Annotated in this window: 52 protein-coding genes and 2 pseudogenes (1 of these 54 cut by a window edge); 27 read left to right on the top strand and 27 right to left on the bottom strand. The window is 72.5% G+C overall.

Translation table 11 applies throughout. From position 1 onward, the window contains the following. Positions 1-619, bottom strand: the 5' end (the start) of a protein-coding gene (gcl, locus tag AB0A97_RS17655; protein ID WP_361150358.1) for a glyoxylate carboligase. It extends 1160 nt beyond the left edge of the window; 619 of the gene's 1779 nt are visible here — the first part of the coding sequence; its start codon is at positions 617-619; its stop codon lies off the left edge, out of view. Positions 620-931: 312 nt separating this feature from the next. Here gcl and AB0A97_RS17650 point away from each other — a divergent pair. Next, positions 932-1414 (top strand): annotated as a pseudogene (locus AB0A97_RS17650) (hypothetical protein); the annotation flags it as partial. 247 nt (positions 1415-1661) lie between these two features. On the opposite strand, the gene AB0A97_RS17645 reads toward AB0A97_RS17650, so the two are convergent. Beyond that, positions 1662-2240 (bottom strand): hypothetical protein, encoded by a 579-nt coding sequence (locus tag AB0A97_RS17645; RefSeq protein WP_361150356.1) that lies wholly within the window; start codon positions 2238-2240, stop codon positions 1662-1664. 190 nt (positions 2241-2430) lie between these two features. Here AB0A97_RS17645 and AB0A97_RS17640 point away from each other — a divergent pair. Both AB0A97_RS17640 and AB0A97_RS17635 read left to right on the top strand, forming a co-directional pair. Continuing rightward, a pseudogene (locus AB0A97_RS17640) lies at positions 2431-2965 on the top strand (hypothetical protein). 713 nt (positions 2966-3678) lie between these two features. Next, entirely contained in the window at positions 3679-3840 is a 162-nt protein-coding gene (locus tag AB0A97_RS17635) for a hypothetical protein (RefSeq protein ID WP_238783610.1), read from the top strand. A gap of 20 nt (positions 3841-3860) precedes the next feature. Here the strand turns inward: AB0A97_RS17635 and AB0A97_RS17630 are convergent, their stop codons facing one another. Beyond that, the gene (locus AB0A97_RS17630; RefSeq protein WP_361150353.1) at positions 3861-4439 is read right to left on the bottom strand and encodes a hypothetical protein; all 579 of its coding nucleotides are present in this window, start codon (positions 4437-4439) and stop codon (positions 3861-3863) included. Between the two features lie 81 nt (positions 4440-4520). On the opposite strand from AB0A97_RS17630, the gene AB0A97_RS17625 reads away from it, so the two are divergent. Then, positions 4521-4955 (top strand): alpha/beta hydrolase, encoded by a 435-nt coding sequence (locus AB0A97_RS17625; protein WP_361150350.1) that lies wholly within the window; start codon positions 4521-4523, stop codon positions 4953-4955. Between the two features lie 429 nt (positions 4956-5384). On the opposite strand, the gene AB0A97_RS17620 is transcribed toward AB0A97_RS17625, so the two are convergent. Beyond that, a complete protein-coding gene (locus AB0A97_RS17620; RefSeq protein ID WP_361150348.1) occupies positions 5385-6614 on the bottom strand; it encodes an acyl-CoA dehydrogenase family protein in 1230 nt (409 codons plus the stop codon). A 186-nt stretch (positions 6615-6800) separates the two neighbouring features. Here AB0A97_RS17620 and AB0A97_RS17615 point away from each other — a divergent pair, with 186 nt between their 5' ends. After that, positions 6801-7529 (top strand): TetR family transcriptional regulator, encoded by a 729-nt coding sequence (locus tag AB0A97_RS17615; RefSeq protein ID WP_361150345.1) that lies wholly within the window; start codon positions 6801-6803, stop codon positions 7527-7529. A gap of 21 nt (positions 7530-7550) precedes the next feature. On the opposite strand, the gene def is transcribed toward AB0A97_RS17615, so the two are convergent. Further along, positions 7551-8111, bottom strand: coding sequence for a peptide deformylase (gene def, locus AB0A97_RS17610; protein WP_361150343.1), 561 nt, complete (start codon positions 8109-8111; stop codon positions 7551-7553). Positions 8112-8485: 374 nt separating this feature from the next. Between def and AB0A97_RS17605 the strand changes: the two genes are divergently transcribed. The 5 genes from AB0A97_RS17605 to AB0A97_RS17585 all read left to right on the top strand — a co-directional run bounded on the left by AB0A97_RS17605 (position 8486) and on the right by AB0A97_RS17585 (position 13090). Then, on the top strand, positions 8486-9724 hold the full coding sequence (locus tag AB0A97_RS17605) for a MurT ligase domain-containing protein (protein WP_030018654.1): 1239 nt from the start codon (positions 8486-8488) through the stop codon (positions 9722-9724). A gap of 37 nt (positions 9725-9761) precedes the next feature. After that, complete coding sequence (locus tag AB0A97_RS17600) at positions 9762-10490, top strand: glutamine amidotransferase (RefSeq protein ID WP_030018655.1); 729 nt, start codon at positions 9762-9764, stop codon at positions 10488-10490. Between the two features lie 198 nt (positions 10491-10688). Continuing rightward, positions 10689-11714 carry a 6-phosphofructokinase gene (locus AB0A97_RS17595; RefSeq protein WP_361150339.1) on the top strand — a complete coding sequence of 342 codons (1026 nt, stop codon included), beginning with the start codon at positions 10689-10691 and terminating at the stop codon, positions 11712-11714. Positions 11715-11844: 130 nt separating this feature from the next. Next, on the top strand, positions 11845-12810 hold the full coding sequence (locus AB0A97_RS17590; RefSeq protein ID WP_361150336.1) for a cytochrome c oxidase assembly protein: 966 nt from the start codon (positions 11845-11847) through the stop codon (positions 12808-12810). Positions 12811-12931: 121 nt separating this feature from the next. Then, positions 12932-13090 (top strand): hypothetical protein, encoded by a 159-nt coding sequence (locus AB0A97_RS17585; RefSeq protein WP_170251971.1) that lies wholly within the window; start codon positions 12932-12934, stop codon positions 13088-13090. Positions 13091-13168: 78 nt separating this feature from the next. On the opposite strand, the gene AB0A97_RS17580 is transcribed toward AB0A97_RS17585, so the two are convergent. The 3 genes from AB0A97_RS17580 to AB0A97_RS17570 form a co-directional block, all read right to left on the bottom strand. Further along, complete coding sequence (locus tag AB0A97_RS17580) at positions 13169-13753, bottom strand: dihydrofolate reductase family protein (RefSeq protein ID WP_361150333.1); 585 nt, start codon at positions 13751-13753, stop codon at positions 13169-13171. Positions 13754-13987: 234 nt separating this feature from the next. Then, positions 13988-14572 carry a hypothetical protein gene (locus AB0A97_RS17575; protein ID WP_361150331.1) on the bottom strand — a complete coding sequence of 195 codons (585 nt, stop codon included), beginning with the start codon at positions 14570-14572 and terminating at the stop codon, positions 13988-13990. 55 nt (positions 14573-14627) lie between these two features. After that, a complete protein-coding gene (locus AB0A97_RS17570; protein ID WP_361150328.1) occupies positions 14628-14792 on the bottom strand; it encodes a hypothetical protein in 165 nt (54 codons plus the stop codon). Between the two features lie 151 nt (positions 14793-14943). Here AB0A97_RS17570 and AB0A97_RS17565 point away from each other — a divergent pair, with 151 nt between their 5' ends. The 3 genes from AB0A97_RS17565 (at position 14944) to AB0A97_RS17555 (ending at position 18386) form a co-directional block, all read left to right on the top strand. Next, on the top strand, positions 14944-16434 hold the full coding sequence (locus tag AB0A97_RS17565) for a selenium-binding protein SBP56-related protein (RefSeq protein ID WP_361150325.1): 1491 nt from the start codon (positions 14944-14946) through the stop codon (positions 16432-16434). A gap of 165 nt (positions 16435-16599) precedes the next feature. Beyond that, the gene (locus AB0A97_RS17560) at positions 16600-17415 is read left to right on the top strand and encodes an aminoglycoside adenylyltransferase domain-containing protein (protein ID WP_361150322.1); all 816 of its coding nucleotides are present in this window, start codon (positions 16600-16602) and stop codon (positions 17413-17415) included. A 254-nt stretch (positions 17416-17669) separates the two neighbouring features. Further along, positions 17670-18386: an alpha/beta hydrolase gene (locus AB0A97_RS17555; RefSeq protein ID WP_361150319.1), complete on the top strand. Its 717-nt coding sequence runs from the start codon at positions 17670-17672 to the stop codon at positions 18384-18386. 285 nt (positions 18387-18671) lie between these two features. Here AB0A97_RS17555 and AB0A97_RS17550 read toward each other — a convergent pair whose 3' ends face one another. The 8 genes from AB0A97_RS17550 to AB0A97_RS17515 form a co-directional block, all read right to left on the bottom strand. Next, positions 18672-20111 carry an MFS transporter gene (locus AB0A97_RS17550; protein ID WP_361150317.1) on the bottom strand — a complete coding sequence of 480 codons (1440 nt, stop codon included), beginning with the start codon at positions 20109-20111 and terminating at the stop codon, positions 18672-18674. Further along, positions 20108-21055 (bottom strand): nucleoside hydrolase, encoded by a 948-nt coding sequence (locus AB0A97_RS17545; RefSeq protein ID WP_361150315.1) that lies wholly within the window; start codon positions 21053-21055, stop codon positions 20108-20110. Before AB0A97_RS17545 ends, AB0A97_RS17550 begins: the two co-directional genes overlap by 4 nt. 308 nt (positions 21056-21363) lie before the next feature. Next, positions 21364-22989: an ATP-dependent DNA ligase gene (locus AB0A97_RS17540; protein ID WP_361150313.1), complete on the bottom strand. Its 1626-nt coding sequence runs from the start codon at positions 22987-22989 to the stop codon at positions 21364-21366. Positions 22990-23061: 72 nt separating this feature from the next. Further along, a complete protein-coding gene (locus AB0A97_RS17535; protein ID WP_361150310.1) occupies positions 23062-23964 on the bottom strand; it encodes a carbohydrate ABC transporter permease in 903 nt (300 codons plus the stop codon). Further along, on the bottom strand, positions 23961-24842 hold the full coding sequence (locus AB0A97_RS17530) for a sugar ABC transporter permease (protein ID WP_361150307.1): 882 nt from the start codon (positions 24840-24842) through the stop codon (positions 23961-23963). The genes AB0A97_RS17535 and AB0A97_RS17530 overlap by 4 nt, the downstream gene beginning before the upstream one ends. A 46-nt stretch (positions 24843-24888) precedes the next feature. Then, positions 24889-26229: an ABC transporter substrate-binding protein gene (locus AB0A97_RS17525; protein ID WP_361150305.1), complete on the bottom strand. Its 1341-nt coding sequence runs from the start codon at positions 26227-26229 to the stop codon at positions 24889-24891. A 34-nt stretch (positions 26230-26263) separates the two neighbouring features. Further along, the gene (locus tag AB0A97_RS17520) at positions 26264-27097 is read right to left on the bottom strand and encodes a PfkB family carbohydrate kinase (protein ID WP_361150302.1); all 834 of its coding nucleotides are present in this window, start codon (positions 27095-27097) and stop codon (positions 26264-26266) included. Between the two features lie 85 nt (positions 27098-27182). Continuing rightward, on the bottom strand, positions 27183-28211 hold the full coding sequence (locus tag AB0A97_RS17515; protein ID WP_361150299.1) for an SIS domain-containing protein: 1029 nt from the start codon (positions 28209-28211) through the stop codon (positions 27183-27185). Between the two features lie 158 nt (positions 28212-28369). Here AB0A97_RS17515 and AB0A97_RS17510 point away from each other — a divergent pair, with 158 nt between their 5' ends. Further along, on the top strand, positions 28370-29443 hold the full coding sequence (locus tag AB0A97_RS17510; RefSeq protein WP_361150297.1) for a LacI family DNA-binding transcriptional regulator: 1074 nt from the start codon (positions 28370-28372) through the stop codon (positions 29441-29443). Between the two features lie 11 nt (positions 29444-29454). On the opposite strand, the gene AB0A97_RS17505 is transcribed toward AB0A97_RS17510, so the two are convergent. The 3 genes from AB0A97_RS17505 to AB0A97_RS17495 all read right to left on the bottom strand — a co-directional run bounded on the left by AB0A97_RS17505 (position 29455) and on the right by AB0A97_RS17495 (position 32500). Next, positions 29455-30327, bottom strand: coding sequence for a helix-turn-helix transcriptional regulator (locus tag AB0A97_RS17505; protein ID WP_361150294.1), 873 nt, complete (start codon positions 30325-30327; stop codon positions 29455-29457). Positions 30328-30812: 485 nt separating this feature from the next. Beyond that, positions 30813-31139 (bottom strand): DUF1232 domain-containing protein, encoded by a 327-nt coding sequence (locus tag AB0A97_RS17500; protein WP_361150292.1) that lies wholly within the window; start codon positions 31137-31139, stop codon positions 30813-30815. A gap of 209 nt (positions 31140-31348) precedes the next feature. After that, positions 31349-32500 (bottom strand): acyltransferase, encoded by a 1152-nt coding sequence (locus AB0A97_RS17495; protein WP_361150290.1) that lies wholly within the window; start codon positions 32498-32500, stop codon positions 31349-31351. A gap of 562 nt (positions 32501-33062) precedes the next feature. Between AB0A97_RS17495 and AB0A97_RS17490 the strand changes: the two genes are divergently transcribed. Then, the gene (locus AB0A97_RS17490; RefSeq protein WP_361150287.1) at positions 33063-33974 is read left to right on the top strand and encodes a trypsin-like peptidase domain-containing protein; all 912 of its coding nucleotides are present in this window, start codon (positions 33063-33065) and stop codon (positions 33972-33974) included. Between the two features lie 39 nt (positions 33975-34013). Here AB0A97_RS17490 and AB0A97_RS17485 read toward each other — a convergent pair whose 3' ends face one another. Continuing rightward, positions 34014-35840: an asparagine synthase-related protein gene (locus tag AB0A97_RS17485; RefSeq protein ID WP_361150285.1), complete on the bottom strand. Its 1827-nt coding sequence runs from the start codon at positions 35838-35840 to the stop codon at positions 34014-34016. A 6-nt stretch (positions 35841-35846) separates the two neighbouring features. After that, positions 35847-35987 carry a lasso RiPP family leader peptide-containing protein gene (locus AB0A97_RS17480; RefSeq protein WP_361150282.1) on the bottom strand — a complete coding sequence of 47 codons (141 nt, stop codon included), beginning with the start codon at positions 35985-35987 and terminating at the stop codon, positions 35847-35849. Between the two features lie 218 nt (positions 35988-36205). Here AB0A97_RS17480 and AB0A97_RS17475 point away from each other — a divergent pair, with 218 nt between their 5' ends. Continuing rightward, complete coding sequence (locus AB0A97_RS17475; RefSeq protein WP_361150279.1) at positions 36206-36544, top strand: hypothetical protein; 339 nt, start codon at positions 36206-36208, stop codon at positions 36542-36544. A gap of 45 nt (positions 36545-36589) precedes the next feature. Here AB0A97_RS17475 and AB0A97_RS17470 read toward each other — a convergent pair whose 3' ends face one another. Further along, positions 36590-37405 carry a DeoR/GlpR family DNA-binding transcription regulator gene (locus tag AB0A97_RS17470; protein ID WP_361150277.1) on the bottom strand — a complete coding sequence of 272 codons (816 nt, stop codon included), beginning with the start codon at positions 37403-37405 and terminating at the stop codon, positions 36590-36592. 31 nt (positions 37406-37436) lie between these two features. Then, complete coding sequence (locus AB0A97_RS17465; protein ID WP_361150275.1) at positions 37437-38489, bottom strand: NAD(P)-dependent alcohol dehydrogenase; 1053 nt, start codon at positions 38487-38489, stop codon at positions 37437-37439. Positions 38490-39000: 511 nt separating this feature from the next. On the opposite strand from AB0A97_RS17465, the gene AB0A97_RS17460 reads away from it, so the two are divergent. From AB0A97_RS17460 to AB0A97_RS17445, 4 genes are all read left to right on the top strand, one after another. Next, entirely contained in the window at positions 39001-41478 is a 2478-nt protein-coding gene (locus AB0A97_RS17460) for a SpoIIE family protein phosphatase (protein WP_361150272.1), read from the top strand. Positions 41479-41682: 204 nt separating this feature from the next. Beyond that, a complete protein-coding gene (locus AB0A97_RS17455) occupies positions 41683-42381 on the top strand; it encodes a TNT domain-containing protein (RefSeq protein WP_361150269.1) in 699 nt (232 codons plus the stop codon). Between the two features lie 39 nt (positions 42382-42420). Further along, a complete protein-coding gene (locus AB0A97_RS17450) occupies positions 42421-42684 on the top strand; it encodes a hypothetical protein (protein WP_361150266.1) in 264 nt (87 codons plus the stop codon). Between the two features lie 235 nt (positions 42685-42919). Next, on the top strand, positions 42920-43825 hold the full coding sequence (locus tag AB0A97_RS17445; RefSeq protein ID WP_361151064.1) for a glycoside hydrolase family 19 protein: 906 nt from the start codon (positions 42920-42922) through the stop codon (positions 43823-43825). Between the two features lie 132 nt (positions 43826-43957). On the opposite strand, the gene AB0A97_RS17440 is transcribed toward AB0A97_RS17445, so the two are convergent. After that, the gene (locus tag AB0A97_RS17440; protein WP_361150263.1) at positions 43958-44185 is read right to left on the bottom strand and encodes a hypothetical protein; all 228 of its coding nucleotides are present in this window, start codon (positions 44183-44185) and stop codon (positions 43958-43960) included. Positions 44186-44369: 184 nt separating this feature from the next. On the opposite strand from AB0A97_RS17440, the gene AB0A97_RS17435 reads away from it, so the two are divergent. The 5 genes from AB0A97_RS17435 to AB0A97_RS17415 all read left to right on the top strand — a co-directional run bounded on the left by AB0A97_RS17435 (position 44370) and on the right by AB0A97_RS17415 (position 51253). Beyond that, positions 44370-46706, top strand: coding sequence for a tetratricopeptide repeat protein (locus AB0A97_RS17435; RefSeq protein ID WP_361150260.1), 2337 nt, complete (start codon positions 44370-44372; stop codon positions 46704-46706). 279 nt (positions 46707-46985) lie between these two features. Next, positions 46986-47987 carry a 2,3-diaminopropionate biosynthesis protein SbnB gene (gene sbnB / locus AB0A97_RS17430; protein ID WP_361150257.1) on the top strand — a complete coding sequence of 334 codons (1002 nt, stop codon included), beginning with the start codon at positions 46986-46988 and terminating at the stop codon, positions 47985-47987. A 75-nt stretch (positions 47988-48062) separates the two neighbouring features. Next, entirely contained in the window at positions 48063-48461 is a 399-nt protein-coding gene (locus AB0A97_RS17425) for a PLP-dependent transferase (protein ID WP_361150255.1), read from the top strand. 20 nt (positions 48462-48481) lie between these two features. Continuing rightward, entirely contained in the window at positions 48482-49756 is a 1275-nt protein-coding gene (locus tag AB0A97_RS17420) for a benzoate/H(+) symporter BenE family transporter (RefSeq protein WP_361151062.1), read from the top strand. 141 nt (positions 49757-49897) lie between these two features. Continuing rightward, on the top strand, positions 49898-51253 hold the full coding sequence (locus tag AB0A97_RS17415; RefSeq protein WP_361150252.1) for a M20 family metallopeptidase: 1356 nt from the start codon (positions 49898-49900) through the stop codon (positions 51251-51253). Between the two features lie 57 nt (positions 51254-51310). On the opposite strand, the gene AB0A97_RS17410 is transcribed toward AB0A97_RS17415, so the two are convergent. Then, positions 51311-51886, bottom strand: coding sequence for a TetR/AcrR family transcriptional regulator (locus AB0A97_RS17410; RefSeq protein ID WP_361150250.1), 576 nt, complete (start codon positions 51884-51886; stop codon positions 51311-51313). A 115-nt stretch (positions 51887-52001) separates the two neighbouring features. Here AB0A97_RS17410 and AB0A97_RS17405 point away from each other — a divergent pair, with 115 nt between their 5' ends. Further along, entirely contained in the window at positions 52002-52943 is a 942-nt protein-coding gene (locus tag AB0A97_RS17405) for an NAD(P)H-binding protein (protein WP_361150247.1), read from the top strand. Between the two features lie 371 nt (positions 52944-53314). On the opposite strand, the gene AB0A97_RS17400 is transcribed toward AB0A97_RS17405, so the two are convergent. Together AB0A97_RS17400 and AB0A97_RS17395 are read right to left on the bottom strand one after the other, a co-directional pair. Then, positions 53315-54667, bottom strand: a complete 1353-nt coding sequence (locus tag AB0A97_RS17400; RefSeq protein WP_361150245.1) for a S1 family peptidase — start codon at positions 54665-54667, stop codon at positions 53315-53317. Between the two features lie 225 nt (positions 54668-54892). After that, positions 54893-55321, bottom strand: coding sequence for a nuclear transport factor 2 family protein (locus AB0A97_RS17395; RefSeq protein ID WP_361150242.1), 429 nt, complete (start codon positions 55319-55321; stop codon positions 54893-54895). Between the two features lie 327 nt (positions 55322-55648). Between AB0A97_RS17395 and AB0A97_RS17390 the strand changes: the two genes are divergently transcribed. After that, positions 55649-55927: a DUF6355 family natural product biosynthesis protein gene (locus AB0A97_RS17390; RefSeq protein ID WP_361150240.1), complete on the top strand. Its 279-nt coding sequence runs from the start codon at positions 55649-55651 to the stop codon at positions 55925-55927. Positions 55928-56233: the final 306 nt, after the last annotated feature.

Raw genomic sequence — 56233 nt, 5'->3', positions numbered from 1 at the left:
GCGGGCGCTCGGCGGCGTTCAGCATGGCGAGGGCCTTCTCGACCTGCTTGCGCGTCGCCTTCGGCCGGTGCACCGGCAGCGGCTCGTACGTCTCCGGGTCGAACTCGATCTCCGTGAGCTGGACGTCGATCGGCAGGTCGACCAGGACCGGCCCGGGGCGGCCCGAGCGCATCAGGTGGAACGCCTGCTGGAAGACGCCGGGGACCTGGGCGGCCTCCAGGACGGTGGTCGCGGCCTTGGTGACGGGGGCGGCGATCGAGGCGATGTCGACGGCCTGGAAGTCCTCCTTGTGGATCACCGCGGTGGGTGCCTGACCGGTGATGCACAGGATCGGGATCGAGTCACCGGTCGCGGAGTACAGCCCGGTGATCATGTCGGTGCCGGCGGGCCCGGACGTGCCGATGCAGACGCCGATGTTGCCGGGGCGGGCGCGGGTGTAGCCCTCGGCCATGTGGGAGGCGCCCTCGACGTGGCGGGCGAGCGTGTGGTGAATGCCGCCGCCGGCCCGCAGCGCCGCGTAGAACGGGTTGATCGCCGCGCCCGGCACACCGAACGCGTTGGTCACGCCCTCGCGCTTGAGGATCTCCACAGCCGCACGGGCGGCGGTCATTCGAGGCATCGAGTACTCCTGCGTCGGGCTGTCGGGATCGCGCTCCGGCCCGAGGGCGGAAGCGCGAGCTGCACTTCTTCCGCATTACGGAATACTTGTTTTACTCTGCGGAAGTACGAATGAAAGTAGAGCGCGCCGTTCCCGCCGTCAAGGGACCGCCGTACAGAGAGGAGCCCGGCAGGCCGGCGCATCGGAGGACGCGGAGGCCCGGCCCGGGCAGGCCCGAAGGGCACGGCCATCGCGCCGCGGCACGGCCGTGACCAGGCACGTCAAGCTGCACACCGCCCTTGCCGCACTGCCGCCCGCCCAGGAGACCGCACCATGCCCCCGCGCACCGTCCTGATGCTCCAGCACATAGAGGCCGAGAAGCCCGGCCTGATCCTGGACGCCCTGGACGGCACCGGCCTGTACGTCGACATCCGCGACCTGATCGACACGCCGGACGCCTCGGCGGACGGCCTGCCGCCGCTGTCCGACCTGGCCGGGCTGGTCGTCATGGGCGGTCCCATGAACGCCGACGACACGACGGAGCACCCGGCGCTGCGGGCCGGCGTCCCGACGCTGGGCGTGTGCCTCGGTGCCCAGCTCCTCGCCCGCGCCCACGGCCTGGCCGTACGGACCGGCGCCGAGCTCGGCCGGGACAGCGAGATCGGCTGGTCCGCGCTGGACGACGTGGACCGCGCCGACCCGTTCGTCGGCCCGCTGGCCGACGCCCCGGCCGTACTCCACTGGCACGGCGACCGCATCGTGCCCGCCCTCGGCACCCGCGTCCTGGCCCGCACCGGCACCACGGAGTGCCAGGCGTTCCGCGCCGGCCCGGCCGCCTGGGGCGTCCGGTTCCACCTGGAGGTCACGCCCGGCCTCCTGGAGGAGTGGCTCGCCGAACCGTCCTTCACCACCGAGGCCACGGACGCCCTCGGACCCGACGCCACGGCCCGGCTGCGGGCCGACGCCCTGGCCGCGGCCCCCGCCCTGCGCCCCTGGCCGAGCGGAGCCTGGCGCACCTGCGGGCCCTCTTCATGGAGCGCGCGGGACTCTGATTCCCACGGCCTTACGGGGCGGCGCCCCCGGGCCACTCATCGGCCCCGCCCTGGCCCGCTCCCCCGCCGAGCCACACCCCGATCACCTCGGACGCCACCGAGACCACGGACCGCCCGGTGGTGTCGATCACCGTCGTGCCCGGTGGTTCCGGGCGCGTGAGGGCCGCGTGCTGGCGGACCGTACGGGCGAGCTGGTCCGCCGTCCCGGAGCCGATCTCCCGGCGGCGGACCCGGCGTTCCAGAGTGGGCACATCCGCGGTCAGCCGTACGGACGTGATGCCGGCGTCCGGTACGGCATCGGCGATCCACGCCAACTCGCGTTCCAGCGCGACGAATACACCCGTCACGATCAGCCGGGTGTGGCCGACCCCGGCCAGGTTGGCCCAGACCGCGGCGAGATTACGGCGGGACAGCTCGCTCGGCCCGAGACCGGGCGGCGGCCAGGGGTGCACCTGGTCCAGTTGGTCGGTGTCGAGCAGGGCGTGCGGGATGTCGGCGCGGCCGAGCTGGTGGGACACCTCGTACGCCGTCGTGGACTTGCCGACCCCGGCTGCGCCGCACAGGACCAGGATTTCCGTCGTGGGCTGCATCGTCGCCCATGGTGGGCCGACGGAACCCGCCCCGCCAGCGAATTTGCGGGCCTGAGAAGGTGCGCCCGAGCCCTGGACGCGCCGCGACACGTCCTGGGCGGGTTCGCGTTCGCAACCGTCCCCGGCCCGCGCCCGGGTCCGCAACAGCCCCGGGCCCGCCGCCCGGGTCCGACGAGTCGGAGGGACGACCATGCGCGACGCCGTGGTGACGCCCGAGGGCGACCGCATCCGCTGGGCCGAACTGCCGGGCGCCGGACCGCCCGCGTCCACCTGCACGGCCTCGGCGCCGCCTCGCCCGCCCACTTCGCCGGGACCGCCGCGCACCCGCTCCTGGCGGGCCGCCGGTCCCTGCTCCCGGACCTGCTCGGATCAGCAGCAGCGACCGGCCCACCGGCTTCCCGTACACGACGCCGCGGGCGCGCACTGGTGGTCGACCGTGCGGCTGGCCGGCCCGGAGGCGCTGCACCGCAGCGCGGTCCACCTCGCCCGGGGCAGCGAGCCGGTCGTGCGGGAGCTGCTGGTGAGGCTGCCGATGCCGCGTACGTTCCTGCTGCCCGCGGACGACGGCCCGCTGCCAGGCGCGGAGGCGCTCGTGGCGGCCGGTATACGGGGGGGCGGCGGTGCCGGACTGCGGGCACGACATCATGCTGGACACCTCGGAGGCGTACGGAAGCGTAGTCGCGGCGGCCCTGACGCCGGAGCCGGACGTGGCCCCCACCGCGTGACCGGGCCGGCCGGCGGCCGGGAACGCGGCAGGCGGGAGTTCGGGTGCCCGGCCGCCGCCTCCGTGCGAAGATCCCGCCATGCACCCCCCACGTATCCGCAGGCCGCCGTCTGCGCCCGGCGTGGAAGGCCCATGCCGCGTAGGTGCCCCGCCCCGATCCGGGGCGGCCTGGCACCACGGCGGCCCGCCGCTTTCACGGTGGTCGACGGTCTCGACGCCGTCGCCCGGCTCGATGTCCGCGCGTTCGAACAGGCACGACTGACGCCCGGAGCCGTGGCCAAGGCCCTGCGGAGCCGGCGGCAGCAAGTCCGACTGTCGCGCCGTTATGTGACTGACATGACGCCGTGCGGCTGCCCCTGCTGCTGCGACGCCGGGCACGGGCGCACGGAGCTGGAACTCGCGCTGCGCCCCCCGCCGCAGCGCGCGCCAACTCCACTCTCTCATCGACCCCCTGGACGACACCTTCCTCGCCCGTACGCTTCCCGACCCGCACCTGCCGGAGGACCTGCCCTGGTGGGAGCGCCGCTGCTGACGGGCTCATGTGCGGCCGGGCCGGGCCGGATTGACGCCGCCGGACGAGCCGTTGAGCTTCTGTTCATCGCCGTGCCGCAAGCTGGCTGAGCCGACGGCGCGGTGGTGCCGACGGGGGATGTTCCGTGCCGAGATGGGGCTGATGTCATGAACGTCGTTCAGGAACCGCTTCGCGTGCCCGCCGTGTCGTTACCGCGCCAGTTGCCCGCGGGCAGCGCCCGGTCGCTGCCGATGCTGGACGCGGTGGTGGAGGTGCTGCGCGCCGCCGGTGAGGACGTGCACGTGGTGTACTCCGCGCACGGCGACGTGTTCAAGGTGGTGCCGCGGCAGGACGCCGCTGCCTGAGCGGGCGGGAGCGCCGCGGTTCAGCCGTCGCCGTCGCGCAGCAGGACGGTGCGGCAAGCGGCGGAGAAGTCGCTGAGGCGGGCGTGCACGTCCGCCCTGCTGTCGGCGAGGCGCTCCCGTACCGCGTCGGGTGCCACCGGCCCGGAGGGCTGCCGGCGCTCCGCGAGTTCGCGGTACGCCGCGACGAAGGCGTCGGTCGCGCCGACCAGTGCCCGAGCGGCATCATGAACCCGCTCGGGCCCCAGCATGGCGATGGGGCTCACCGCGACGGACAGGTGGAGCCGACGCTCCTCCACGCGCTCGACCACATCCTGTACGGGTCTGCGGTCGGCCAACGCGCCGTGCAGCGCGGCGAGCGCGGCGGCCAGGTCGGCATAGGCCCGGCTGATCTCGCCGTAGAGCTGACGGCGTTCCTGGCGGACCCACTGCGCCTGCTCATGCCTGGCCTGGCCGGCGACTTGCTCGGCGAGAGCCCGCGCCGCGACATCCGCACTGTGTTTTGCCGCCCGGTAACTGGGGAGACCGCCGACCGCGGCGCCCAGGACCGCACCGGCGAGCCCGATCGCACCGGCCAGAAGGACGGCGAGCTGTTCGTCCACGGCGCCTCCCCGGACGCGGAGCGCCCCGACGCCAGTTGCCAGTTGACCCTGACACTGATGTCAAAGCTTAGCGCCACGGGCATGGCCACTGATCGATCCCGGCCCATGAAAACGGGCCTCCTGCCGCCCTCCTCGACTGCCGTCGCCCCGGCGCCTTCCCGCGAGGTCATCATCCAGGGCGACGGCCCGGCGCCGGCGCTGGCGCACGGTGCGGGCGCGGGGGTGTTCGGCCATTACGGCCTCGCACTGGACGACCTGGCACGGGACCGTGCGGTCATCGGCCCGCACCACCCCGGCGCGGGCGGCACCCCCGAAGCCGACCGGCCGCTCCAACTCGGCTGCCTGACCGGCCAGTCGGTCTCCGCCGCGACAACCGCCGGGCACGACACATTTCCCGTCGTCGGCGAGTCACTGGGCTGCGCGGTGGCCGTACGGGCCGCGCCCCGGCACCCCGCCGGATCACGGCACTCGCGCTCACCGCCGGATTCGCCGCCACCGATCCCGTGCTGCGACTGACCACCCAGCTCATCCGGACCCTGGGCCGGAGCGGAGAGCTGACCACCGCGGCCCGGCTGGCCGGTCTGTCGTGCTGATCGCAGAGGAAGCTGGCCGAGCTGGCCGAGCCGACTGCGGCGGAGATCGACGCTCAGGTGGCGGAGATCCAGGCGGATCCGGGGGCCCGCGCTGGGCCATTTCGACCTGGCGGGCCGAGTGGACGTACGCGGCGATCCGGCGCGGATCACTGTACCCACGCTCGTGGTGTCTCTACGGGGGATCGTACGGCGCTGCCTGCCACCACCCGCCGCCCGGCGGACGGCATCCCCGGCGCCGCGTTCACCGAACTGGCCGGCCCGGGGCACCTCATGAGCGCCGCCCACCGGGCGGACCGGCGCGGCCGGGTCCGCGCCTTCCTCGGCCGCGTCACGGAGCAGCGGGCGGCGTCCGCTAGCGGATCGGCACCCCCGCCACCGTCCGGGCGATGACCAGGCGCTGGATCTCGCTCGTCCCTTCAAAGATCGTATAGATGGAACTGTCGCGGTGCATCCGCTCGACCGGGTACTCCCGCGTGTAGCCGTTGCCGCCGAGGATCTGCATGGCCTGGGCCGTCACCTTCTTGGCGGTCTCGCCGGCGAACAGTTTCGACATGGAGCCCTCGGCCGAGGTGAACGGCTTGCCGGCGGTGGCCATCCAGGAGGCGCGCCAGACCAGGAGGCGGGCGGCGTCGATCTGGGTGCGCATGTCGGCGAGCTGGAAGGCGATGCCCTGGTTGTCGATGATCGGGCGGCCGAACTGGACGCGTTCCTTGGCGTAGTCGAGGGCGACCTCGTACGCGGCGCGGGCGATGCCGACGGCCTGGGCGCCGACGGCCGGGCGGGACGCCTCGAAGGTGGCCATGGCGGCGTTCTTCACGCGTTCGCCGCCCGGTTTCCCGGCCCGCTCGCGGGCCCTGGCCAGGCGCTCGTCCAGCTTCTCCTTGCCGCCGAGCAGGCAGTGGCCGGGGACGCGTACGTCCTCCAGGACGACCTCGGCGGTGTGCGAGGCGCGGATGCCGTGCTTCTTGAACTTCTGGCCCTGGGACAGGCCGGGAGTCCGCGGCGGGACGATGAAGGAGGCGTGCCCCTTGGGGCCGAGGTCCGGGTCGACGACCGCGACGACGACATGGACGTTGGCGATGCCGCCGTTGGTCGCCCAGGTCTTGGTGCCGTTGAGCACCCACTCGTCCTTGGCCTGGTCGTAGACGGCGCGGGTGCGCATCGCGGAGACGTCGGAGCCCGCGTCGGGCTCGGAGGAGCAGAAGGCGGCCACCTTCACGTCGGCGGCGTCGCCGTACATCTGCGGTATCCAGGTGCCGATCTGCTCCTCGGTGCCGTTGGCCAGCACGCCGACGGCGGCCAGGCCGGTGCCGACGATCGACAGGCCGATGCCGGCGTCGCCCCAGAACAGCTCCTCCATGGCCATGGGGATGCCCAGGCCGGTCGGGTCGAAGAACTGCTGGGCGTAGAAGTCGAGCGAGTACAGGCCGATCTTGGCGGCTTCCTGGATCACCGGCCAGGGGGTCTCCTCGCGCTCGTCCCACTCGGCGGCCGCGGGGCGCATCACGTCGGCGGCGAAGCCGTGGATCCAGTCCCTGACCTCCTTCTGCTCGTCGCTCAGCTCCATGGTGAACTCGGCCATGCCCCCTCCAGCGGTGCGTTCCCGGGGCGGACCCCGAGCAGTGTCGCCTACCTCACGTTACTTGCGGTAACCCGAGTGTGTTACCCGCGAGTAAGGGATGTCAACTCCCCCAGCCCCCCAATCACCCCGCAGTGCGGGTGTTACGTTGCGCGAGCGTCACGGATTCACGAGGGCGGGGAGTGGGACATGGAAAACACCCAGCACGACGGCCGGCAGCAGGCCACCGCGGTGGAGCCGCCCGCGGCACGGCACGGCGCCGCGGCGGACCCGCCGCACACGGTACGGCGGCAGCAGACCGCCACCGAGCGGCGGCGCCGCGAACTGCTGGAGGCCGCGGACCGGGTGGTACTGCGCGACGGTCCGGACGCCTCGATGAACGCCATCGCGGCGGAGGCCGGCATCACCAAGCCGATCCTGTACCGGCACTTCGGCGACAAGGGCGGCCTCTACCGGGCCCTGGCCGTACGGCACACCGACGCCCTGCTGGACGGACTGCGGGCGGCGCTGGACTCACCCGTACCGCGCCGGGACCGCGTCGAGGCGACGCTCGACACCTACCTGACCGCGATCGAGGCCCGCCCGCAGGTCTACCGGTTCCTGATGCACCCCTCCGACGAGGGACCGGGCGCCGACAAGGACACCGGCTTCGACGTCGGCCGGCACTCCGCGCCGCTGCTGCGCCGGCTCGGCGAGGAACTGGCACAGGTGATAGGCGAGCGGCTGGACCTGGGCCCGGGCGGCGAGGAGCTGGCACGGGTGTGGGGCCACGGGATCGTCGGCATGATGCACGCGGCCGGCGACTGGTGGCTGCGCGAACGCCCCTGTTCGCGAGCGCAATTGGTGCAGCACCTGGCGGACCTGCTGTGGGGGCGGCTGGCGGCGGCCGGGGACCGGCTGGGCGGGCCCGGGTTCTGAGACACCGGGGTCCTGGATCGGTCAGGAGCCCGTGGCCCGCTCCCGTCCCGCCCACGGCGCGCGGGACGCGGCCCGCAGGGCCCGGCGGCGGCGCAGGCCGGTGAGGTGGTCGAGGTAGAGGCCGCCCTGAAGGTGGTCGCACTCGTGCTGGAGGCAGCGGGCGAAGAAGCCGGTGCCGGACACGGTGCGCGGCTCGCCCGTCACGCTGAACCCCTCCACCACCGCGTGGTCGTACCGCGGGGTGCCGGCCTCGATGCCGGGCACGGACAGACAGCCCTCGGGGCCGCGCACCAGGACGCCGTCGGCCTCCACCAGGCGCGGATTGACGAGGTGTCCGAGGTGGCGCCGGTCGTCGTCGTCCGGGCAGTCGTAGACGAACACCCGCAGCGGCACGCCGACCTGGTTGGCCGCCAGGCCGACGCCCTGGGCCGCGTACATCGTCGCGAACATGTCCTCGACGAGCGTGGCGAGCCCGGCGTCGAAGTCGGTGACGTCCCGGCAGGCCGCGGCCAGGGCCGGGTCGCCGAGCAGGCGCAGGGGGCGCGGGCGGCCGGAGCTGCCGGGGATCGAGCGGGAACGCATGGGGGTAAGCGTACGTTCTGCCACGTGTGACGACGCAGGTCGTCGCGGGCCGCGGAGGCCGCGGCACGGGTAGCGGGTTTCGGGGCCGCCGCCGGATCTCGATAGGCTGATCCCCGACCGAAGCCTCCGGCCGGTCATCGGCTCCGGAGGAGGCGTTCCACCGGCAGCCCTAGGGCGTTTCTGATGGATCTCCGTGGGGAAGGAGCGGCGTCCGGTGCGTGCGCTCGGCGTGCGGCGCGAAGGGTCATGTGGCGGAGCCACCTGTCCCTTCGCACCGTGCGGCGAGGGTGCGTGCCGGGAGTCGCGACGCCGCGGAGATCCATCAGAAACGCCCTAAGGCGGGAGGGCGCCGGATGCAAGGAGGATCAAGGACGATGGCAGGCAACACGGAGCCGCTGTCGCCGCGGGCCAAGCTGGCCGTGACGGCGGGCAAGGCCGCGGCGGCGGTGTCGCGCGCGGCGGGCCGCGGCAGCGGATCGGTGATCGGCGGCAAGGTGGCGCTCCGGCTCGACCCCGACCTGCTGGCCCGGCTCGCCCGGCACCTGGACGTGGTGCTGGTGTCGGCGACCAACGGAAAGACGACCACGACGCGGCTGATCGCGGAGGCGCTGCGGGCCAGCGGCCCGGTCGTCTCGAACGCGCTCGGCGCCAACATGCCGGCGGGCATCACCTCCGCGCTGGCCGGCGGCTCCGACGCCCGCTTCGGCGTCATCGAGGTGGACGAGAAGTACCTGGCGGGCGTGGCGCGGGACGTGACGCCCAAGGCCATAGCGCTGCTGAACCTCTCGCGCGACCAGCTCGACCGCGCCGCGGAGACCCGGATGCTCGCCGAGCACTGGCGGGAGGGGCTGGCCGGCTCCAAGGCGCTGATCATCGCCAACTGCGACGACCCGCTGATCGTGTGGGCCGCCTCGTCGTCGGCGAACGTGGTGTGGGTCGCGGCGGGCCAGGAGTGGAAGGACGACGCCTGGTCCTGCCCGTCCTGCGGCGGTGTGATGCAGCGCCCCGGCGACGACTGGTTCTGCGGCGAGTGCGGCTTCCGCCGGCCGACGCCGAGCTGGGCGCTCTCCGGTGACCACGTACTCGACCCGCACGGCAGCGCCTGGCCGATCCGGCTCCAGTTGCCGGGCCGGGCGAACAAGGCCAACGCCACGACGTCGGCGGCGGTCGCCGCGGCGTTCGGCGTGCCGCCGCAGGTCGCCCTGGAGCGGATGTACTCGGTCCAGGCCGTCGCGGGCCGCTACGACGTGGTCTCGTTCCTGCAGCGCGACCTGCGTCTGCTGCTGGCGAAGAACCCGGCGGGCTGGCTGGAGACGTTCTCGCTGATCGACCCGCCGCCGACACCGGTGATCCTGTCGGTGAACGCACGCGGCGCGGACGGCACGGACACCTCCTGGCTGTGGGACGTCGACTACACCCGGCTGGCCGGTCACCCGATCTTCGTGATCGGCGACCGCAAGCTGGACCTGGCGGTCCGCCTGGAGGTCGCGGGCCTGGACTTCCGGGTGTGTGACACGGTGGACGAGGCGGTGCAGTCGGCTCCTCCGGGCCGTATCGAGGTCATCGCCAACTACACCGCCTTCCAGGACCTCCGCCGGCGAGTGGGGAACTGACGTGAACCAGCGACCTTCCCGACAAGGACGAGCGAGCATGAGTGACAACAGCCTGCGGTTGGTCTGGATCTACCCGGACCTGCTGAGCACGTACGGGGACCAGGGCAACGCCCTGGTGGTGGAGCGCCGGGCCCGCCAGCGCGGCCTGGACGTCCAGCGCCTCGACGTCCGCTCCGACCAGCAGATCCCCACCTCCGGCGACATCTACCTGATCGGCGGCGGCGAGGACCGGCCGCAGCGGCTGGCGGCCGAGCGGCTGCGCCGCGACGGCGGTCTGAACCGCGCGGTCTCCAACGGCGCGATCGTCTTCTCGGTGTGCGCCGGCTACCAGATCCTGGGCCACGAGTTCATCAACGACCTCGGGGAGCGGGAGCAGGGCCTGGGCCTGCTGGACGTGGTGAGCACCCGCGGCGAGGGCGAGCGGTGCGTCGGCGACGTCCTGGCCGACATCGACCCGCAGCTCAACCTGCCGCCCCTGACCGGCTTCGAGAACCACCAGGGCGTGACCCACCTGGGGCAGACGGCCCGCCCGTTCGCCCGGGTCCGCTTCGGCAAGGGCAACGGTGTCGGCGACGGCTACGAGGGCGCGTACAACGACACCGTCTTCGGTACGTACATGCACGGCCCGGTCATGGCGCGCAACCCGCACATCGCTGACCTGCTGATCAAGCTGGCGCTGGACGTCAACGCGCTGCCGCCGGCCGACGACCGCTGGTACGAGGCGCTGCGGCAGGAGCGCATCGCCGCGGCCACGCAGCCCGCGTAACGATTCGCCGCACGCCGTACGACCGGGTACGCCCGCAGTGTCCGCACTGCGGGCGTACGTGTACCCCAGGGTCCTCGCGCTTGTAGGGTGAGCGCCATCCAGCCGGACGACGGGGTCCGGGCGTCCGGTCGAGAGCCCGCGCCCGCGCCCGGCCGTGGTCCGGAGGGCGGGCTCCGATGTGCAGAGGGTCTGCGAAACATGCGTATTGGTGTGCTCACCTCCGGCGGCGACTGCCCCGGTCTGAACGCCGTCATCCGCTCCGTCGTCCACCGCGCCACCGCCGATCACGGAGACGAGGTGATCGGTTTCCGGGACGGCTGGAAGGGCCTTCTGGAGTGCGACTACCGCAAGCTGGACCTGGACGCCGTCGGCGGCATCCTGGCGCGCGGCGGCACCATCCTGGGCTCGTCCCGGGTGCAGCCCGCGCACCTGCGGGACGGCGTGGAACGGGCCCGCGGCCACGTGGCCGAGCTGGGGCTGGACGCGATCATCCCGATCGGCGGCGAGGGGACGCTGAAGGCGGCCCGGCTGCTGTCCGACGCCGGGCTGCCGATCGTCGGCGTGCCCAAGACCATCGACAACGACATCGCCGCGACCGATGTCACCTTCGGCTTCGACACAGCGGTGGGGGTGGCCACCGAGGCCCTGGACCGGCTGAAGACCACTGCCGAGTCGCACCAGCGGGTCCTGATCGTCGAGGTCATGGGCCGGCACACGGGCTGGATCGCCCTGCACTCCGGGATGGCGGCGGGCGCGCACGCCGTCGTCGTCCCGGAGCGCCCCTTCGACGTGGCGGAGCTGACCCGCAAGGTCGGTGAGCGGTTCGAGGCGGGCAAGAAGTTCGCGATCGTGGTGGTCGCCGAGGGCGCCAAGCCGCGCGAGGGGACGATGGCCTTCGACGTGGGCGGCACCGACGTGTACGGGCACGAGCGGTTCGCCGGGGTCGCCCGGCAGTTGTCGCTGGAGCTGGAGCGGCGGCTCGGCAAGGAGGCCCGCGCGGTGATCCTGGGCCATGTGCAGCGGGGCGGCACGCCGACCGCGTACGACCGGGTGCTGGCGACCCGCTTCGGCTGGCACGCGGTGGAGGCGGCGCACCGCGGCGCGTTCGGGATGATGACGGCGCTGCGCGGTACGGACATCACGCTGGTGCCGCTGGCCGAGGCGGTGGAGACGCTGAAGACGGTGCCCGGGGACCGGTACGCCGAGACGGAGTGCGTCCTGTAGCCGGTGCCGCCGGCGCCTGCGATGGCGCGTACGGGTGCGAAGCGGCCGTGCAGCCGCCCCCGGCCGACGCTCCGGCCGGGGGCGGTTCTAGTCTGGTCGCGGAGTATCGGTACGAATCAGGAGCGAGCGGATGGATCACGGCGGGCACGGCATGGACATGGATCTGCCGCCGTTCACGCTGGGGCGCGGCATGGAGTTCGGCGGAGACCCGTTCTTCCTGGTCGGTTGCCTGGTGGGGCTGATTCTGTACGGCTGGGCGGTGCTGCGGCTACGGCGGCGCGGCGATCACTGGCCGGTGGGCCGGACGGTCGCCTGGGTCATCGGTGTGCTGACCGTGGCGCTGGTGATGTGCACCAAGCTCAACGACTACGGCATGGCCATGTTCAGCGTGCACATGGTGCAGCACATGGTGATCAGCATGCTGTCGCCGATCCTGCTGCTGCTCGGCGCGCCGGTGACGCTGACGCTGCGCGCGCTGCCGGCGGCCGGGCGGGGCCGCAAGGGGCCGCGTGAGCTGCTGGTGGCGCTGCTGCACAGCCGGTACATGCGGGTGATCACCCATGCGGCGTTCACCATCCCGATGTTCATCGCGAGCCTGTACGCGCTGTACTTCACGCCGCTGTTCGACTTCCTGATGCAGTACCGGGTCGGGCACATCGCGATGATGGTGCACTTCCTGGTGGTGGGCCTGGTCTTCTTCTGGCCGATCATGGGCGTGGACCCCGGGCCGCACCGGCCGGGCTACGTCATGCGGATGCTGGAGCTGTTCGCGGGGATGCCCTTCCACGCGTTCTTCGGCATCGCCCTGATGATGGGCACCGAGACGATGATCAAGACGTTCGAGAACCCGCCGGCCTCGCTGGGGATCGACGCCCTCGGCGACCAGAGCGCGGCGGGCGGCATCGCCTGGGCCTTCAGCGAGATCCCGTCCGTGCTGGTGCTCGTCGCGCTCCTCTACCAGTGGTACAAGTCCGAGGAGCGGCAGAACCAGCGCAAGGACCGCGCGGCGGCCCGGGACGGCGACCAGGAGCTGGCGGCCTACAACGCGTATCTGGCCTCCCTCCAGGCCCGTGGCCAAGGGGGCGGCGCGGGGTGACCGATTACTGACCGGAGGTCAGGCACGACAGGTGGCGGTACGGGCCGCGGCCGGGGACGATGTCCTTGAGGCCGCGGCCCGTGGCGTTGGGCCGCCGGGCCGCCGTGAGGAGGTTGCGGGGATGCCCGGATCTGCTAAGGCGATGGCGGCGATCACGGTGGGCGGGCTGGTCGTGGCGACGGCCTACACCGTGGCGCTGGGCGGCAGTGGCTGGCTCTGGTTCTCCTGGGTGGTGCTGGCCCTGGTCACGATCGGGATCGTGACGGCACGGCCGTCCTGAGGCCCGGCGGACGCGTGCGGCGCCGGGACGGGTATGCGCCACGCCGGGCGCGTGGGCCCGTGGCCCGTATGCCGGGGCTCAGCGCTTGCGGCTGTATTTCCGCACGAGCACGCCGTTGTCGAAGGTGCGCACGGCGTCCAGGGTGAAGTCGGTGACCGTGAAGTCCGTGCCGAACATCGGCATGCCGGAGCCGTACACCTGCGGATAGGTCTTGATCACCAGCTCGTCGACCTCGTCGAGCAGGTCACCCGCGAGCTGCGAGCCGCCGCAGAGCCAGATGCCCAGGCCGCCCTCCTCGGCCTTGAGGGCCCGGACGGCGCCGACGAGGTCGTCGGTGATCAGGTGCACGTTCGGGTCGGGCGACGCGCCGAGGCTGCGGGAGGCCACATACTCGCGGAGGTGGCCGTACGGGCTGGTGACGCCGGCGTCCAGGCCCACCTGATAGCTGCCGCGGCCCTGGATCACCGTGTCGAACTTCTGGTTCTCGGCGCCGTGGAAGCCCAGGGCGGCGCGGCCCTCGGCGGAGACGGTCTCCGGGTATTCCGTCTTGAGGAACTCCAGGAACTCCGCGTCCACGTACCGCATCATCGACGACGCGTCGCCGTGCGGATCGCCGATGAAGCCGTCGATCGAGCAGGCGACGAAGTAGGTGAGCTTGCGCAAGGTGGTCCTCTTTTCCGCCGGCGACGCGGTGGGCGCGTCGCGGTCAGGGTCGGCCGTGGGGACGCACGGACATGCCGACACGCCGTAACCACTTCACATAGAGTGCTCCAAGCGTAGTGGTTACGCAACCCCTTTCTCGTGGGCAAGCGGACCGGCCGGCCAACCGGTCGTACGGTCGACCGGCCGGCCTTCAGGCGCGGACCACCGGCGGGGCGATCCCGCGCCGACCGCCGCTCAGGAGTGGGCGACATCCACGATGAGCTGGTTCTTCTGCTGGATCACGCGGAACGGCAGCCGCTTGGCGACCCCCAGACCTATCTGCGTGTCCCCCTCGAAGCTGGCCCCGAACCGGGTGTCCTTGAAGGTGCGGTAGCCCTTGACGTCAACTCCCGGGAGCGGCTTGCCGGCCTTGCCCGGGTACGTCGACCTGCCCGTCTCCGGGTCGTAGCTCGGCGCCGCCACCCGGATCTCCAGGACGGCTCCGCCGCCGACCTCGATGAGGTCGCCGGAACCGTCCTGGTGCAGCTCCTTCACGTAACCGACCCGGTGGCCGACCGGCTTGCCGCCCGCGGTCGGCACCTCGAAGACCAGCCGGTCGTAGCAGGCGTGCTGCCCGGCCCTGATCTGCTTCAGCGGCTTGTGGTCGTGCGCGTCGGCGGACTTCAGGGCGCTCCCCCAGCCGCCGGTGTCGCACGTGGCCGACGGCGCGGCGGCCGGTGCGGCCCCCGTCACCGGGGCGGCCGTCGCCGACACCGCCGTCGCCGACACCGCCGCGCCCGCCAGCACGACCGCGGTCAGCACAGTGCCCAAACGTCGCATCAATTACCCCGTATCTCGTTGCTCGGACGGCAACCGCCGGACTTCGGCGGCCCGTTCACTGCGCGGTCCGGCCGGTCGGATCCGGCCGGTCCGTACAGGCGATCATCGCGTACGGGTCCGACAATCGGACATCCGGTCGGCGACTTCCGGCCACCGCCCGCCCGTCCGCGGCCGGTGTGCCCTTGGCGGCACGCAGGCCCTGTGCGAGGCTCGCTGCCATCGCGGAGCCGGACCCGGGCGTGCCGTCCCGCCGGCGCCGGTGCGCACGCATGCCGATACGGCCGCCTGTTACGGACAGTCCGGCGCGGTTTCCGGCCCGATCGGCCAGGCAGGGCCGGGGAACCGGCCACGGAGCCGAGGAGAGCCCCAAGATGACTACTTCTGACCATGCCGGTCGGACCTCCCGCACCGCTCACCCCGAAGGCACCGACCACACCCGCCGCACGACCGACGCGCACCCCTCGGGCCACCCCGACCCCACCCTCTACCGCACACCCTCCGAGGCCGTCGCCGCTCCCCCGGAGAAGCTCGCCTACCTCGTCGGCTTCGACCGCTCCGCCCGGCGCCCGGACGCGCTGATCGTCGTGGACACCGACCCCGCGTCGAGTTCGTACGGACGGGTGCTGCACCACGCCGACGTACCCGGGCTCGGCGACGAACTCCACCACTTCGGTTGGAACGCGTGCTCCAGCGCCCTCGCCCACGAGGGACACCACCAGCCCGAGCGGCGCTACTTACTGGTGCCGGGACTCCGCTCCTCCCGGCTGCACGTGTTCGACACCCGTCCGGACCCGGCCCGCCCCCGCCTCGTGAAGGTGATCGAACCCGCCGAACTGGCCGACGCCGCGGGTTATTCACGGCCGCACACCCTCCACTGCGGGCCCGGCGGCGTCCTGCTCTCCTGCCTCGGCGGCGCGCACGGCGACGACGGTCCCGGCGGCGTCGCGTTGCTCGACCACGAGACCTTCGACGTCCTGCGCGCCTGGGAGACGGACCGCGGCCCGCAGCGCCTGGCCTACGACGTGTGGTGGCACCTCCAGCACAACATCGCGGTGACCAGCGAGTGGGGCACCCCGTCGATGGTCGAGAACGGTGTCGATCCCGAGCTGCTGCTCGGCCGCGCGTACGGCCACGCGCTGCACTTCTGGGAGCTGGACTCCGGCCGCCACCTGCAACGCGTCGACCTGGGCGACGAACACCAGATGGTGCTGGAACTGCGGCCCGCGCACGACCCGGCGGCGACGTGGGGCTTCGCGGGCGTGGTGGTGAGCGTGGCGGACCTGTCGGCGTCCGTGTGGCTGTGGCACCGCGAGGACGACGGCCGGTTCACGGCGCGAAAGGTCATCACCATCCCGGCGGAGCCCGCCGAGAAGGACGCGCTGCCGCCGGTCCTCAAGCCGTTCGGCGCGGTGCCGCCGCTGGTCACCGACATCAACCTGTCGGTGGACGACCGCTGGCTGTACGTGTCGGCGTGGGGCACCGGCGAACTCCACCAGTACGACGTGAGCGACCCCGCCCGTCCGCGCAGGACCGCGTCCGTACGGCTCGGCGGCATCACCGCCCGGCAGCCGCACCCGGCCGCGCCGGGCCTGCCGCTGACCGGCGGCCCGCAGATGGTCGAACTCAGCCGCGACGGGCGCCGGGTGTACCTCACCAACAGCCTGTACGGCGCCTGGGACGACCAGTTCTACCCCGACGGCATCCACCCCTGGCTCGCCAAACTCGACGCCGACCCGGAACACGGCGGCCTCGCCCCCGACCCCCGTTTCTTCCCGCACGGCGAGGACTTCCGCGGGCTGCGCGTCCACCAGACGCGCTTGCAGGGCGGTGACGCGTCGTCCGACTCGTACTGCTACCGCTGACCGCGGCCGGCCGGTGGGCGGGCGGACGGATTCCGTACCGGAACCGTTCGCCCGTCACACGCGTGACACGGGACACGGGGTACTCGACCGGAACCACCGCCGCGTCGGCCGGCGGACGGGAGGACACGGACCATGCACGGTGAATCGGGCAGCGCACGGAGACGTGTGGCGCATCCTTCGGTGGAGGCCGTGGTGCGCGCCTTCCTCGCGAGCGCGGACCGGTCGCGTCCCGGCCTGGTCGAAGGGCTGTATCTGACCGGGTCGATCGCCCTGGGCGACTTCCGGCCGGGGCGCAGCGACGTCGACTTCGTCGCCGTCACCGCCCGGCGTCTCACGGCGGAGGACGTCGTGGCCCTGCGGCAGGCGCACGCCGAGACGCGCGCCCAGCACCCGCGCCCGTACTTCGACGGTGTCCACGTCACCTGGCAGGATCTCGCCGCCGGGTACGCCTCCTGCCCCGCCGTTCCGTACACGCTGCGGGGGAAGTTCCGTACGGACGACGCCTTCGAGGTCAACCCGGTGACCTGGGCCGTCCTCACGAAGCACGCCGTACCGGTACGCGGTCCGGTGCCCGGCGGTTTCGAGGTCGGTGCGGACCGGGCCGCCCTGTACGACTGGACGCTGGGCAACCTCGGCGGCTACTGGCGGCGCTGGCACACCGCGCACCGCGCACCGCTGTCCCTGACGGGGCTGGCCGCACTGGGCGGTTGGGCGACGGCCTGGGGAGTGCTCGGAGTCAGCCGTCTCCATCACACGGCGGCCACCGGGGAGATCGTTTCGAAGAGTGCCGCAGGCCGCTACGCCCTGGAGACGTTCGCCCCGGAGTGGCACCCAGTGATCGAGGAGGCCCTGCGCCTGCACGGCTCCGTCACCGCGCCCCCGGCCACTCCCTCCCGCCCCCTGCGCAGCCCCTTCGCCCGCCGCAGAGCCGCCACGGACTTCGTCGCCATGGTGGTCGAGGACGCGACGGCGGAACGCTGAACCGATGTCGGCCGGTGTGTCGAAAAGGGTGGTCGGGACGGGCCCGATGTCGGATCCGAGCAGCCGAAAGGCGCTGGCGCGGAGCGTCGCCCGTCGTGTTCCATGATCGTGCGAAGGGCTGCGCCGGGACGGGAGTTCCTGCACCGGCCGGCCGGCCCACGACCGCGCACGCCGTACGTCCGCCGCGTCGGCCGCCCCCGCACCCTCCGGCCTTCGGCCGTCCTCTTCCGTCCGACCACCAGGAGCCCCGCCCCATGTCCACCACCGCAACCCGCCCGTCCTTCCTCCTCGTCCACGGCGCCTGGCACCGGTCCACGTGCTGGTCCGCCCTGCAGGACGCCCTCACCGCCGACGGCTTCGAGTCCCACACCGTCGACCTGCCCAGCTCGGGCCCGCAGGGCACGCCCACCGCCGGTGTGTACGACGACGCCGAAGCGATATCGGCGCGGCTGCGCGGGATCGAAGGCCCGGTGGTCGTCGTCGGCCACTCCTACGGCGGCATCCCCGTCACCGAGGCCGCCGTCGGCCATGCGCACATCACCCACCTCGTCTACCTCACGGCGTACATGCCGTCGGAGGGCGAGTCGCTCGGCAGCCTGCACGGCCGGGACGCCGCCAAGGGCGTTGACCTCGACGGCGTCCAGCCCTCCATCTTCGAGGACCCGCGTGCGTCGCTGTACGGGGACGTGCCGGACGACGTGGCCGCGCAGGCCGTCGGCCGGCTCGTCGAGCAGAGCCGGCGGTCCTTCCAGGAGCCGGTGACCCGCGCGGCGTGGCGGACCGTGCCGTCCACCTACGTGATCTGCGAGGGCGACCGGGCGCTCCAGCCCGCGATGCAGACGAAGATGTCCGCGAACGCCACCCGCGTCGAACGTCTCGGCACCGGCCACTCCCCCTTCCTGGCGGCGCCGGCCGAGCTGGCCGCCCTGCTCGGGCGGATCGCCGCCACCGTTCCAGGGCAGCGCGCCTGAGGTCCGTGGCACGGTGCTCAACGGGTCCGGGGCACGGATGCCGCGCTCCGGCTCACGAGGCACCGGCTACGAGATCTGCGGCGCAGCGCGAAGCTGACCAGGGAGGAGCGCCGTGAGCGGTCGGAGGAAATCCTCGGGGCCGTCAACGCCTTGCGACCGCGCCGGCCGAACTCCCCATCACGAGCGTCCGCCGCCGGTCCGCGCGCTGCGGGTCTCCGGCCATGTACGACGGCCCGGCCTCCCCTGCGTGGAGAGCCCGGGCCGTCCGGTGCCGCTCAGCGGCGTTCACTCATGTGCTTCGGCTTCCACCGGCTTCGGGATCAGGAACGACGCCACGAGGGCGACGGCCATGATGACGACTCCCGCGATCATTCCGGCCGTGTAGCCGGAGGCGGACGACGGATCGTCGGCCGGTACGGCGGTCTTGACCGCGTACAGGGCCGCGAAGCTGAGGCCGGAGCCGAGGTTGAAGGCGCCGGCGTTCAGGCCGGGCAGGAAGCCCGGATTCTCCTTGGGCGAGAGCACGATGCCGAGCCCGTTGAGCACGATGTTCGCCACGCCCGCGTAGGTGATGCCCACCAGGATGGAGGCGGCCAGCAGCAGCCCCTTGGAGTGGGCGGAGAGCGTGACGATCATCAGGACGACGGTCGCCGCCGCGCCGACGAGGCCCAGTCGCAGGATGCGCCCGTACCCGTACGTCGCCGCGAGCCGGCCGGCGATCGGGCCCATGGCCAGGCCCGCGATGGCGTACGGCGTGAGCGTCCACCAGGCGGACTGTTCGGCCGACATGCCGAGCCCGGCCTGCGCGTCCTGCGCGAAGGCGGGGATGAGCCCGTTCATGACGGCGAAGACGCCCGTCATCGTCAGCATCGTGGTCAGCAGCGTCGCCCAGGTCGAGCGCTGCCGCAGGTGCCGGGTGGCGACCAGGGGGTGTCCTGAGCGGTCCTCGGTGCGCCAGAACAGCCAGAACGCGACCGCCGCCACGACCACCAGGACCGCGATGAGCGGCCAGTTCGCGGCGGCCAGCTTGCCCGCCTCGTTGAGCGCGACGAGCAGCGAGCCGACCGACACGACGAGCAGCAGGACGCCCGGCCAGTCCATCCGGTGGCTGTCGGGAGCCTTCGACTCCGGCGCCATGACCGCGACGAGGGCGGCGGCGATCGCGGCGACGACGGCCATGGCCCAGAAGACCGCGGCGAAGCCGTGCCGGTCGGCGAGGTAGCCGCCGGCGAGCGAGTCGATGCCCGCGATGCCGCCGTTGACCGCGGTGATCACGCCGAGCAGCGTGCCGTACCGCTTGGGCTCGGTGACCTCGACCCGCAGCATGATCAGACACAGCGGGACGGTCGGCCCGGACACGCCCTGGATGACGCGGCCGACGAACAGCATCGGCACGCTCTGCGCCAGCGCCGCCACGATGCAGCCGACGACCATCAGGGCCATCATCCCGGCGAGCACCTTGCGACGGCCGACGATGTCGCCGAGCCGCGGCAGGAACAGCGAGAACAGCGCCGCCGAGGTGAAGAACGCGGTCTGGGTGAGCCCGATCTCGGCCGAGGTGGCGCCGAGGCTGTCCTCGATGCTCTTCAGCGCGGGGCTGAGCATGCTGGCGTTGAGCTGGAAGGCGACACAGGCCGTCAGCAGCGCCGTGACCAGCACGCCGACCCGTACGGAGCGCCCTGGGCCCGTCGTTTCGGCGGGCCGGGCGGTGTGCGGCGCGCTCATGCCTCGACGTCGCCGATGCGCTCCAGGGCGTCCACCACGAGGTTCCAGAACCGCTCGTGGTCGAGCTTGACGGCGACCTGGGTGCGGCAGTCCTCGGGGATCGGCCAGCGGAAGTCGGTGACGGTCATGCCCATGGTGAGGCCGCCGGTCAGCTCGATGTCCACCGGCGCCTTGCGCACGGTCATCACGTCCGGGTCGATGACGTACGCGACGGCGCACGGGTCGTGCACCGGCGGGTACTCGAAGCCCTGGTTCTCCCGGTAGGCGTCGCGGAAGAAGTCCAGCAGTTCCAGGACGAACTTGGCGGGCTTGGTGCCGACGTCGGTGATCTTCTTGGTGACCTCGGGGGTCGCCAGCGCCTGGTGGGTGAGGTCCAGGCCGACCATGGTCACCGGCCAGCGCTCGTTGAAGACGATGTGCGCGGCGTGCGGGTCGATGACGATGTTGAACTCGGCGACCGCGCTCCAGTTGCCCTCGTGGAAGCCGCCGCCCATCAGGACGACCTCACGGACGCGCTCGGCGATCCGGGGCTCCTTGCGCACGGCGAGCGCGATGTTGGTCAGGCCGGCGGTGGGAACGATGGTGATTTCGCCCGGTTCGTGCGACATCACCGTGTCGATGATGAGGTCGACGGCGTGCCGGCGGTCGAGCTCGACGTTCGGCTCGGGCAGGTCCGGGCCGTCCAGTCCGGTGTCGCCGTGGATCTCGGGCGCGTTCTCGATGGTCCGGACGAGGGGCCGCGGGCTGCCGGCCGCGAAGGGCACGCCGGTGATACCGGCGATGCGGGCCACGGACAGCGCGTTGCGGGTGACCTTCTCCAGGGTCTGGTTGCCGACCACGGTGGTCACGGCGACCAGGTCGATGTCGGGATTGCCGTACGCCAGGAGCATGGCGATGGCGTCGTCGTGCCCGGGGTCGCAGTCGAGAATGATCTTTCTGGCCAACGGAAGAGCCCCTTTGCTCAGCTGAAGGTGTTGAAGTGGATCTCTTGGTGCACAGCTGTGAGGGCTGGTACCGGAAGAGCGCGGACGGACGGCGGCGCACCGGGCCCGGCGGACGGGGCCGACCACGGCTGGTGCTGCCGGGCACCTCCCCTTCGACACGGTGCGGGTAATCGATTTCACGACGGCGCTGCCGCCATCCAGGGCCCTGACCAGCGATCGGGGCCCTGTCCCGTCATAGTGCCAGAGCATTCGGGCGGGACGGGCATCCGGGGCGTCACGGGGTCGGACGGGCTCGCGGGACGCAGGGGTCAGTCGTCGCGCCCCGGCTCCCCGGAGGCGTCCGGCCCGTCCGGCCCGCCGGCCGCGTCCGGCCCCGGCCGCTCGTGGTCCGGCCCCGGCCGCTCGTGCGCGGCGAGTACCGTCTCGACCGTGTCCGCCTCGGCGGCCGTCTTGTCCTCGCGATAGCGCAGCACCCGGGCGAACCGCAGCGTCACGCCCGCCGGGTAGCGGGTCGAGGTCTGCAGCCCGTCGTACGCGATCTCGACGACCAGCTCGGGGCGTACGGTCACGACATATCCGCTCTCGTCCACTGCCAGCTCGCGCAGGCGCTCCGTCTGCCAGGCCAGCATGGCGTCGGTGAGGCCCTTGAAGGTCTTGCCGAGCATGACGAACGTGCCGTCCGGGCCGCGCGCGCCGAGATGGAGGTTGGAGAGCTTGCCGGTACGGCGGCCGTGGCCCCACTCGGCGGCCAGCACCACCAGGTCGAGCGTGTGCACCGGCTTGACCTTCAGCCAGGCGGCACCCCGGCGGCCCGCGCTGTAGGGCGCGTCGAGGGCCTTGACCATGACCCCTTCGTGGCCGCGGCGCAGCGTCTCGGCCCAGAAGTCCTCGGCGGCCCGGCGCGCCGCGGTGTCGGCCGGGTCCTCGACCACCGTCCGGCGCACCCGGCGCTCCTCGGGGACCAGCCGGACCAGTTCCGCGTGCCGCCGGTCGCCGGGCAGGTCCAGGAGGTCGTGGCCGTCCACGGCGAGGACGTCGAAGAAGACCGGGGACAGCGGCAGCGCGGCCCGTGCGGCGGCCACGTCCACCCGCGAGCCGAAGCGGCCGGCGATCTGCTGGAACGGCAGCGGGCGCCCGTCGTCGCCGAGCGCGATCACCTCACCGTCCAGGACGAAGCAGGGTGCTTCCAGGGCGAGCGCGGCCTCGGTGATCTCGGGCAGTCGCTCGGTGACATCGTCGAGGGTGCGGGTGTAGATCCGTACGTCCGTGCCGTCGCGGTGCACCTGCACCCGGATGCCGTCCAGTTTTTCCTCGACGGCGCACCGTCCGGCCTTGTCGACCGCCTCGGCCAGGGACTTCGCGCCGTGCGCCAGCATGGGCCCGACGGGACGGCCCACGGTCAGCCGGAACGCGCCCAGCGCCGAGGCCCCCTCGGCGAGCAGGCCGCGGGCGACCTCCTCCAGTGATCCGGCCAGCATCACGGCCCGCCGTACGTCCGCGACGGGCACCTCGGCCGCCGCGGCGATCGCCTCGGCGGCGACGGCGTCCAGCGCGCCCTGCCGTACCTCGCCGGTCAGCAGCCCCGTGAGGAAACGTTGCTCCTCCGCGGTCGCCGCCCCCAGCAGCTCCTGTACGAGGCGGCGCCGCTCGGCCTGGGAACCGGGCCCCGCGACGGCGGCCAGCGCGGTCAGGGCCGCGTCGGTGCCGAGCACGGTCAGCGTGGCGGTGTCCGCGGCCGGCACGGGGTCCCGCAGGACGCTCCAGCCGACTCCGATACGGCCTTGCGGCAACCGGCCGGCCAGGTAGGCGATGGCCACCGGCGCGTCGTCGGGTGCGGCCTGGCGGAACAGTTCGGCCAGCAGTTTGATCTTCTGGGACCGCGCCGAGGTGGCGGCGACCTCCCCGGACACATGGGCGAGACGAGCCAGCAGCATGCAGCCATCCTGCAACGGCACCGCCTCCCCCGCACGATCACCGGCGTCGGCGGCCCGCCGCGCCTCCCCCGTTCACTTGCCGATCCCCTCGGACAGCCCGCGTACGAAGTGCCGCTGGGCGACCAGGAAGATCACGATCATCGGCAGCGCGGCGATGGTCAGGCCCGCGAAGAGCATCGGCCAGTCGGAGTTGAGGCGCCCGGCCATGTCGGCGAGGCCCACGGGCAGCGTCTTGAGGTGGTCGTCGGTGATGAAGACGAGCGCGAAGGCGTACTCGTTCCAGGAGAAGAGCGCCTGGAGGAGCGCCGCGGAGACCAGGATCGGCCGGGCCATCGGGACGACGACCCGCCAGAAGGTCTGCCGGCGGCTCGCCCCGTCGATCAGCGCGGCCTCCTCCACCTCCACCGGCTGGCCCAGCAGGTAGGCGCGGATCAGGAAGGTGGTGAAGGGCACCTTGAACGCGGTGTACAGGACGATCAGCGCCCCGTACGTGTCGTAGATGTGCAGCGCCTGGAGGAGCTGCGTCAGCGGGACCAGCGCCACGGTCGGCGAGAGCATCATGGCGCCGAGGACGAGCAGCAGCGCCGGCTGGGAGCAGGGCATGGCGAGCCGGGTCAGCCCGTACGCCGCCCAGGCGCTGATCAGGACGACGGCCAGGACGCTCGCGGCGGTGACCAGCGCGCTGTTGAGCAGATAGCCCAGCACCCCCTGGTGCCACGCGTCGGCGTACGTCCCCCAGTCGGGGTGCGCGGGCAGCCCCCACGGGTCGGAGAAGATCTCCCCGTTCGTCTTGAGGCCGGACAGGGCCATCCAGCACAGCGGGTAGACGACCGCGACGGCGAGCGCGGCGAGTCCGCAGTACGTGAGGACCCGCAGCACGACCGAGCCGGAACGGGCGGACCTGCCGCGGCGTTCGCCGGGCACGGCCGGCGGGGCCGGTGCCGGTGGTGCGGGCTCGTGCAGGGTCAGGGTCATGCCGCTACCGCCTTCCGGCGCGAGTGGAGGAGCTGGACGGCACCGGCCGCGAAGGTGAGGGCGAACATGACGGTGCCGATGGCCGCGGCGTACCCCATGTCGTCCCCGGTGAAGGCGCCGGCGTACAGCCAGGTGCCCAGTGTCTGGCTGGAGTTGGAGGGGCCGCCGCCGGTCATCACCATCACCTCGTTGAACACGAGGAACGCGCCGGAGACGGTGAGGATGACGAGGAGGGTCGTCATCTCGCGGACCATCGGGACGGTGACGGCGAAGAAGGTGCGGACGCGGCCCGCGCCGTCCACGGTCGCCGCCTCGTACAGCTCCCGCGGAATCCGCTGGACGGCGACGGTCAGCAGCATCGTGGTGTAGCCGAAGGACTGCCATTGGCTCATGGTGACGACGCCCCAGATGGAGGTGGCCGGGTCGCCCAGCCAGTCGTGCGCGAACCGGCCGAGTCCCAGGCTCTCCAGCGCGCTGTTGATCAGGCCCGCGTCCGGCTGGTAGAGGAATTGGAAGAGCAGGCCGGCGACTGTCATGGAGACGGCGGCGGGGATGAAGTAGACGGTGCGCAGCAGCCCGCGCAGCCGCCGCCCGATCAGCCCTTCCAGGATCGCGGCCAGCACCAACGCCGCCCCCACCTGGAAAATCACCGACGTGACGGCGTAACCGAGGTTGTTGGCGAGTGCTTTCCAGAAGACGGGGTCCTGGAGGGCCTGCCGGTAGTTCTCCAGGCCGACGTAGCGCATGCCGGGCTGGAAGACGCTGAACTTGAAGAGGCTGAGCCGGATGTTCTCGACGATCGGGTAGTAGACGAACAGGGCGATCAGGGCGAGGGCGGGAGCGGCGTACAGGGCGTGGCGGAATCGGCGTCGCTGCATGACGGTGGCACCTCCTTCGGGACGTCGGGGCGTACGGAGTCGGGGGTCAGTCGCGGACGCGGAACCGGTGGGCCTGCCGCGCGCCCTCGCGTACCTGACGCACCGCCTGCGCGGCACTGCTGCGGCCCCCGAGGACGGCTTCGGCCGCCGAAAGGTACGGGTTGACGATCTTGTCGTCGGCGCGGGTGTCGAGCCAGAGCGCCATGTCCTTGGTGGTGAGGGTGCGCTGCGCCTCGGGCAGCCCCTTCAGGCGGGCGGCGTCCGCCGTGCCCTTGACCGCGCTGAGCCAGCCCAGGTCGCGCACCATCGCGCGGGCCTGGTCCGGGCCGGTGAGGAATTTCAGGAAGTCGACGGCGAGCGCCTTGTTCGGGGAGGAGTTGGCGACGAGCAGTCCGTCCGCTCCTCCGGCGACGGCACCGGCCGAGCCCGCCGCGCCCGGCACGGCGGGCATGGTGAAGAAGTCCCAGCCCGCCGCGAGCTTCTCCGGGGCGCCGCCCTCGGTGCTCAGGTAGGAGAATTCCAGGGTCTCCAGGTACTGCATCGCCGCCTTGCCGTACAGCAGCCGGGTCTGCGCGGACTCGTGGCTCATGCTCGTACCGGACGGCTCCATGCAGTGCTTCTTGAGCTGGGCGAGGTCGTCGAAGGCACGCTCGTAGCCGGGGTGGCTGAAGGCTTCCGTACCTCCGGCGCCGTCGTAGTCCCTGGCCAGGACGGCGGGCGGTACCTCCATCGCGTTGAACTGGGTGAGCAGGTGCCCGGCGGGCCAGCCGTACTGGTTGCCGAAGGCGAGCGGGGTGCGGCCGGCCGCGGAGATGCGGTCGCAGGCCGTCAGCAGTTCGGGAAAGGTGCGCGGTTCCCGGGCGACGCCGGCCTGCGCGAAGATCTCCTTGCTGTACGCGAAAACCTTGGCGTCCATGTCCAGCGGCACCCCGTACGGGCGTCCGCCGAAGGTGAACGCGTCCAGCGCGTCCGCCTCGAACGACCGCCCCCACGCGGTGTCCTTGAGGGGCTCCGACAGGTCGGCGGCGAGCTTGCCGTCGGCGAACTTGCGCGCGTACCGGCCGGGCCAGGCGAAGTAGATGTCGGGCATCTCCCGGGACGCGGCCAGCACCGCGATGCGGTCCTTGTACGGCTGGTCGCCGACGGCCTGGAGGTCGATGCTGACGCCCGGGTTCCGGCGCTCGTACGCGCGGGCCGCCGCCTCGAAGTACGGGGCGTACTCCGGATCGGCCCACTTCTCCAGGACGGTGAGATGCCCGCGCGGCGGCCCGTCGAGGGCGAAATCGTTCGGGGTGACGCGGACGGGGGCCTGCCCGCACCCGCTGACCAGCAGGGTCAGCAGGGCGACGAGCAGGCGGCCGGCGACGGTGGGGGGAGTGCGGCGCATCGGCTCTCTCCTGGCGGGGAGTTCGGGCGATCGGTCAGGGACATCGGGAGGGGTCGCGGGGGTCCGCGCCGTCGAGGGCGAGGGGCCGGCCGAAGGCGCCGGGCAACGTGCACACGGCCGCCGCGTACGTGGCGGCGTACCCGGCCGCGTCGGCGAGGGGGCGGCCCCGGTGGAGGGCGAGGTGCAGGGCGGCGATGAAGGAGTCGCCGGCGCCGAGGGTGTCGGTGGCGCGGACGGGCACCACGGGCTGGTGGTGCGTGGTGCCCTCGTACGACAGGTACGCGCCTCGGGCACCGCGCGTCACCACGGCCAGCTTCGCACCGAGGCGGTGCGCGGCGGCCGGCAGCCCGACGGCCTCCGCGTCGTCCGCGTCGGGCCGCGAGAGGACGGCGCTGTGCACAAAGGGCAGCAGCGGTTCGGCATAACTCCACGGCCGGTCCGAGAAGTCGAAGCTGACCGGGCAGGCGGCGGCCAGCCGCGGCAACTGCTCCTCCATGCCGCTGCAGTCACCGGTGTGCACCAGGTCGAAGCCGCGCAGCCAGCGCAGGTCGGCGTCGTCCGGGGTGAAGAGGGAGACCGTCTCGTCGCAGTCGCCGAAGGTGCGGTTGCCGTCGCGGTCGAGGTGGACGGTGGCGTAGGCGTTGGGTCCTTCGGCGATACGGGACCGTTCCGTCGATACGCCCTCGGCCGCCAGCGCCGCCCGTACGTGCCGGCCGGCCGCGTCGCTGCCGGTGACGCCGAGGTACGCGGCCTCCGCGCCGCAACGTGCCGCGTGCACCGCGACGTTGAGTGCGTTGCCGCCCGGGTACATCAGTCCGCGCCGGGGGTAGCGATCGACGACGTTGTCGCCGAGTCCGCAGATGCGCATACCGCTCGTTCCTCCAGTTGGCTCCGGTGGGGCCCGGCCCGGCGCGCCGACGCGCTCCGGGCCGGGCGGCCGCGGCGGCGCGGGCTCAGTACTCGACCTGGAACATGTAGCGGCGCTTGTCGAGGTCGTGGCCGCGCACGGACTCGTAGTGCCGGGCCAGCCGGGTGCCGAAGACGTCCAGCGCGATGGGCGTGATGTCGCCGCGTACCGCCTCCGGCACGCCGGGCAGCGAGAAGAGCCTGGAGTCGACGTAGTGGGCCTTGCGGGTGTATTTGTCGAGGAACGCCTTGGTGCGTTCGGCCATCGGGCGGGTGGCGTCCTCGCCGAGGAAGAGGATCACCGGCTGGTCCTCGGTGACGACCTCGAAGGCGCCGTGGAAGAACTCACCGGCGTGGTAGCTGCCGCCGTGCTTCCACTGCATCTCCATCAGGTAGCACATGGTGAAGCCGTAGCCCGCGCCATAGTTGGGGCCCGCGGAGAGCACGTACGTCACCGGCTCGTCGGCCAGTGCGGTGGCGATGGAGTGGGCGAGCGCCTCGCCCTCCTCCTGGGCGGTGTAGAGGGCGTCGGGCAGTGCCTCGTACGCCGTGCGGATGGCCGCGTGGTCCCCTCCCACCCCGGTCTTCTCCAGCAGTGCGTACGCGAGCTGGCCGAAGAGGACGCCCTTGGGGGCGACGACGGTGTCCTCGCTGCGGTACGTGAAGGCGATGTCGGCGGCCTGCGCCAAGGGGCTGTCGGCGTCGCGGGTGAGTGCGGCGACCCTGGCGCCGGTGGAGCGGGCGTGGTGGGCGGCGGCGACGGTCTCCTTGGTGGTGCCGGTGTGCGAGGAGACCAGGACGAGGGAGCCCTCGCCGAGCAGCGCGGGCTTGCGCAGGTTGAACTCGTCGCTGTTCATGTGGAAGACGGGGAATCCGGCGCGGGTCTCCAGGAGGAAGTGCACCGGGTAGGAGGCGGTGAGCGAGCCTCCGCAGCCGACCAGGAAGACGTTGCGCAGACCGGCTGCGACGACCTCGTCCACGAAGGCGCGGGCCGTCCCGTGCTGGCTCAGGGCGAAGGCCACGGCCTCCTTGAAGTCCTCGGTGATGGGCTTGAGGGGCAGGGTTGCGGTGGTCACGTGGATCCTCTCCGAGCAGGTTGGGAACGTTCCCACAACAGACCGGGGATGCCCCGCGGCGTGGGTGTGGGAACGTTCCCAGCGGGAATGCCGGGAACCTTCCCACCGTCCTTCGCGGAGCGTCAATACCCCTGCACAGCCGATAGCCTGGCGAGGCCATGACGACGAACCGACGCAGCGGCCGGAACCGGCCCGCCACGATCCCCGACGTCGCCCGCGAGGCGGGCGTCTCCCGGTCCACCGCCTCCCGGGCCCTCGCCGACTACGGCTCCGTCAGCCCCGAGGCGCGCGAACGCGTACGGGCCGCCGCGCGGAAACTCGGCTACCGCCCCAACCAGCTCGCCCGGTCCATGATCACCGGCCGTACGCACACGCTGGGCGCGGTCGTCGCCGACATCCAGAACCCGTTCTTCGCCGGCGTCACCCGCGGCATCACCGACGCCGCCCGCGCCGCCGGCTACCAGGTCCTGCTGGCCAACACCGACGAGGACCCGGCAGCCGAACGGGCAGCCGTGAAGACCCTGCGCGACCGGCACGTCGACGGTCTGATCGTCTCCCCCGCCTCCACCACGGACACCGCCCACCTCACGGCCGCGCACACCGGCGGCTGCCCCGTCGTCCTCCTCGACCGGCGCGTACCCCGCCTCGACCTGGACTCCGTCACCGTCGACAACCACGGCGCGGCACAGGACGCCGTACGCCGACTGCTCGCCGTGGGGCACCGGCGGATCGCCCTGGTCAGCCTGGTCGGCAACGACCCCACCGACGACCCGGTGGACCCCGGCTCCACCGGCCTCGCGCGCATAGCCGGCTACCGCGCCGCCCTCCGCGAAGCCGGTATCGACGACACCGGGACCTACCTGCGCACCGGCGCCTTCCACGGCCAGGACCCGGCCCTCCTCGCCCGCGACCTGCTGGACTCCCCCGAACCGCCCACCGCGGTCTTCGCCACGGACAGCCAGATCGCGCTCGGCGTGCTGTCCGCCGCACGCGAACTGAGCCTGCGCGTCCCCGAAGACCTCTCCGTGATCACCTTCGACGACGCCGACTGGGCCCGCGCCGTACGCCCCCGCGTCAGCGTCGTCTCCCAGCCCGTCCAGGAACTCGGCGCCCAGGCCGTACACGCCCTGATCGCCCGCGTCCAGGGCGGCACGCACCACCCCGAACACACCACGCTGCCGACGGAGTTCATCGAGCGGGAGTCGGTGGCGCGGGCGAGGAAGAGGGCGTGAAGCACGACAGGTCAGGAGCGGGTGTGACCGCCGGGCTCGGCACGGTGGCCGGTCTCGGCGTCCCGGCGAGTGGCGTGGAGGGTGCCCAGGAGGCTGAGTGCCTGGGCGCTCGGGGTGTGCGGTTCGGCATGGTAGATGACGAGTTGCTGGCCCGGGGCGTGGCGGACGTCGAATGCCTGGTAGGTCAGGGTGAGGGGGCCGACGTCCGGGTGCAGGAGACGCTTGGCGTCCTGGGTCTTGCCGCGTACGGCGTGGGCGCTCCACAGGCGGGCGAAGTCCGGGCTGTGGCCGGTGAGGGTACGGACGAGTTCGCGCAGCCTCGGATGGTCCGGGTCGTGGCCGGTCGCCTGGCGCAGGTTGGCGACGGTGGCCTCGGCCGCCCCGTTCCAGTCCGCGTAGAAGCTCCGGCCCGCGGGGTCGGCGAAGACCATACGGGCCAGGTTGTCCGCCGGCCGGAACGGGGTGAAGAGGGCCTCGGCCAGGGCGTTGGCGGCGAGGAGGTCCAGGGCGGGGCTGAGGACGAAGGCGGGGGTGTTGGGATATCCGTCCATCAACTGGCGCAGTGCAGGCGTGACGTGTCGGTCGGGGTACGGAGAAGGTCGGTCGGCCGGGGCCGCCCCGGCCAGCCTGTACAAGTGTGTCCGGGCGTCGCCTTCGAGGCGCAGCGCGCGGCTGAGAGCGTCGAGCACCTGCGGTGAGGGGTTGCGCTCGCGCCCTTGTTCCAGGCGGGTGTAGTAATCGGCGTTCATCCCGGACAGGACGGCGACCTCTTCGCGGCGCAGTCCGGCGACCCTGCGGGTTCCGTAACTCGCCATGCCGACGTCCTCCGGCCGCAGGCCGGCGCGGCGTGCGCGCAGGAAATCTCCCAGGTGGTTGTCGTCCATGCGGGCAAGGCTAGGCGGAGGTCCGGCATGCTGCCCGGGTGTGCCGCACCCAGGCAGCGGAGGCCCTGGCCGGCGGCCGTCGTCCGGGGGCCGGGGGCCGTCGCCCGGCTGATGATCACCGATGTCGCCGGGGAGCCCCTGCAGAAGCCGGCCCATCGGCTCGGGGCGGACGGCGCCGAGGTCGTCGTAGCCCGGCTCGGCGGCACCTCGACGCGGGAGTCGGGCGAGGCGATCCGGGACGTACGGGCCGGTTCGGCGCCCTGTACGTACTCGTGCACCTCGCGGGCATCGTGCACCCCGCGGGCGCCGCGAACCCCGCGGGCATCGTGGGCCGGCCGGGAGTCGAGTACGCGCAGCAGGGGGTACGGGGCAGCTCGGTGCACCGCGGAATGATCGCCACCCCGATGATCCAGGAGCTGCTGGACGACCTGGCGCATCGGGGTCCGCAGGACGTCCACGAGGCGGCGCCGACTGCTCGCCGTGCCTCAGGCTTCCGCTTCCACCTCAGGCGCCGCCGTGGACCGCTTCCTCTTGCCCACACCCGACGCGTCGGCCGCCGCCTGCAACGACCGGAGGGCCAGCAGCAGCACACCGATGTCGTCGAGCAGCACCGGGTCCGGCAGCAGGTCGACCGGGGAGATCACATAGAGCAGCGCACCCCAGTACGCGAGTTTGTTCTCCAGGGGGACACCCGCGTCACGCAGGGCGTGGCGCGCGCGGACCACCTTGACCAGGAGCACGATCGCCGCGCCGACCATCGCCGCTAGCAGAACCGCCAGGATCACCACGATCGCCCACATTTCACCGCTCATCCCTGACGTCTTCCCTCCGTCGCGTGGGGAATGCCCGTCGGCACCGGCATTCTTCGTCCGGCGCCGTCGGCACCCGCTTCAACGAGCGGCGACAGGAAAGGAAACGAAACGGCGTAGAGGAAACGGGATAGGCGAAAAGGTGCAGGGGAGGACGTACGGGGTGGACGAGGCGGGAGTTCCGCGCGGGTCGGCACGGTCACCCCGGACCGTCAGCGCAGCAATTCCGCGTCCGGTTTCCGTTCCTCGCGCACGATTTCCCTGCTTTTCTCCGCCGGCGGCACGGAGGCGCCGGTCATTTTCGCCGCCCGTGAGTGGAACCGCATTTCCTCCACGCTTTTCTGCATGGACGTCCGGAGTTTCCGGCCCAGCGGCCGTTCCACGTAGCGGTGCACCAGCCAGGAAAGAGCCAGCATGAGGACGACGATGCCCGACAGCAGGGCCGGGGAGGGGACACGGTCGCGCAACAGGTCGATCAGGGTGAAACCCACGTACATGTGGAGGAGATAGAGCGGATACGTGAGCGATCCGGCCGTGGACAGCCAGCGCCACTGGAGTTTGTCGAACCACCCGAGCGCGATGGCGGCCATCAGCGCGAAGGCCGCCAGGACGGCCAGCCGTACCGGCCACCCCTGCGCCAGGTCCGCTTTCGCGCCGAGATTCATCACCAGTCGGCCGCGCAGATAGTGCTGGGCCAGCAGGAAGGAGACCGCCACGATCGCCCACAGCAGGACGGTGGGCCGGAAGCGGTGCATGAGGTAGAAGGCGATGCCCGCGATGAAGTACGGGGAGTACGGCGCGATCGCCCACACCGAGAGCAGGTCGCTGTTGGACTTCAGCGCCACCACCCCGGCCACGGTCCACAGACCGCAGAAGAGCACACAACGGCGGTAGGTGACCCCGCGGAAGACCACCACCGCGAAGAGCAGGTAGAACTTCAGCTCGATGAACAGCGTCCAGTACGCGTCGTCCACGTCGGGCACGCCGAGCCCCTGCTGCAGCATGGTGAGGTTCGTCAGCACCGTCTCCCAGTTGTCCGCGCTGCGGACGTTCGGCCACACCGTCAGGACCGCCGCCGTCAGCAGCACGGCGACCCAATAGGCCGGATAGAGGCGGGAGACGCGGGATGTCACGAAATCGCCGAGGGAACGCCCCCATGCGCTCATGCAGATGACGAAACCGCTGATCAGAAAGAAGACTTCGACGCCCAGCCACCCGTACTCCGAGAGGTGGTGGACGAGCGGGGAGAATGCCTGCGGGTCCTCGCCCCAGCCGTCGCGCAGCGTGATGTAGTGATACGCCAGGACCATCAGGGCGGCCAGCAGTCGCAGCCCGTCGAGGACACGCAGTCTGGGCCGCCGCACCTCTCCCTGCGAGCCGGGAGGGTGAGGGGGCGCGGCGTAAAGCATCCGGGTCCTTAACGACGGTGCGGCGGCAATCTGTCCGAGTTTTACGGTAAACAGCGGAAAATGCGCGAACGGATCGCGGAGTTTAGCGTACGACACCTCACCTGCCCCATGTCCACAACGTCGGCGAACTTCCTGAACTTCGGCTGTGGTGCAGGTCAACCGGGTATCGCCTAGGTGTACCAGGGCGAAGCGGCCCGCGTTTGTGAGAAACGCATGAGAATGCGCGTCGGGAGCCAACCGTTCGGATTCGGGAAGTATCGGGTTCGGGGGTTCGGTCCCGTTTCGGTCCGCAGGCGAGGGAGCCCGGGGCGGACCGACGGGAGTCGCAGTGGCGGCGCGTACGCCGGTGTACGGACCCCGGCTCTCGCCCCGCTCCCGGCCGTCCCGCCCGTCCCGGCAGATCCGAACAACTTTCCGCCGGTTACGGCGAAGTTGTTGCCAGCAGCCTCCGTTGCCCCAACAATGCGCACGTCAAAGCCGAAGGAACTTCGGCCACGGATTCTGAGAGGACCCCCACATGAGAAGCCCTCTCGTCGGTGCCCTGGCCACGGCCGTCCTGGGTACCGCCGCCCTCGTGGGCACCGCCGGAACCGCCGGTGCTGCCACGCCCTCGGACGCCGCCGGGCACACGGCGACGCCTTCGCTCCAGCGCACGGCGGACGTCACGCTCACCGGAGCCGATGCGGCGGCTCCCCGGGCGGTGTCCTTCGCCGGCACGGTGGCCCTCAGCAACTGCTCGGGGTCGATCGTGCGGATGCCCACCTCTGCGGACAACGACCCGGCCCTGGTCATGTCCAACGGCCACTGTCTGGAGACCGGGATGCCCGGTGCGGGCGAGGTCGTCGTCGACCGCCCGTCCAGCCGCAGTTTCACCGTGCTCAGCGCCTCGGCCGGCAACCTCGGCACGGTACGCGCCACCAAGATCGCATACGGCACGATGACCGACACCGACGTCTCGATCTACGAACTCTCCTCCACCTACGCCCAGATCAAGCAGCGCTTCGGCATCAAGGCGCTGGACATGGCCACCACGCACCCCGTGAAGGGCGCCGCGATCAGCGTCGTCTCCGGTTACTGGAAGAAGACCTACAACTGCAACGTGGACGGTTTCGCGTACCGGCTGAAGGAGGGCGACTGGACCTGGAAGGACTCGGTCCGCTACACCGCCCCGTGCAAGGTCATCGGCGGCACCTCCGGGTCGCCGGTGGTCGACGTCGCCTCCGGCAAGGTGGCGGCCGTCAACAACACGATCAATGAGAGCGGGCAGCGCTGCACGATGAACAACCCGTGCGAGGTGGACGCCAACGGCCAGGTGAGCGTTCGCCGGGGCATCGGCTACGCCCAGGAGACGTACGAGATACCCAAGTGCTTCGGCACCGGCAACAAGCTCGACCTCGGACGGCCGGGCTGCGTCCTGCCCAAGCCGTGACCCCGGACCGGCGGGTGCCTCGAGTGCCCGCCGGTGCGGTCACCCGCCGGGCGGTCTGATCGCGTGACGCAGCCAGACCTCGCAGGCCAGGGTGTTGTCCAGGGCGCGCATCACGTCCGGTGGCAGGTGCGGCCGGGCCAGGCCGGCCGCGAGGGCCGCGGTGTCCAGGAGCCCGGCGCGGGCCAGCCGCGACTCGTTGAACAGCTCGGCGAGGGCGGCACGGTTGCGGCGCAGGGCGAAGTAGAAGTCGGCGGTGTACTCGCCCTTCGTGGACCGCGCCAGCAGATCGTCGGGGACGATGCCCCGCATGGCGGTGGCGAGGACCGGCTTGTAGCGGTCGGGGGCGCCGCGGTCGGCGGTCCGTACGGACAGCGCGGCCTCGATCACGTTGTCGTCCAGGAAGGGCGCGGCGTACGGGAGTCCCAGTCCGGTCGCGGCCTGGTCGACCTGCCGGAACGCGCGGCCGCACATCTGCACCCCGGCCAGCGCGGCGTGCTGGCCCCGCTGCGTCGCGAGCGCCTCGGGGGCGCCTGCGGCCGCCTCGCGCAGGACGGACCGGGCCGCGCCGACCGCTGCCGGAGTGGCCCACGGCGGCATGGCCGAGAACGTCCCCCAGGCCGTGCCGGACGTGAAGCGCGCGGGCGGCGGCTTCGCCGGGTCGGGGACGAGGTGGTCGGCCCAGGCGGCCAGCCATCGGCTGAAGGTGCTGCGGTCCGCCAGCCCGCGCAGCAGCGGCAGCAGGGGCTGGGGCCGGGCCGCCCGCTGTCTGCGTACACGTCCCGGTACGGTCCTCGGGTGGCTGCGCAGGGCGTCGTGCAAGTACGGCGGAAGGGCGGCGAACAGTTCGTCCCCGCCGCCGCCCGAGAGGTGCAGCGCCGACCCGCGCGCGGTCATCAGCCCGGCGAGTGTGGTGAGTTTGGCGCTGTCCCTGACCCAGACGCCCGGTTCGTCCCCGGCCCCGTCCAGGCTGCCCATGCCGCTGAACCACAGGGGCGCGCCGGCGCGGCCGGGCAGTACGTGCTCGGCGCCGGGGAGCCGGGCGGTCGCCCGCGCGGCCCAGGCGGCGTCGTCATTCGCCGGATCGACGCTCTCCCAACGGAAGGTGACCAGCCGGGCGGGGCCGCGCGCGGCGAGGAAGCACAGGCTCGTGGAGTCCATCCCGCCGGAGAGGTCCGAGCTGACGGTCTTGTGTGCAGCGGTGCAGGAGTCCACCGCGGCGGTCAGTGCCTGCCGTACCGCTTCCGCTCCCCGCGTGAGCGGGAGTTCGGGGTCCGGCGGGGTCCACCACCGCCGGGCGGTGGCCCGTCCGTCCGCCTCCAGCAGCAGGCCGTGGCCATCGGGTACGGAGCGGACCCCGCGCCACAGGCAGCCGCCGTCGGCGAGCGGGTACGGAGGCGGAGACGCCAGCAGGCGGAGCGCCAACTGCCGTTCGTCCACGGGCGCGCCGCATGCCGACGCCAGGATGTCGGCCCGGCTCGCCGCCACCGTCACCCCGCCGACCCGGGCGTGGAAGACCCGGCGGACGGCCGAGGCGCTGCCGCGTACCCGGACCCGGCCGCCCGCGGAGAGCACCGCGTGGAAGCTTCCCGTCAGCCCGGCGAGCGCGCCCTCGGCGCCGGTGATGTCCCGGACCCGGCGCAGCCGGTCCGTCAGCGCGTCGGCGGTGACCGGGCACCGCCCGATCACCGCCATCCGTGCCGTCCCCACCGCGGCGGCCGTGAACTGGCCGGCGGGCCAACTGCCCACCAGCCACGGGCGGCCGGAGTGGTGGGAGACCACCTCGGTCGCGCCGGACCGCAGCACGCTCGCCGCGGCCAGTCCGTTCTCGCCGTCGGGGAGGACCGCGAACCACACGTCGTCGGTCAAGACCGGTCAGCCCGTCGGCGGAATCTGCCAGTACCAGGGCGCGTAGCCGCCCTCGAAGAACACGCCGACGTTCGAACCGAGCGTCAGCTCGGCGAAGTCGCCGAGCTCCGTCACCACGGGCGGCTCGTACCCGGTGTCCGCTTCCACAGTGCTCCCCTCTCCGCGCGGCGGCTCCCGCTTCCCGACCGCTTCGGGACCGCCGGGCCCTGCGCGCCCAGGGACTGCCCAACACCGCAGCACCGTACGCCGGACGGCGGCCGTCTTCACCCGGCGGAGTGACGCAGCCGGGGGCGCATGCGAAACGCGCGCGCCGGGCCCGGTGGCGCCCCCGCCGGAAGCGGGGTGCGGTGTGGCACCGTCGGACCATGAACGCGGCATCCGACATCCGGTCCCAGGCCACCACCCTCGCCCGCGACCTCGGCGGGCCGTGGCAGCCGGACGACGCCGACCGCAACCTGGCCCTGGCCCTGGTGCTCGCCCGGGACGACAACGGCGGCCGGCTCACCGCCCCCGTCATCACCCACATCCTGCTCAGCGCTTCCTGGGGGCTGAAGCCCATCGGCGCCATGTACCAGCTCCTGGCCTGTACCGCCGACGTCCTGGACGACCCCGCTCAGCGTGACTCCGACACCGGCCGGGAGGCCCTGGCCGACGTCAACCGCCTCCTCGACACGGTCGCCGCTCTCCCCCCGGACGGCAGCTGAGTCCTCTGAGTTCGACGCGACCGGCGCGTCCGGCCGGGCCCGGTGTCACTCCGGGCCGGGTTCGACGACCTGGACGGCGGCACCGGTGGCCCGCAGGGCCGCGAGTTCCGCGGCGGGGGCCGCGCTGTCGGTGACGACCGTTCCGTAGCGGGCGGCGGTGCCGTACTCGTACGTGGCCCGCTTGCCCATCTTGGAACTGTCCACCACCAGGGCGGCTCGGCCGGCGGCCGCCAGCATGGCTTCCTTGACCTCGACGTACTCCCGCAGCGGATGGAACAGACGCCCGTCGAGGACGGCGGTGGCGGACATCAGCACCAGGTCGGCGTGGAGCCGGGCGAGGTCACGGGTGACCTCCGGGCCGGTACAGGAGTTGAACTCGCTCTGGTACCGGCCGCCGAGCAGCGTGACGTCCACGCCGGGTTCCCCGCCCAGGCGCTGCGCCAGGCCGACGGAGTTGGTGACCACGGTGAGCCGCGCGGCCCGGTCCAGGCCCCGCCGGGCCAGCATCCCGGCCAGCGGATAGAGCGTGGTGGAGTCGTCCATCAGCAGGGTGCTGCCCGGCGTGATTTGGTCGGCCACCGCCGCGCACAGCGCCGTCTTGGCCGCCAGGCCGACGCTCTCCCGGAAGCGGGTGGCGGTCTCCATGGTCAGCGCGGGGAAGGCGACGGCCCGGCCCCGCTCCTTACGGAGCAGCAGGCGTCCGGCGAGGTCGTCCAGGTCGCGGTGCATCGTCATCAGGCTGACGCCGAAGCGGTCGGCGAGCGCGTCGATGCGCAGGGCGCCGTGGTCGGCGACGTACCGCAGGACATCCTGCCGCCGCTGTTCGACGGCGGCCTGCGACAGCCGTGCCTTGGCGGGCATCCGGCGTTCCTTCCCTCCGCGCCCGCGGCGGTCAGCTCGGCAGCGGACACACCACGGGCTTGATCGTCGTACGGTCACGGGCGGCCGCGGTGAGGGCCTGTTCCGCCTGCTCCAGGCCGTACCGGTGGGAGACCAGCCGGTCCAGCTTCACGTCGCCCGAGGCGGCCAGGGCGATGGCGGCGGGCCAGGTGTTGGCGTACCGGAAGGTGCCGGTGACCTCGATCTCGAAGTTCTGCACATGGGCGAGGGGCAGCGGCACGGTGTCCCCGCCCATCCCCACCAGCACCGCGCGGCCGGCCCGGCCGACGGTCCGGATCCCCTCGTCGGCGACGGCCGGGACACCGGAGCACTCCAGGAGCACGTCGGGGACGTACCCGGTGTCGGCGAGCCGGGCGGACCGTACGTCGACGGTGCCGGTGGCACCCAACTCACGGGCCAGGTCGAGGCGTTCGGGTGCGATGTCGGTGACGACGACCTCGGTGGCACCGAAGGCGCGGGCCGTCTGCACGGCGATCAGGCCGATCGGACCGGCACCGGTGACCAGCACCCGCGAACCGGTGCCGACCCGCCCCTTGCGCGCCGCCCACACACCGACGGAGAGCGGCTCCAGCAGGGCCGCGGTCTCGGCGGTCAGCGTCTCCGGGACCGGGTGGGCGAAGTGCTCGTCGATGACGACGTACTCGCACAGGGCGCCGTCGACCGGCGGCGTCGCGTAGAAGGACACCTCGGGGCACAGGTTGTAGCGGCCGTGGCGGCACTGTGTACAGGTGCCGCACGGGATGCCGGGTTCGAGCGACACCCGCTGTCCCGGCCGGCGCAGGGCGGCGCCGGGGCCGAGGGCGACGACGGTGCCGCCGGGTTCGTGGCCGAGCACCATCGGGGCGCGGACGACGAAGTCACCGATCCGTCCGTGCTCGTAGTAGTGCACGTCGGAGCCGCAGATGCCGACGGCTTCGACGCGGACCAGCACCTGCCCCGGCCCGGGGACCGGCACGGGCCGCTCCTCGATCCGCAGGTCCTTCGGCGCGTGCAGTACGGCGGCGCGCATGGTCGCGGGTACGTGGGTGGGCAGCGGAGCGGGCATGGGCGCGTTCCTCGGGGGTCGGCGGACGGCATCGCGCGGATGACCGTGACAGCATTCTTAGCAGAAATCTTCTGCATTATTAACACAAAATGCGTGAAGACGCGCGGGAGGGGGGCGCGTGAACCGGCTCGTACCCGGCGCCTTGTCCCCCGCTCCCGGGCTGCCGCCCCAGGTACCCGGCGTCCCGGTAGCCGCTACCGGCGTCGTGGCGGACCGGTCGGTATCGGTCAGTGACCGATCGCCTTCTTGCTCTCGGAGGCAGTACGGCAAAGGCATGGGCCATTACCGGCCACTTCTCACGGTGATCGGGTGGGCGCTGTTAGATATCAGCCGTCATGAGGCAGGCTCCTCCGGCCGGTCGCGTGCGTGCGCCTTCCGTGCGTCGTCCGCGGCAACCGCGGGGCGGGCGCGGGTGCCTTCGAAGAGGCGACGAGGTGCCATGGTCCGGTGCGACAGCGGCGTTGCCGGTTCCCGGCCGGAGGAAGGCGGTCCCCCACGGGGGAGCGGGCCGGTGCCCGGGGCCGCGCCGAGTGCCGCGCGCCTCGCGGAACTCCTCGTCGGACATCTCGGGTGCGACGCGACGCAGGCCCGTACCTGCGCGAGCGGGCTGCTCGGGCTGCTGGGGGCTCCCGCGGCCGGAGAGGTGGTACGCGAGGCGGGGGCGCGGGAGGGGGCCGCTCGTGTCCCGGTGGTCGCGGAGGCGGGCGTCGCCGGGATGGGCGTTCCCGGTCTGCATGCGCCCGTCCCGGAGCGCTCCGGTGCCGGTGCCGTTCCCGGTGCCTCGGGGACCGGCTCACCGGCCTCCGCCGGAACGGTGCGCGGCGCCGGAAGCCTGACCGGCGGCGAGGAGCTCCGCGCCCTGCGGCCGTCCAGGGCCGACGTCCGCGCCGAAACGGTCCCGCACGCCGCCGACCCCGATCTCGGCCCCGGCAGCCCCGGCCGCCCCGGCCCCGGCCCGCTCGACGGCGCCGTGGAACTGACCACCGCCGCCAGTCCGGTCGAACTGGCGCAGCGGCTCTACGAACGGGCCGAACCCTCGGGCGCCACGGCGGCACTGCTGGCCGTCCTCGACATGGAAGGCGTGCTCCGGATGAGCGGAGCCGCCGGCCCGGCCGCGCGGGCCGACGGTGACTGGTCGCAGGTGCCCCTGTGCCACATCCTCGCGCTGGCCCGCTCGGCCGGGACGGACCAACAGGTGTGGCTCGACGACGAAGCCGGCGGCCTGGCGCTGACCTGGATCTCGGCCAGGAGCGACGCGCCGGACGCACCCCGCCCCGCCGCCGAAGACCGGAAATCCGACACCGACACCGACACTGCCACCGCCACAGGAACGGGCACCAGCACCAATACCAACGCCCTGGTCTGCGTCGTCAGCATCATCCGGCCGGGCTCCGCGCCACCGGCCCCCGCGGCCCGGGCGCGACTGGAGGCGCTGACCGACTGCGCCGGGCAGCGGCTGCGCGGACTGGCCGCCCTGGGGCTGCCGGACGACGACGTGCGGGCGGCCTGGCTGGGCGCGGCCCTCGACGCCGTCCCCGTACCGGCGGCGCTGCTCTTCCCGGTACGCGGCCCGCTCGGCCGGGTGGTCGAGTTCACCGTCGACCGCTGCAACGCGCACGCCACCGGCCTCCTGGGCCGTACCCCCGAGCAGATCACCGGCAGCCGCCTGCTCGACGTCTTTCCCGGCATGCTCCCCTCGGGCATCTTCGACGCCTGTGTGACGGTCCTGGAGACCGGAGAGCCGCTGGACCGTGACCCGTTCCCTTACGAGGAGCCGCGGCGGGGCGTCCTGCATCCGGCCCTGCTGAGCGTGCGTGCCCGGCGGGTGGGCGGCGGACTGCTGGTGAGCTGGCAGTTCCACGATGAGCAGGCACGGCTGACGGCCCGTGTCGACGACGCCGAGCGGCTGGCCGACCTCGGCTGGGCGGAGTGGAACCTGGCCACCGGCGAGGCCACCTGGTCGCGGCGGATGTACGACATCTTCGGCCTGACCCCGGGCAGCGGCCCGTTGTCGCTCGGCGCGCTCTCCGGGTACGTCGTCGAGGACGACCTGCCCGCCGTCGTCCGGGCCGTGCAGTCGCTCTCCCGCGACCACGGCCCGGTGTGGTTCGAGGTCCGTACGCGTGCGGCCGGCAGGCTGCGCCACGTGAGCGTCAACGCCGAGCTGGTCCGCGACAGTCTCGGCAACCCGGTGGCGCTGCGCGGGGTCGTCCAGGACGTCTCCCGCGTCCGGCGGGTGGAGGCGGCGCTGGACGCCTCCCGGCGGGAAGCCGAACGCCGGCAGCTACGGATGGCGGAGGAACTGCAACTGGCCCTGCTGCCGCGGGCCCACACCGCCCTGCCGGGCCTGCGGGCGGCCATCCGCTACCAGCCCGCCGAGAACTGCGCCCGCGTGGGCGGTGACTGGTTCGAGGCCACGCCGCTGCCCGACGGCCGGGTGCTGATCGCCATCGGCGACGTGCTCGGGCACGGGCTCCAGGCCGCCGCCGGGATGGCGCAGTTGCGCAACGCGCTGCTCGGGATCGCGTACACCGGTGCCGACGCGGCGCGCGTCCTCGAATGCCTCAACCTCGTCGCCTTCCACGGCCACGACGAGTCGCTGGCGGCGACCGCCGCCGTCGGTCACTTCGACCCGGTAAAGCGAACGCTGTCCTGGGCCCGCGCCGGTCACCCGCCGCCCGTGCTCGTACGCGGCGGACGGGCCACCGAACTGGTCAACGCCGACGGAACCACCCTCGGTGCCAGCCTCGATCCCGGCTATGTCTGCAAGACGCTCACCCTGGCCCCCGGCGATCGCCTGATCCTCTACACGGACGGCTTGGTGGAGCGCCGCGCCGACCGGGCCGGCGACCGCGAGGACCTGCTGCTGGCCACCGCGCGCCGAGGTGCCGCCGGCAGCCCTGAGGAGCATTTGGAAACCCTGCTGTCCGTCCTGCACACCAATCCGGAGGACGACACCTGCGTCATCGTGCTGCACGTGGGGAGCTGAGGGACGATGGCCGCCGCCGAGAGCCACGCGGACGGCCACGACCACGGCCGCGGGGCGGAACACGACATGGCGACGGAGCGGGCCGGTAACCGCGGCGGAACCCGCCCCTGGCCGGAAGGCGACGCGCCCATGACACCTGCCGAGACGGTACGTCTACTCTGCGGACCGTCCTGGTGGATCATCAGCGCGTGAAGGAACCCCCGCATGAACCCGAACCGCATACGCACCCTGTGCGCCGCTCTCGGCCTCGCCGCCGGTCTGCTGGCGGCGCCCGCCGCGAGCGCCGCGCCACAGCCGGACGACCGGGCCGCCACGACAACGGTCGCGGCGTCACGGCACCGGCCCGAGCCCTGCACGGGGACGTACCACGGCGACGCCCGGCTCGGGCCGAAGTGGCTGCCCGGCAAGCAGCAGGCTCCCGTGGGCCCGCTGCTCAAGGGCTACCGGAGGACCGGGAAGCTCCCGGCCCCGGCCTTCTTGAAGAAGTACTGGGAAGGGCCGGCGGACACGGGCGGCTGGAAGTACCCGCCCAACGACGGCTTCGGCGAGGTCGACGGCACGGTCGACAAGGAACCCGCGAAGCTGCGCCCGGGCCAGCGGCTGGACCGGTTCGGCTCCGAGTTCGGCGGTTTCCTGGCACCGGCGGGCGACGCGTACGCCGAGCGCTCCCTGCCGCCGCAGAACCTCAACACGCGCGAGCCCGCGGCGCCTTGCGACTACCACGTCTACAAGGTCGCGAAGCCGTTCTGGGTGTGGCAGGGCAGCATCGCTCCGTGGTTCGAGCAGCCCGGCGGCGGACAGCAGATCAAACTGGACGCGGTGTTCCTGGACCCCGGTCAGGGGCAGCGGCTGAACGTGAAGTGGCTCGTCGAGCACGGCTTCCTCACCCGGGCCGCCACCTGAACGCCAGGGCGGCAGGAACACCGTGGTGAAGTGCCCAGCATGACTGACTCCTTGGGCAAGGGCTCTCCCCCGGACCGGCAGGCGGTGCGCACCGCGCTGCGCGCGGCAGGGGTCGCCGACGGCCACTACCGCATCGAAGGCGTACACGAACCGGTGCCCACGCCCCCGGACTTCCTGTTCCTGCGCCAGGCACCGGACGGCGCGTGGGAGACCGGAGCGTACGAACGCGGAGCCCATCACGTCATCAGCCGCCACCCGACCGAAGCGGCGGCCTGCGCCGAATTGTTCCGTCTGCTCACCTGACCGCGCCACCGGTCGGGCGCCCGTCCTGCCCGTTTCGCCCGAGCCGGTGACCGCTTGCTGTCCGATCCGGAATCTGGACCTCTGCCATCTTGACTGGTACAGACCAAGCGAGTTGAGTACCAACCGACCTGTGATCGCGCTTGCGAATCAGAGCGCGGTCCGTGGTCCACGTCGTGCGCCGGACCGTCCGACGCCGACCGAACGCGGCCCTGCCGCACCGAGGAGTGATCACATGTTGCTCAAGCAGCGTATAGCCGCCGTGCTCTCCGCCGCCGCCTGTGCCGCGACTCTCACCGTCGCTGCGCCCACGGCCACCGCAGCCCCCTCCTCCGGCCCCGCGGCACCCGCCGCGAGCTGCAACTTCTCCATCTGGACCGCCGGCAAGGCGTACCGCACCGGAGACATCGTCAAGTACACGAACGGTCAGTACTACCGCGCCACCCACGACAACCCGGGCTACGACCCGGTCATCAGCACCTGGTTCTGGGAGCCGTACAACTGCGGTGGCGGCACCAACCCGTCCGGCTTCGTGGTGAGCGAGGCGCAGTTCAACCAGATGTTCCCGAACAGAAACCCGTTCTACACGTACAACGGTCTGAAGGCCGCCCTGAGCGCCTACCCCGGGTTCGCCAACACGGGCAGTGACACCATCAAGAAGCGCGAGGCCGCCGCCTTCCTCGCCAACGTCAGCCACGAGACGGGTGGCCTGGTCCACGTCGTGGAGCAGAACACCGCCAACTACCCGCACTACTGCGACCGCAACCAGCCCTACGGCTGTCCGGCAGGCCAGGCGGCCTACTACGGTCGCGGGCCGATCCAGCTCAGCTGGAACTTCAACTACAAGGCGGCGGGCGACGCGCTCGGCATCGACCTGCTGCGCAACCCGAACCTGGTCCAGACGGACTCGGCCGTCGCCTGGAAGACCGGCCTCTGGTACTGGAACACCCAGCGCGGCCCGGGCACGATGACGCCGCACGACGCGATCGTCAACGACCGCGGCTTCGGCGAGACGATCCGCAGCATCAACGGCAGCCTGGAGTGCAACGGCAACAACCCCGGCCAGGTCCAGAGCCGGGTCGACAGCTTCAAGAAGTTCACCCAGATCCTGGGCACGTCCACGGGCGGCAACCTGACCTGCTGACCTCCCGCCTCCGGCGGGCTGAGCGGCCGAGTCCGCACAAGGGAGCCGGCCCCGGATCGCGCACCTCGGCGGTGTGACGTCGATCCGGGGCCGGCCTCAGCAGCACCTGCCCGGCAACCGGGCGTCACGTTTCTAGCCGTCCCGGTCATCCACGTCCATCAAGGCGACCAGAGGGCTCAGGCGACCGAGCTCCGCCAGGAGATCGCCCATCACCGCCCGCGTCTCTTCGACGGCAAGGGCGCCTTCTCGGACCATTGCCTCGCCCTCTTCCCGGAGGCGCGCTTCGCGGACCGGGGACAGCGACTTGTCGGAGCCGGGCAGCAGCCCGCCGTACCAAGGCGTACCACGCCGTTCGGTCATGCTGCATTGTCCTCCCGGGGTACGGGAGATCGCCATGGTGGACCGTTGTCAGCCAAGGCGATGCAGTACGGCGCCGAGGTGGCGCGGCTCACGCGGGGCTGAGGCGCTTTCGGCCGGATTTCGTCCGGCGGGCAGCCCGGCCCGACCGTCCGCCGAACCGATCTTCACTCGCGGGAGTGGAGCTGTGCCCGGCTCCCGTCACCGGTTCCGCTGGCGCGGGACACTCGACGAGCCGGACCGCCGGGTCCGGAGGTCGGAGCGGGAGTTGGAGGCGGTGACGACGGAACGGAACAGCCAGGGCCGCGAGCTGCTCGGAGCGGACGTGCGCAACGAGGTGACAGCGCCGGTCGAGGGCCACGTCGTGCAGGCCGGGGTGGTGCACGGCGGGGTGCACCTGCACGCCGGGCGCGCGCGCCCGGTGGTGCCGCACCAGTTGCCCGCCGCGCCGCGGGTTTTCACCGGCCGGGCCGCGGAACTGGCCGCGCTCACGGCCGCGCTGGACGACGCGACGGAGGCCGGCGCCACGGTCACGATCTCGGCGCTCGGCGGCGCCGGGGGCATCGGGAAGACCTGGCTGGCGCTGCACTGGGCGCACCGGCACCTCGACCGGTTCCCCGACGGCCAGCTCTTCGTCGACCTGCGGGGGTTCACCCCCGTGGGCGAGCCGGTGTCGGCGACGGAGGCGGTACGCGGATTCCTCGGCGCCCTCGGCGTGGACCCGGCCGGAATACCGGCGGACCTCGACGCGCAGGTGGGGCTGTACCGGAGCCTGGTAGCCGGCCGGCGTCTGCTGATCGTGCTGGACAACGCCCGTGACACCCCGCACGTGGCCCCGCTGCTGCCGGGGGATTCGGCCTGTACGGTGCTCGTGACCAGCCGCCGTCAACTGGCCGGCCTGGTCACCACCCACGGCGCCCGTCCGCTGGACCTGGACGTGCTCCCCGCGGCCGAGGCCCGCCAGTTGCTGGTCGGTCACCTGGGCGCTGCGCGGGTCGCCGCGGAGCCGGAGGCGGTGGACGCGTTCCTGGAGTGCTGTGGCGGACTGCCGCTGGCGCTGAGCATCGTGGCCGCCCGCGCCACCGCCCACCCCGGCTTCCCCCTGCGTCTGCTCGCCGAGGAACTGCGCGACCACACCACCCGGCTCGACGAGCTGGACGCCGGTGAGATCCCGCTGAACCTGCGGGCGGCGTTCTCGTCCTCGTACGACGCGCTGACTGCCGAGGCGGCCGTCCTGCTCGGACTGGTGGGGCTGGCGCCGGGGCCGGACATCGGCCTGCCGGCCGCGGCCTCGCTCGCCGGGCTGCCCGTGGCCCGGACCCGCGCGCTGCTGCGGGAGCTGGAGACCGCGCACCTGGTGTCGCAGCCGTCCCCGGGCCGCTACCGGATGCACGACCTGATCCGCCTCTACGCGTCCGAACAGGCCCACGACCACCAGGCGGCGGGCAGCCGCGACGACGCGTTGCGGCGGCTGGTGGACTTCTACCTGCACACGGCCTACGCCGGTGACCAGGTGCTCGATCCGCACCGCGAGTCGGTGGCGCCGGCCCCGCCCCGGCCGGGCTGCCGCCCGCAACCGCTGCCGGACGAGACCAGGGCCCTGGAGTGGCTGGACGCCGAACACTCCTGCTTGATGGCCGCGCAGCGGCTGGCCGTCGAGCGGCGTTGGCACCGGGCCGTGTGGCAGTTGGCGCCGACGCTGCACACCTACCACTGGCGGCGCGGGCTGCTCGCCCATCAGGTCACCGTCGCGGGCGACGGGCTGGAGGCCGCGCGGCATCTGGGGGACGAGGCCGCCCAGGCTCCGGCGCACCGCCTGCTCGCCGAAGCGTGTGCCCTGATGGGCCGGCATGCCGAGGCGGTGGAGCGTCTTCACCGGACGCTCGCCCTCGCCGAACGTACCGACGACGTGCCGAGCCAGGCACACACCCACCGCGTCCTCGCGTGGGCCTGGGGGCAGCAGGGGGAGGCCCGGTCCGCGCTGGATCACGCCACGCGTTCCCTCGCGCTGTTCCAGGCGCTGGAGGACCAGGAGTGGGAGGCCCGCGGCTTCAACCAGTCGGCGTGGTACTCCGCGCAGTTGGGCCACTTCGAGCAGGCGCGGGCGTACTGCGAGAAGGGCCTGCTGCTGCACCGTGGCCACGGCAACCGCAACGGTGAGGCGCTGTCGCTGGGCATCTTCGCCTACCTGGGACTGTGCACGGGCCGGTATGCCGACGTCCTGGAGCACGGCCGGCAGGCCCTCCGTCTCCTGCGCGACATCGGCAACACCTACCACGAAGCCGTGTTGCTGCACGGCATCGGCCAGGCGCACGCCGCCCTGGGCCGGCCCGGCCAGGCCCGTGAGGCGTGGGAGCAGGCGCTGGAGCTGTACCGCAGTCAGCACCGGTCGGGCGAGGCCAGGCGCCTGCAAGGCCAGTTGTCCGAGCTGATCGAGCGGGAGCGGGAGGGCGAGCGGGAGCCGGGTGAGGCGCGTCCGCCGGACAACCCGCCGCGTCCTCCCGACGGCCTTCCGCACGCATAGGCCGGACGGCTCCTTCCGTGTGCCGGACAGCGGAAGAAGTGCGTGACCTGTGTGCTCGGCGACCCGCCGGCCCCTTCCCGGTCTGAGCACACGCCGCCGTACGGAAAGCGGCGAAGGGCATTCCGGCGGGCAGTGTCCTCGCGGTCCTCGCCCCCGACTTCGGGAAGCGGTATGTGAAGAGCATCTGCGACGACGCGTGGGCGGCCGGTCGCCGGCCGCGCCTCGTCGCCCCGGAATCGGAAACGGACCAGGCGCGCGCCTGAGAACAGGACAGTCAGTATGTTCACTTTCGACGTGGTGCCGGGTGACGCCGTACTCAACACGCTGCGGAGCCGGCGCGGTGACGTCCTCGACATCGTCGCCCGTACGTACCGCAGCCACGAGGCCGGCCAGACGGTCAACCCGGACAGTTGTTTCCTGCGGTTTCCCGAGAAGCCGGATTCCCGCATCATCGCGCTGCCCGCCTTCATCGGGGCGGATGTGGAGCTGGCCGGCCTCAAATGGATATCCAGCTTCCCGCGGAACACCGAGAACGGAGTTCCTCGTGCTTCGGCCGTACTCGTCCTCAACGACTACCGCACCGGCTACCCCGTCGCGGTCCTGGAGGCGGCGCACATCAGCGCGGCCAGGACCGCGGCCTCCGCTGCCGTGGCGGCGACAGCGCTGCGGCCGGGCGGGTACGGGGGCAGCCGGATCGCCGTGGTCGGCGGCGGTGTCATCGCCCGGAACATCTGCGACTACCTGCAGGCCGCGGGCTGCGCACCGGACGCCTACCTCGTCCACGACCTGCACGAACCGTCGGCGCAGGCACTCGCCGCGCATGTGCGCGACACCCAGCGGCGCCCCGCGGCCGTCACCGGCGACCTGGGGGCCGCGCTGGAGGCGGAGACGGTGGTGTTCGCGACGACCGCCCTGGAGCCGTACGTGCACCGGCCGTTCGGCGCCGGTCAGGTGGTGCTGAACATCTCGCTGCGCGACCTCGCACCCGAAGTGGTGCTGGGCGCGCAGAACGTCTTCGACGACGTCGAGCACTGCATGAAGGCCGACACCTCGCCCCACCTGGCCGAGCAGCTCACCGGCAACCGCGAGTTCGTGTCCGGGACACTGGCCGGGGTGCTGGACGAGGAGGTGCGGCTCACCGCGGACCGCCCGGTGATCTTCTCGCCGTTCGGCCTCGGCGCCCTGGACCTGGCCGTGGGCGCGTACGTCCTCCAGCAGGCACGCGCCGACGGTACGGCCGTCAGCGTGCCGGACTTCTTCGGGGAGACCCGCCGTTGGTGACCCCCGGGCGGCCTGCTCGGAGGTCGCGCACCGCGCCGGGGCGCTGTCTGCCGTGACCACACCGTACCGACGCCGGTGCACACCCGGCTGATATCGGCCACGGCACAGGCGCCGGCCGCGCACTTCGCCGATCATTCGCACGTCAGCCGGGTCGCGTACCCGGGGCCGCCGACCGATCCCGGCCACATGATCGCGACCCGGCAGTTGCACGGCGGCTTCGGTGGCATGCTGTCCCTGCACGTCAACGGAGACTGGCAGCGTTCCCTGCGCACGGCAGAGAACTGCGACCTCTTCACCCGGGTCACGTCCTTGGGCGGGGTGGAGAGCCCGGTGGAACACCGCTGCCCCTTCGAGGGGCCGGGCAGCACGTCCCCCAAGGACAAGATCCGCCTGTCCGTCGGTCCGGAGGATGTGACCGATCTCGTGGCCGACCTGGAACAGGCACTGGAACGCGCCGCAAAGGAAGACCGTTGAGTTCGGACACCACGAGCAACATCCAGCCGGCCGGCACCGCTCCCCCGCCGGAGCCGCCGGTCGGTCCCTCCGCGGAGGGCTCGCCGGCGGACGGCTCGCCGCAGCCACGGCGGGGCCTGTTCCGCGACGTCTCGCTGTCGGCCGTGCTGGCCGGCTTCGTGGCCGTCGTCGTGTCGTACTCCGGGCCACTGGTCATCGTGCTGGCGGCCGCCCACGCCGGGCATCTGGACCAGGGACAGACCAGTTCCTGGGTGTGGGCCATATCCATCGGCAGCGGCGTCACCTGCATCGCGCTCAGCCTGCGCACCCGGATGCCGGTCATCACGGCCTTCTCGACCCCGGGTGCGGCGCTCCTGGTCACCAGCCTGGGCGCGTACTCGTACGCCGAAGCCGTCGGTGCCTTCCTCGTCACCGGGGTCGTCATCACGCTCGTCGGGCTGACCGGGGTGTTCGGGCGGCTGATGCGGCAGATTCCGACGGCCGTGGTGTCGGCGATGCTCGCGGGCATCCTGTTCTCCTTCGGCACCGGGGTGTTCACGTCGCTGAAGACCGCACCGTGGATCGCCGGCGCGGTCCTGGTGGCGTACCTGCTGGGCAAGCGCTTCGTCGCGCGGTACGCGGTACTGCTGGCGCTGGCCGCCGGTGTGCTGTTCAGCGCGGTCACCTCGCGGCTGGACATCCACATCGACCATGTCGGGCCGGCCCAACCGGTGTTCACCGCGCCGTCGTTCTCGGCCGGCTCGCTCATCGGCATCGCCGTACCGCTGATCCTGGCCACCCTGGCGTCGCAGAACGCGCCCGGCATGGCCGTGCTCAGCGCGTCCGGCTACCGGCCCGACGACCGGCTGCTCATCGGCTCGACCGGGCTGGCGTCCACGGCCCTGGCGCCGTTCGGGTCGCACGCGATCAACCTCGCCGCGATCACCGCGGCGATCTGCACCGGCCCCGAGGCGCACCGCGACCCGCGCCGCCGGTACGTGGCCGGTGTCTCCTGCGGTTTCTTCTACCTCCTGATCGGCGCGTTCGGGTCGACGCTCGTCGTGCTGTTCGCCGGGCTGCCCAAGGAGCTGGTCGCCGCGGTGGCCGGTGTCGCGCTCTTCGGCGCCCTGGCCGGCGGACTGACCGCCGCGGTCAAGGAGGAGAAGGACCGCGAGGCGGCCCTGATCACGTTCCTCGCCACCGCGTCCGGGGTGACCGTCGCGGGCATCGGTTCGGCCTTCTGGGGGCTGGTGTTCGGCGTCGTGGCGCACCTGATTCTCACGCGGCTGCGTTCCCGGGAGGGCGCGGCGGCCTGATCTCCGGGGGGGCGGTGCGCGGGCCGGATGACGGGCGGCTCGCGTACCGCCGTCGGAGGCCGCTCCCCGCCCCGCGGCGCTTCGGCCGGAACCAGGGCGCGCCCTCTGGCCCTACGGGTGCCGCGATCTCATGATGGGCCCATGGCAGACGACAGCGGGCCCGAGGAAGACGACAGCGGTCCCAGGGCGGACAACGGCGGGCCCCAGGGAGACCGGAGCGGGCCCAATCGAGACCGGAGCGGGCCGCGGAGAGACCGGAGCGGGCCCGAGGAAGACGACGGCGGGCCTCAGGGAGACAGCACCTACGGCACGCTCCTCCGGGACGCCCGGCGGCTGCTGCCGCGGATCACCGCCGTACGCCGCGAGATCCACCGCGCACCGGAACTGGGGGCCACGCTGCCCCGCACCCAGCGGACCGTGCTGCGCGAACTGTCCGGCCTGCCGCTGACCGTCACCACGGGCGACCGGCTCACCTCCGTCACCGCCACACTGACCGGCGCCCGGCCGGGGCGGACGATCCTGCTCCGCGCCGACATGGACGCCCTGCCGCAGACCGAGGAGACCGGGCTCGACTTCGCCTCCCTGACGCCGGGCGTCATGCACGCCTGCGGGCACGACACGCACACCGCGATGCTGCTCGGCGCCGCCCGCCTGCTCGCCACCCGCAGGGAACGGCTGGCGGGCCGGGTGGTGTTCATGTTCCAGCCCGCGGAGGAGGTCTGCGGGGGCGCGCAGCCGATGATCGAGGAAGGCGTGCTGGAGACGCCGGACGGCGGGACGGTGGACGCGGCGTTCGCCCTGCACATCACCACCCGGCACCCGTCCGGCACCGTCCACCTGCGGCCCGGACCGCAGTCCGCCGCCGCCGACATGCTGACCATCACCGTCCACGGCCGGGGCGCGCACGCCGCCGCGCCGCAGCGGGGCCTCGATCCTGTGCCGGTGGCCTGCGAGATCGTCCAGGCGTTGCAGACGATGGTGACCCGTACGGTCAATGTCTTCGAACCGGCGGTCCTCACGGTCACCCGCGTCACCGCCGGTACGGCGTCCAACATCATTCCCGACACGGCGGAGATCGCCGGCACCTTCCGCACCCTGTCCGACGCCACCCGCAAGAAGGTCCGCGACGGCATCGTCCGGGTGGCCGACGGCGTGGCTGCGGCGCACGGTCTGACCGCCGACGTGGAGCTGCCGGACGTCACGCCGGTGGTGGTCAACGACCCCGGCTTCACCGACCTGGTCACCCGTGCGGCGACGGAACTCCTCGGTCCCGGGCGGGTCCGGCTGCTACCCCACCCGATCATGGCCGCCGAGGACTTCGCCTTCGTCCTGGAACGGGTGCCCGGAGCCATGGCGTTCCTCGGCGCCTGCCCGCCGGGACAGACCGCGGGCCAGGCACCCGACAACCATTCCCGCCGCGTCGTGCACGACGAAAAGGCCCTCGCCGTCGGCGCCGCCGTGCACGGCGCGGTAGCTCTGTCCTACCTGTCGGCGTAGGCGGCGTACGACTGCGCACGGCGGTGTACGGCTGCCGGTGCGCGGCCCGACCTCCCCCTATCGGCCGAGCACCTGCTTCGCGTACGCCGCGACGCGCGCCCGCATCCGTTCGGCCGTCATGCCTTCCGTGCCGGCCAGGTGCTCGACGAGGTCGGCGCGGGTGGCGGCCAGCAGGGCGTGCGCGGTGAAGCTGCTGTCGACGCCCGGCAGACCGTCCAGTGTCCGCCGGAGGGTGGCGTGCCACCACTGGTAGTGCTCTGCCTGGTACGGGCTGCCGCTGCCTGCTTCCTCCAGCGCGAGGGCCAGGTGCCGATTGGCCAGCTTGAAGCCGAGGACGGCGTCGAGCAGGGCCGGTACCCGTTCGTGCGGCGGCGTGGCGGGGCCGAGCGGTGCCGGCCCGCTCTCGACGGCCTGGCGCAGCGGTTCGATCCGTGCCTCGACGAGCGCGCGGATCAGGCCGGTGCGGTCGCCGAACCGGCGGAAGAGGGTGCCCTTGCCGACCCCGGCGGCGGCCGCGACATCGTCCATGGACACGCCGCGCGGACTGTCGCTGCGGGCGAAGAGGGCGTCGGCGGCGGCGAGCACGGCCTCCCGGTTGCGTGCGGCGTCCACGCGCTCCTTGCGTACGGTCACGGCCTCTCCTTCGGTCGTTACGGCACCCGTTTACAAAGCGGACTGCCGGTCCGTATTGTTGTCCCGTCCAGCTAACCGGACCCGTGGTCCACATCGTAGGAGGAAGGGGCCGTCCATGCCCGGTTCCGTAACCCGGTCCCACGCCAGCGTCCTGGTCACCGGGGCCACCGGCACCACCGGCAGCCGCCTCGTGGCCCGGCTGACCGCGCTCGGCTGCGAGGTCCGGGCCGCGAGCCGCCGCGCGACACCGATGGACGGCGCCCGGCCCGTCCGATTCGACTGGTACGACCCGGCCACGCACGCCGAAGCCCTGCGCGGCGCGGACGGGCTCCACCTCGTGCCTCCCGTCGGGGACCGCGACCCGGCCGCCGTCGTGCTGCCCTTCCTCGACCGGGCCCGCGCGGCCGGGGTCCGGCGCGTGGTGCTGCTCAGCTCCTCGGCCATCGACCGGGGCGGCCCTGCCGTCGGCCGGGTGCACGACGCGCTGCCCGGCCTGTTCGACGAGTGGGCCGTCCTGCGGCCGTCATGGTTCATGCAGAACTTCGGCGGCGACCATGTACACGCGCGGAGCATCCGCGAGGACGGGGTCATCGCGACCGCGACCGGCGACGGCCGCGTCGGGTTCGTCGACGCGGCCGACATAGCGGCGGTCGCCGCCCATGCCCTCACCGACCGGAGCGCTCCCTGCACCGACCTGGTCATCACCGGCCCGGAGGCGCTGAGTTACGACACGGTCGCCGCCGTTCTCACGCGCGTGACGGGGCGGACGGTGATCCACCGGCGGCTCGGCCACGAGCAGTTCCACGACCGACTGACCGCCGCCGGCGTCCCTGGGGAATTCGCCACGCTGCTGGCCGACTTGGACCGGTCCGTCGCCGAAGGCTCGGAGGACCGCACCACCGACACCGTCGAGCGCGTCACCGGCCGTCCCCCGCGCAGCTTCCTCACGTACGCGCAGGAGGAGCTGGCACAGGCCGGTGCGGTGGACGGAGCGCCTGCTCGCGCGCGGCACCACGGGCCTGGAACCGGTACATGCGGTACGCCTCGGCGTCGGTGAGGACCCGCGCGACGCTCAGGTCGTCGTCGCCCGGCAGACTCCCCCGCGGCATGGGTGACCAGGGCTGCCGCCTCCGGAACGCCGAATCCCGGGGGTGCGGCGGCGGTGTGGCCGCCGGTACGGCCGCCGGGCGGGCCGCCGCGGTTCGGCACCCGCGAAGCACGTGTCAGCGGTCAGGGCGGAGTACGCGGGCTCCCCCGGAACGCAGCTCGCCACCAACCGTTCTGCGAAGTCACGGGCGGTCGGTGCGGGCGGGACCCCGCCAGCGGCCGATACCGGCTTTCCGACCATGAGGTCCCCCAGGGCCCGGACGGGCGAACCGAGATTCGAGACCAGGCACCCCGCACCGGGCGGCCAAGACGAGCGGCGAACTACCGCCCCGCCGGCCGGCCCGCCCTGTCGCTGCCCGTGTCGCCGCCGTCGCCCGCTCCTATCTCGGCGCCGGTCGCTTCGAGCGCCGTGGTGACCGGCTGGAAGAAGGTCTCGCCGCCCCGTGTGCAGTCGCCGCTGCCGCCGGAGGTCAGCCCCACGGCCGCGTCGCCGGAGAACATCGGCCCGCCGCTGTCCCCGGGTTCGGCGCACACGTCCGTCTGTATCAGCCCGTTGACGATGTCGCCGTTGCCGTAGTTCACCGTGGCGTCCAGGCCGGTGACGGTCCCGTCCGACAGCCCCGTCGTACTGCCGGAGCGCTGTACGCGCATCCCCACGGCGGCTTCCGCCGCCCGGGACATCTGCCGGGTGCCGCCGTTCTGCAGGTCCACCGCGCTGTCCGGCCTGGCGGCCGGGTCGTCGTAGGTCACCAGGGCGAAGTCGCTCTCGGGGAACCGGGCGTCGGCCACCGTACCCAGCGGCTGCGCTCCCGCCTGGTCGGCCGTCCAGGTCGCGCTGCCCTTGCCGCAGTGCCCCGCGGTCAGGAAGGCCGGAGCGCCTTGAACGGTGACGTTGAATCCCAGCGAACAGCGCGCGTTGCCACCGAAGATGGCGCTCCCTCCCACGGGCAGGGCTCCCGTACTCCCCTCGCCTTGTCCGGCCGAGTCGCCACCGGAGCCGCCGGAGCCTGCCGAACCGTCTGAGCCGTCCGAGCCACCGGGACTGTCCGGTCCGCCGGAGCGGCCCGAGTCGTCGCCCGATTCGCCGGAGCCGTCCGAGCCACCGGTGCTCGTCGCCGCCTCCGAGCCGCTGCCCCCGCCGTGATACCGCCGGAACTCCCCCGCCGACCGTTTGATCCTCGCCATGCCACCGCCGCCCGCCTTTTCGACGGCTTCGGTGAGAGCGGCGAGTTCCGCACCGGTGACCGTACGGTCGGCGACGACCGAGACCTGGTTGGTCCTGGGATCGATGGACCACGCGGTCCCGGGGATGGCCACCGTGGCGCGCAAGGCGCGCGTGGCCGCCTGAAGTTCGCTCGTGCTGTTGCGCACGACGCGTGCCACGGCGCCCTCCGCTTCGACCTTTCCGGCGTCGTCCGCCGACAGGACGTTCATCACGAGCCGCCCCTTCCCGGCATCGAGATACCAGCCCGCCGTCCGGTCGGCGCCGAGTTCCGCCTTCAGGGACGAGGCGGCCCGCGCGGCCGACTCGGCGGAGAAGGTCCGCGGCGGCGCTGGCCGTTCCGCGCTCGCGTTGGCCTGCGGCAGCACGATCGCCGCCGCGACGAGGGCTGTTGCCGCGCCGCCGACGAGGACGCCGGTCCGCTTGTTCACATGCCGATGGCTCTCGCTCACGTATCGGTGGCTCACTTCTCTGACCTCCAGCTGGGCCACAGGGGGAGCACACGGGGACGTACGCCGTGGTGGCGCAGGGGCCCCCGTGCACGGTGGGCACACAGTTCTACGGAGGACACAGAGGTACCGACTCAGCGCTCCTCGCAACGCGATGAATTCCGCCCGCCCGGCGCGCCGCCCCCTTACACTGCCCCGCTCGCGCGCCGTACCGCGACCGGGCCGGGTTCAGAGATTGTCGCCCCAGCCGCCCTGGATCATGGTCTGGAACGCCCACGTCCCGTCCCGCCGGATCAGGATGTCGGCGTACCGCAGCTGCCGGCTCCGGCCCTCCTGGGTCATGGTCGAGTCCGTGAAGACCACGGCCATCGAGGGCGAGAGGAAGACCGGCGTCCGGGTGGAGTCGAAGGTGATGTCCTCGTCCCCCTCGCCCATCACCTGGGTCATCGTCGCGACGAACTGCTCCCGGTCCCACTGTGCCGAACGGCCCTCGCCGGCCGAGTCGTCGCTCACCAGGTTGAGCGGGAACACCGCCATGCCGGCCATGGCCTCGATGTCGCGCTCGGCGCTCCGCGCGTCGTACTTCGCGAACCAGGCGTCCAGGCTCGCACGGTCCTCGTCGGTCGGTACGTAGCCGGTGTCGGGCAGAAAGGTCACGCGCAGTTCCCCTCGGTCGATCTCGGACGCGCACCCACCGCACGGGGCCACGCAGAAGGAAAGTACGCCTGACGGGCCAGCTAGTCAACCTTGATTAGTGCGGGGTGAAGGAGAGCAGCGCCGTCATTGAGCCGTTGGCCACCGCTCCCGCACCCGTCGAACTCACGCGATCCGTCTCAGCACTCGAACCGGTGGTTTCCGATCCCCGTACGAGTGAGACGGCCTGACGGTCCCGGGTGGCCGAAGCGACGCTCTCCTCGTGCCGAGGCGACCCTCGCCCGGCACCGGAAGCTCGGCATCCCCCTACCTCGACAAGGAGTCATGCACATGAGCCTTCGCCGTTCTCTGCTGGCGATTCTCGGCACCACGGCCCTCGCCCTCGGCATGTCCGTCGCGGGCGCTCCCGGCGCGTCCGCCAATCCCTGCGGCTTCTACGAGACTTCGAGGGACGCGTACTACAACCACTGCACGAGCGACGGCTCGCGCGTGATCATCGAAGTGGAGGTGTTCGGCCCCAACTACGAGCGCTGTGTGGGCCCCGGGGTCACCTGGCTCGGCTCCGCCGGCAAGATCGACGGCGCGCACTACGTGGGCCGCACCTGCTGATCCGTTCCCAGGGGCTACTCGCGCAGGCCGATGAGCCCCCTGGCAGCGTCCGCCGCACACAAGCCGGTGGACGCTGCCAGGGGGACGGTTCAGCCTCCGGGGTCCGACCTCCGGGGATCAGCCCTCGGAGGTCGGCCTCCGAAACGTTTCAGCATGGCAGGGACTTCACCGTTGGAGGAAGGTGAAGAGGTCCTCCCAGCGCTGGACGATCTCGTCGGTGGCGTAGCGCTGGATGTTGGTGCGGGCGGTTTCGCCCATGCGGTCGCGCAGGGTCTGGTCGCTGATGAGGGTGTCGAGGTGGCGGGC

The organism is Streptomyces sp. NPDC045470, assembly GCF_040646595.1.
Taxonomy (GTDB): Bacteria; Actinomycetota; Actinomycetes; order Streptomycetales; family Streptomycetaceae; genus Streptomyces.
Note: the sequence above shows the minus strand (reverse complement) of the source record. Positions and strands in the feature narration are given on the sequence as shown.

What these genes read in the sequence shown, in the direction of transcription:
- AB0A97_RS17620 (WP_361150348.1), bottom strand. Translation starts at nt 6,614, where the DNA reads ATGGCCGAGTTCACCATGGAGCTGAGCGACGAGCAGAAGGAGGTCAGG.
- sbnB (WP_361150257.1), top strand. Translation starts at nt 46,986, where the DNA reads ATGTTCACTTTCGACGTGGTGCCGGGTGACGCCGTACTCAACACGCTG.
- AB0A97_RS17510 (WP_361150297.1), top strand. Translation starts at nt 28,370, where the DNA reads ATGACGACGAACCGACGCAGCGGCCGGAACCGGCCCGCCACGATCCCC.
- AB0A97_RS17520 (WP_361150302.1), bottom strand. Translation starts at nt 27,097, where the DNA reads ATGCGCATCTGCGGACTCGGCGACAACGTCGTCGATCGCTACCCCCGG.
- AB0A97_RS17535 (WP_361150310.1), bottom strand. Translation starts at nt 23,964, where the DNA reads ATGACCCTGACCCTGCACGAGCCCGCACCACCGGCACCGGCCCCGCCG.
- AB0A97_RS17605 (WP_030018654.1), top strand. Translation starts at nt 8,486, where the DNA reads ATGGCAGGCAACACGGAGCCGCTGTCGCCGCGGGCCAAGCTGGCCGTG.
- AB0A97_RS17440 (WP_361150263.1), bottom strand. Translation starts at nt 44,185, where the DNA reads ATGACCGAACGGCGTGGTACGCCTTGGTACGGCGGGCTGCTGCCCGGC.
- AB0A97_RS17470 (WP_361150277.1), bottom strand. Translation starts at nt 37,405, where the DNA reads ATGCCCGCCAAGGCACGGCTGTCGCAGGCCGCCGTCGAACAGCGGCGG.
- def (WP_361150343.1), bottom strand. Translation starts at nt 8,111, where the DNA reads ATGCGTTCCCGCTCGATCCCCGGCAGCTCCGGCCGCCCGCGCCCCCTG.
- AB0A97_RS17405 (WP_361150247.1), top strand. Translation starts at nt 52,002, where the DNA reads ATGCCCGGTTCCGTAACCCGGTCCCACGCCAGCGTCCTGGTCACCGGG.
- AB0A97_RS17555 (WP_361150319.1), top strand. Translation starts at nt 17,670, where the DNA reads ATGTCCACCACCGCAACCCGCCCGTCCTTCCTCCTCGTCCACGGCGCC.
- AB0A97_RS17415 (WP_361150252.1), top strand. Translation starts at nt 49,898, where the DNA reads ATGGCAGACGACAGCGGGCCCGAGGAAGACGACAGCGGTCCCAGGGCG.
- AB0A97_RS17575 (WP_361150331.1), bottom strand. Translation starts at nt 14,572, where the DNA reads ATGCGACGTTTGGGCACTGTGCTGACCGCGGTCGTGCTGGCGGGCGCG.
- AB0A97_RS17530 (WP_361150307.1), bottom strand. Translation starts at nt 24,842, where the DNA reads ATGCAGCGACGCCGATTCCGCCACGCCCTGTACGCCGCTCCCGCCCTC.
- AB0A97_RS17500 (WP_361150292.1), bottom strand. Translation starts at nt 31,139, where the DNA reads ATGAGCGGTGAAATGTGGGCGATCGTGGTGATCCTGGCGGTTCTGCTA.
- AB0A97_RS17625 (WP_361150350.1), top strand. Translation starts at nt 4,521, where the DNA reads ATGGCCACTGATCGATCCCGGCCCATGAAAACGGGCCTCCTGCCGCCC.
- AB0A97_RS17475 (WP_361150279.1), top strand. Translation starts at nt 36,206, where the DNA reads ATGAACGCGGCATCCGACATCCGGTCCCAGGCCACCACCCTCGCCCGC.
- AB0A97_RS17550 (WP_361150317.1), bottom strand. Translation starts at nt 20,111, where the DNA reads ATGAGCGCGCCGCACACCGCCCGGCCCGCCGAAACGACGGGCCCAGGG.
- AB0A97_RS17455 (WP_361150269.1), top strand. Translation starts at nt 41,683, where the DNA reads ATGAACCCGAACCGCATACGCACCCTGTGCGCCGCTCTCGGCCTCGCC.
- AB0A97_RS17540 (WP_361150313.1), bottom strand. Translation starts at nt 22,989, where the DNA reads ATGCTGCTGGCTCGTCTCGCCCATGTGTCCGGGGAGGTCGCCGCCACC.
- AB0A97_RS17450 (WP_361150266.1), top strand. Translation starts at nt 42,421, where the DNA reads ATGACTGACTCCTTGGGCAAGGGCTCTCCCCCGGACCGGCAGGCGGTG.
- AB0A97_RS17465 (WP_361150275.1), bottom strand. Translation starts at nt 38,489, where the DNA reads ATGCCCGCTCCGCTGCCCACCCACGTACCCGCGACCATGCGCGCCGCC.
- AB0A97_RS17490 (WP_361150287.1), top strand. Translation starts at nt 33,063, where the DNA reads ATGAGAAGCCCTCTCGTCGGTGCCCTGGCCACGGCCGTCCTGGGTACC.
- AB0A97_RS17565 (WP_361150325.1), top strand. Translation starts at nt 14,944, where the DNA reads ATGACTACTTCTGACCATGCCGGTCGGACCTCCCGCACCGCTCACCCC.
- AB0A97_RS17570 (WP_361150328.1), bottom strand. Translation starts at nt 14,792, where the DNA reads ATGGCAGCGAGCCTCGCACAGGGCCTGCGTGCCGCCAAGGGCACACCG.
- AB0A97_RS17590 (WP_361150336.1), top strand. Translation starts at nt 11,845, where the DNA reads ATGGATCACGGCGGGCACGGCATGGACATGGATCTGCCGCCGTTCACG.
- AB0A97_RS17595 (WP_361150339.1), top strand. Translation starts at nt 10,689, where the DNA reads ATGCGTATTGGTGTGCTCACCTCCGGCGGCGACTGCCCCGGTCTGAAC.
- AB0A97_RS17525 (WP_361150305.1), bottom strand. Translation starts at nt 26,229, where the DNA reads ATGCGCCGCACTCCCCCCACCGTCGCCGGCCGCCTGCTCGTCGCCCTG.
- AB0A97_RS17600 (WP_030018655.1), top strand. Translation starts at nt 9,762, where the DNA reads ATGAGTGACAACAGCCTGCGGTTGGTCTGGATCTACCCGGACCTGCTG.
- AB0A97_RS17585 (WP_170251971.1), top strand. Translation starts at nt 12,932, where the DNA reads ATGCCCGGATCTGCTAAGGCGATGGCGGCGATCACGGTGGGCGGGCTG.
- AB0A97_RS17505 (WP_361150294.1), bottom strand. Translation starts at nt 30,327, where the DNA reads ATGGACGACAACCACCTGGGAGATTTCCTGCGCGCACGCCGCGCCGGC.
- AB0A97_RS17390 (WP_361150240.1), top strand. Translation starts at nt 55,649, where the DNA reads ATGAGCCTTCGCCGTTCTCTGCTGGCGATTCTCGGCACCACGGCCCTC.
- AB0A97_RS17645 (WP_361150356.1), bottom strand. Translation starts at nt 2,240, where the DNA reads ATGCAGCCCACGACGGAAATCCTGGTCCTGTGCGGCGCAGCCGGGGTC.
- AB0A97_RS17615 (WP_361150345.1), top strand. Translation starts at nt 6,801, where the DNA reads ATGGAAAACACCCAGCACGACGGCCGGCAGCAGGCCACCGCGGTGGAG.